Source organism: Thermobifida halotolerans (assembly GCF_003574835.2).
GTDB classification, from domain to species: Bacteria; Actinomycetota; Actinomycetes; order Streptosporangiales; family Streptosporangiaceae; genus Thermobifida; species Thermobifida halotolerans.
Window position 1 is genome coordinate 2,291,139 of the sequence record NZ_CP063196.1, and the last position, 57,671, is coordinate 2,348,809.

Here is a 57,671-nt window from a genome sequence, read left to right on the forward strand (position 1 = left end):
CTCCGCCTGGGCTCGCGCCTTGGCCGCGGAAACCGCGGCGTCGTCGATGTCGGTCGCTCCGTCCTCGCTGGTCATCTCCGCCAGGAGGCTCTGGGCCGCGGTGGCGTGCAGCACGGCGATGTCGGGGCGTTCCTGCCCGGGAGGGGCGAGGAGGCCGCCGGCCAGGCGTCTGCGCGCGGCGTCGATGGAGGCCCGGTAGGGCAGTACCCACACCAGCCGCGGGTGGCCGCCCATGTCGTCGATCTGGCGGGAGGCCCAGGCCAGTGCGGCTTCGGTCTTTCCGCTGCCGGTGGGTGAGCACAGCACCAGATGGCCGTCGGTCTCGGCTGCGGCCTTCTGGTGGGGGTAGGGGGCTGTCAGGGTGGCGATGTAGTCGCGCGGCAGCGGCATGTGGGTCTGCAGGGCGGTGTGGGAGGAGCCGCAGTGGTCGGCCAGCGTGACCGCTCCTTGGGCCAGCACCGCCACCAGCCCTTCGTCCGGGGGGACCGGGCAAGACCAGTCGTCGCGGACTTGGGCGAAGGCGTCCCGGGCCAATTCCCATATCTTGTGTCGGCCGAGCGGTTCGGGCTCTTGACCCAACCGGTCGGCGTACCAGCCCAGCAGGGCCAGGTGTCGCTTCTTGGGGATCTGCCCCTTGGGTCGGCCTTCGGGGGCGGTCGGATCGTGTCCGAACTTCTTCTGCCAGTCGGCTGTGGCCGGGTAGCGCTCCGCCAGCCCGCGGGGGCCGGGAAGAGGGCGGTGGTGGAAGGCCACACCGGCTGCGGCCAACTTCTGTTCCTGAGGTTTCAGGTGTCCGGTGAGTAGGTGGAGGTAGGCCAGGGAGAGCACTTCATGGCGCTCTCCCCAGCGGTCCTTCTTCGAGCGGATCTGGCGCTGGAAGCCTTCGGCGATCTTTCCCGCGTCGTGCAGGAGTGCGGCGGTCTCCACCGCGGCCCAGAATCCGGGGTGCTCGGCGAGCACTCCGGGGGAATCGATCCGGTCGGCCACGGCTCGGGCGGCTTCCTGTACCGCCTTGCTGTGTTCGGTCAGTGTCTCGGGACGTCCCAGAGCGGAGTAGGCGGCCGACTTGGCCCACACTCCGGCCAACTCTCGTCGCTGCTCTTCCTTGTACTCTCGGCTGCCGTTTCCCTCCAGCGTGTGCAACCAGACGGCCTGGTCATCGGAGGGGTCGCGGTAGGCCCCGTGGACAGGGGCCCGCCCGGCTGGTTCGGCGCACCACAGATAGTCACCGAACCGGGTCCACTGGCGGTCGGGGGTGATGGTCTCAGCCAGGCGCAGGGGGGTTGCCTGCGGGGCCTCGTGTCCCCCGGCGGGGGCCAGAGCGTGACCGATGTGTGCTTCTTCGGCGGGGTGGAGCACGGTGGGGGTGATGGAGCGGATGTGGACCAGGTCCTGGGAACGGCCCAGGCGCAGCGGCCACACCGGGCTGCGCAGGGCCGCCGCGATACGGTCGGCATCAGGAGAGGCCACCCACAGGCTCAGGTGTATGCCGGTGAGGAAGGGGCATTGGCGCAGCGTGGTGCCGCCCTTGCCGGCCTGCACCCGCCCGCCCACTGCCGGGTTGGTCCCGTTGGAGGCGATCGGGTGGTAGGTCTCGGCATCGGTGCCCTGTCCTTCGGCGTGCGCGCTCATCCCCAGGGTGACCGGCTCGGACCGTCGCCCGCTGGCGGCTGCCAGCATCCCTCGGACGGTGGAGGGCGGTGGGACGGGTAGGCAGCGGGTCGTCCTGGGAAACATCGGGTCGCGGAAGGAGGCCACGGGAGCGTACAGCTCGATCCGCACCGCCTCGACTGGCGCTCGCGGTGGTGTCATCGCCGTCCTCACCGCTGCGGGTCGTCGAACCAGTGGTCGCACGCCCCGGCTCGGATCTCCTCGGCCAGGCCCCTCAGCAGTGGCCGGGGGTGGTCCATGACCACCCTGCCTCCGCCGACCAGCGGGGCGGCCTGGTTGTCGAACTCCTTACGCGCCCGGTCCCGGAAGCCCGGCCGCCAGCCGATCCGTACCGGCATTTCCCACTGTCCCTGCCAGGCCTCCAACTCCTGGGCGAGCACATCGCCGCGTACCCGCAGCCCGGAGCCGTCTTCGGCGCCATCGACGACGAACCCCAGCGGGTTGACGCCGCCGGCCATCGGCACCAGCGCGACCAGGGCCGGAGTGCGGTCGCCGTAGTGCAGCGCCTTCTTGGCTCCTCCGGCCAGGTCCGCGATCGCCTCCAGCAGTAGGGCCACCCGCTCCCGGCGGGTCTCCAGCGGCAGACGCAGCGCCTGCTGGCCGCGGAAGGAGACCATCGTCGCCCCCGCCTCGATGGCGGCGGCGGCCTTCATCGCCTCCTGCTTGCTGAGGTAGTTGGCCTTCCCGCCTTTTTTGCCGGCCAGGGTGAAGGTGCCGACCCGGGGAAGGTCGAGCAGGAACGGCGCGGCGAGGTCGGCGGTGTAGAACTGGTGGGAGTGCAGGACCGGCTCGTCGATTCCGCGCGACATCACCCCGAAGTCCTCGGTGACGCGCACCGGTTCCACCGACATGAACGTCCCCACCATGAACGGGCTGTCCCGCAGGGTGGTGGCGTCGTCCTTGGACTTCGCGGCCGCTTTCATGTAGCCGAACAGGTCGTCGTCGGCGAATCGTGCGGGATCGGCCGCGGTGGTGGCTTTCTGCGCTTTGCCCTGGGCTTTGCCCACGCGTTCCACCGTGGAGGGGACCGATCCGGCGGCGGTCATGGTGTCGCGCACCCACCGGCGGAACGCCTGCGCCGACACATAGGGGTGGATCCGACCGCGTACCCGCGCGTACTTCACCGGGGTCGTGGTGGTGTTCTCACTCTTGCCGTTGTTGGGCGCGCCCGCTTCGACCGCGAGCACGATCTTTCCCGCCAGGTAGCTCATCAGACATACTCCTCGTCACGCTCGTCCACATCGGCCAACGGGTCGTCGAACCGCGTCGGTTCTTCTTCGTCGGGGTCCTCCTCGTGCCCGGACAGGGAGACGCCCAGCCGACCCAGCTCGGCCAGGACCTCGAACCACAGCAGAGCGCGCAGCCTCCACCCGTTCGCTCCGGCGGCCAGCAGGTCCTCCACCACTGCCGCCGTCACGTCGCCGGGTTCACCGCCGTCGAGGTAGAGGCGGGCGCTGACGGCCATCAGCAGCTTGTGCAGGGGGTAGGCGCTGCCGGCCACCCGGCGGTACTCGTTGAACCGTCCCCGACTGGACTCGGTGGCGATCCAGCGCGCCACCATTCGGGCGAGTGGTTTGAGTTGTTCGGTGTCCACTGCGTGCATCTCCTCCAGGTAGACGGCGACCAGGGACCGCCACGTCTCGACTTTTCTCCGCAGGACCGTCTCGACGGCGGTGCTGCGTTTGAACAGTTCAGCGACCAGGCGGTCGCGCGGTGCCAGTTGCGGGTCGAACAGGAGCCGGGCCAGGGCCGTCGTGCCGTCCACCACGGTCCTGCCCGCCGCATCGGTCCGGTGCAGTGTGCGTTTGAGGTCCTGCCACCCTTCTCGGCAGGCGGGGTCGCTCAGCATGCGCTGCAGGAACCGGGTGGTCCCGATCCTGGTGGAGACCACCTTCAGCCACGGTTCCTGGTTGTCGTTCTTGAACATCCACAGGGTGGCGGCCACGGGGTTGTGGACCGCGTGCTCCCTCAGTGCCCGCAGTGCTACGGCTTCTGGGCCGACACCGTCGGTCAGGCGGTTGAAACCGAGTTGGCGGATACGGTTGGCACGCTTCACGTTGCGCGTGACGAAAGCCCACTCGACCTGCGGATCCTCACAGGTCAGCACGGTGGCCGACCCCGCGGTCAGCCACGCCCCGTAGGGCAGCGCCCACATCGCCAGGCGGCACCCGTGGCAGATCGGCCACCCCAGGGTCTTCGGCGGCAGCGTGTTGATCGTCTTCGCCGTGTCGAACAGCGGCAGCGTGGATTTGGTCCACAGCACCGTGCATTCCTGACCGCAGAACACGCACGGGTGGACCTGTCCTTCTCCGGGGTCCGGGCCGAGGATCGCAGCGGTCTGCGACCGCATCACGCCGCGGTCGCGCTGGCGACTGTGGTGGGTGGGTTTGGCGCCGGGGTAGAGCGCGAAGAGCACTTTCCACCAGTCGTAGCTGCTGTCCTCCTTGGAAGCGGCCGCCGCGATCGCGACGTCCTCGGTTATGCGCTGCGCGGCTTGCTCCAGATCTTCTGCACTCAACTGTTCGGGCCGTCGCCTGTCCGCCAGCGCGGTAAGGGCCCACGCACCGCAGCGCTGGAGCGGATGCCCGGTCAATCTCAGGGAGGGGGTGGAAGCGGGTGAGTCGATCACTTCACCCACCCGAACCCCTGGTTGTTCGCCAGCCCCAGCCCCCAGTCGTACAACGCGTCCAGCAGCGCGGGCGACGCGTGAACTCGCACGGTCAGCGGAGCTCCGATTCGAAGCCCTTTCCCCGCGCGGAACATACGGCGGTGTCCTGCTTTGAGAACCTCCACCTCCGTTTCGGAGGCCACCCCGAGCGCATCGGCCTTGTGGCGGATGTTGTGGGCCAGTCGCTCCTCATATCCCGTGTCTTCTGGGAGCAGGAAGCGGTCGTCGTGTTTGAGTACCACCGGGGATACCGTTTCGAAGACCGCCACACCGGAGGAATGCTCAGGCGGCGCCTCCATCTGGACACCGTTGACCCGCAGCGGTGTCCTTCCCCACCGCAGTTCGTTGGCCCCTCCCAGTCCCGCCAACAGGCACGCGGCGATGCGGGGCACCGGGGACCCCAAGCGCAGCATCCCCCTGTTCGAGGTCGCATAGGTTCCCTTCTTGCGCGGCGCACCGGGAAACACCGGTGGGCAGAGCCCGAGCGGCCGCAAAGGCGTACCGTTCCAACCGATGTCGTGCAACTCAGTGGCCAGAGCGGAGTCCTGCCCTCTGACGAGGTCATAGATCACTCCGCGGGCTGCGCCGTGTACGTCCGGCCATTCCATCTGCGGCGTGAGCGCCGCGACATCCACTCGGAACCGCATTTCCACCTACCGTCGCCTTGCGTACAGACGCCATTGTTAGCAGCAGTCGGTGACAAAGTTAGGCAGAATCGAAAATGTCTTCAGATGCGAACAGTAAGCCATTCATCCCGGCTAAGGTCTGATTGTCCGCTTGTGAGGTAGGTGGAGTTCTCTTCTGGAAGGCTGGGAGAAGTCATGGACGCGGGAGGAGGCAGGCTCCACGGTCCACGAAAGGAGCCCTCCGCCGAAACCGTCCATAACGGCTCTGCACTGCCCCCGAAAAGTGAGGATCATCGAGGTTTTCTCAACGAATCGGATACTCACAGCAGCAGAGGACCAATGAGGCCTGGACAACACGGCCCACAGCAGAAGGACTGAGGCGCCGATGCGGCGCAGGTCGGTGTATCCGTCCGACCAGAACAGCCATAGCGCGCTAACCCACCGCTCAAGGCCCCGCAGCGGCCGGTTGCGGGCCCGGTCCTCGATGTGCGCGCATACGACACGTCCCGGAGACGCGGACCGGCGTGTGGACCGGAGAACTCGGCCCCACTACCGGCCACCAGCCAACCCTTGCACTCACCAGTTGACACCAAGTACGCCCACCTGACGTTGGACGAGTTGATCACCGCGTTCGCCGTCCACTCCGCCGAAGCCCTGCACGAGCGCCGGACCGTGCTCCTGCCCGTGCAGGTCGATGACATCCTCATCCGGCGCCGCCACCACTACAACCGGTACCTGAGCAAACGATCGGCCAATCCGCTGGACGACGCCGAGCAGCTCGTCCTGTTCACCCACATCGACGTCACCGATTCCGAGACCCCGGGTGAGGCCCTGGCCGCCATCCGAGGCGTGTGCGGCAAGCACAGCCCGGCCCGTGTGTACTCCGCTCTCAATCCTGGAGGATGAACCGTCCATGAGCATCGAAGTCGAACGTAAACGCCAGGTCGACGCCGACCGCGAACAGGTGAAGGCCCGCCTGGTCGAACGCGGGTACCGCGAAACGGCCTCGTCCGCCGAGGTGGACACCTACTACAGCCGCCCGGACGTCGACTACCTGGCGACAGTGGAGTGCCTGCGGGTCAGGCGGCGGGGCGGTTTCGCGGAGATCACCTACAAACCCGCGTCCACCGACGCCACCCGCCCCCTGCACGGGGTGGTCGCCAAACACGAGACGAACGTGGTCCTCTCCGACGCCGGGCAGGCGGACAGAGCCGAGGCGCTTCTGGAGGCGATCGGCATGGTGCGGCTGGTGCGGGTCGACAAGGCGCGCACCGCCTGGCAGCACCCCGCGCGCGAGAACACCACCGTCACCGTGGACACGGTGGCGGGCGCGGGCGTGTTCGTCGAGGTGGAGATCATCGGCGACGACGCCGACCAGGCCGCCGCAGACCTCGCCGAGGTGGAAGCCGACCTGGGGCTGGCGGGCTACCCGGTCGTGGCGCTGCCGTACCGGGACATCGTGCGCCAGACGGTCCGGCAACCGCGATGACCTCGACACCAGGGGCCAATACTCCGCGATCTTCGGCCCCGGTGTCGATCCCAACGCCCGCAGTCCGCCGCCCGTGCCTACATCCCAAAACCCGCCGCCACACCACTGCCCCCACCCCGATGGCGGGCAGGACCGTTCTCCAGGCCCGCCTCGGGCGGGGCGCCGACGTCGCCGGCCGGGAGGTCTTCGCCTGCGCGCACATCCGGCAGAGGGGGTTCCTCTGACGCCACCGGCCGGGAAAAGCCCCGACACGACTACCCCGCTTTGGGGGCCCACAGGTTGGCGAAGGTCTCCATCTGCCTGATGACCAGGTCGACGGCCTGGCGTTCCGCTTCGGGCGGGTAGTCGAACTTCGCCAGCACCCGGCGGATACGGGTACGCAGCTTGGCGCGCACCGGTTCGCGGGAGAGCCAGTCCACGGAAAGGTTCTTGCGGATGTCGGCGACGAGCGCACGCGCGATCTCGGCGAGCGTGTCGTCGCCTCCAGCCACGAGTTCGGCCATGTCGCGGTGGGCGACCGCGTCGTAGAAGGCGAGTTCCGCGTGGCTGAGCGGCGGGTCGAAGCGCTCCCCCCGGCGGGCCTCCTTCGACACCTCCCGGGCCATCGCGGCGAGTTCGGCGATCACCTGGGCGCTGGTGAGCTGCTGGAGCATGTAGCGCTTCATCAGCTCGTCCAGCCGTTCGGAGAAACTCTCGTGGCGGACGACATTGTGCTTGGTCACCTCCCGCATCTTCTGCTGGATCATGCGGCGCAGCGCCTCGGTGACCAGGTGCGGCGTCTCGGAGTTCTCCAGTTTGCGCAACTGGGCCTCGTTGATGCGGGTGATGTCCAGCCGCCCCATCCCCGCGTCGGCGTACAGGTCGGTGATGTCGTCGGCGTCCACGACGGAGGCGGCGAGCTGCTCCAGGTAGAGCCGGACCTCTGCGGTGAGCGGCTGGCCCTTGGCCTCGCGGTCGGCGGCGTCGAGTTTGACCATCCAGGCCCGCACCTCGGCGAAGAACGCGATGTCGCGCCGCCAGTCCTCCAGGTCCGCGAACCGTTCGGTGATCTCCCGGCTCATCGAGCAGATCCGGTAGAAGCGTTCCAGGCGGGCGGCGCTCTCCTTGAAGCGGGTGGAGAGCGGTTTGACGCCGGGCTCCACCTTGTTGCCGGGGGTTTTGAAGTCGCGCAGGTAGTTGGAGACCAGGCGCAGGGCACGCCTGCGCGGCTCGGGGTGGGCGGTGTCGGCGAGCAGTTCCCGCCAGCGGGTCCCGGCCAGCAGGCCCTTGATGGTGGTGAGTTCGTTTCTGACCTCGGTGATGGCACGCTCGATGTCGGCGCCGAGGGTCTTGTCCTGCTGGTCGCTGGGCGAGTACTCCTTGAGTGCCCTGCTCAGCTTGTCGGTGAGCGGGGCGTAGCCGACGAGGAGACCGTCCTGCTTGCCGCGGAAGCGGCGGTTGACGCGGGCCAGGGCCTGCATCAGGTTGGCGCCCTGCATGGGGCGGTCCATGTAGATGGTGTGGACGGGCGGCGCGTCGTAGCCGGTGAGCAGCATCGAGTGCACGATGAGCAGTTCGAGTTCGTCGTCGGGGTTCTTGGCGCGGGCCTGAATGGTCTTCTGCTGGGATTTGCGCAGGGCGTGTGCGCGCAGGTGTTCGGGGTCGGTGCGCTCACCGTGGAAGACGATCTTCATGACGCCCTTGTCGACCTCGCGGCTCGCCCATTCGGGGCGTCGTTCGGCCAGCGCGTCGTACAGCCTGACGCAGATCTCCCGGGTGGCGCACACCACCATCGCCTTGCCGGGGCCGCCGATCTGGGGGCGCATCAGTTCGCGGCGCTGTTCCCAGTGGGAGATGAGGTCGTCGGCGAGGGTCGCGATGCGGTCGGGGGCGCCGTAGACGGTGTTCATGGTGGCGGCGCACCGCACGGCGCGGCGGCGTTCGGCGTCGTCCATGTTCTCGGTGATGGCGTTGGCCTGCTCGTCGATGGTGTCGGGGTCGACGTCGGGCGGCAGGGACACGTCGATGACGCGCGGCTCGTGGTAGACGCGCACGGTCGCTTCGTCGTCCACGGCCCGTTTGAGGTCGTAGATGTCGATGTAGTCGCCGAACACCGCGCGGGTGTCGGCTTCCGCCTTGGAGACCGGGGTTCCGGTGAACGCGATGAGGGCGGCGTGCGGGAGTGCGTCGCGTAGGTGGCGGGCGTAGCCGTCGAGGCTGTCGTAGTGCGAGCGGTGCGCCTCGTCGACGATGACCAGGATGTTGCGGCGGTCGGAGAGCAGCGGGTGGCTGAGCCCCGCGGCTTTCTCCTCCTTGCTGAGACCGAACTTCTGCAGCGTGGTGAAGATGATTCCGCCGGTGCGGCGGTTGGACAGTTCGGTGCGCAGCTCCTCGCGGGTGGCGGCCTGGTGGGGGGTCTGGCCGAGCAGGGTCCGGCTGTCCTGGAAGGTGTCGTAGAGCTGGTCGTCGAGGTCGTTGCGGTCGGTGATCACGACGATGGTGGGGTTGTTCAGCGCCGGGTGCCGGGAGACCAGGGCGGAGGTCTGCACCATCTCCTCGGACTTGCCCGCGCCTTGGGTGTGCCAGACCACGCCCGCCCGGCCGTCGCTGCGGGACGCCTCCACGATCGCGTCCACCGCCTTGTTGACCGCGTGGAACTGGTGCGGTTTGGCGATGCGCTTACCGGTGGGGGTGAAGTTGACGAAGTTGAGCGTGAGGGAGAGGAGGCGCTTCTGGGTGAACAGGCCGTGCAGTGCGAGGGAGAGGGCGTCCGCTCCGTCGTAGTCGGGCGCGTTGGTGTCGACGCGCCGACCGTCCTCGTCCACGTTCCACGGCGCGAAGTGCTCGTAGGGGGTGAAGATCGTGCCGTACTTCGCGGTGATTCCGTCCGAGACCAGGCACAGCACGTTGTGGCGGAACGCGGTCGGAAACTCCGCGACGTAGGTCTGGAGTTGGGCGTGGGCGTCCTTGAGTGTGGCGTTCTCGTCGGCGGCGCTCTTCAGCTCGACGACGGCCAGGGGAAGTCCGTTGACGTAGAGGACGACGTCGAAACGGCGGTGGCTGCCGTCGCTGTCGCGGACCGTGACCTGGTTGGCGGCGAGGTAGGTGTTGGCGTCGGGGTCGGTGAAGTCGACCAGGCGGACGGTGGGGGTGTGCTCGGCGCCGAAGTCGTCGGTGTAGGTGAACCGGATACCGGAGGTCAGGTCGGCGTGCGCGTTTTTGTTGTTCTCGTAGGCATCGGGAGGGGGGATGTCGGCCGCGGTGCGCAACGCCTCGTCGACGGCGGCGGGCGGCAGTTCGGGGTTCAGCCGCTCGATAGCCGCCCTCAGCTCATCGTGCAGGACCAGGTCGCCCCAGTCCTTGCGGTGCCCGGAGCCGGGGGCGAGGTCCTTGCCGGGGCGCACCTCCCAGGCCAGCTCGGCGAGCTCGTCCAGGGTGAGGTGCTCCCAGACGACCTCGGTCATCTTCCCGCCGGTCATACGGCGTCCTCCACGATCCGCTCCGCGTCCCGGACACGCAGCTTTCCGGACATGAGTTGAGGGAGAAGGGTGTCGCGTAGGGCAGCGAGGGTGCGGCTTTCGGCTGCACCACACTCTGCTCTCTTAATCAAAGGGGCTGCGATCTCCTCAAAACGAGCCACTTTCACTGAGCCAGCCCAAGGGATTTGGAACTCGGCAAGATCAGCCCACTTTACGCGCGGCATCCGCGTACCATCGCTCCGCGCCGTTGCATGCGCAATAACTTCGTCACTGGACAATGCCATCAAGAGCCAAGGTCGATACTCAGGCTTCAATGCCCGAAGTACGATAATATCGGTAGAACAAACGCCAGAAATCTGAGCTAGCCCCACTTTATGAAAGTAGGGACGCAATCTCCCAAAAAGGAGATCTCCGCTCCTAAAAAGGTTTTTGGTGCTGCTCACCTCTGACGCCACCCCCCAAGAGTTAAGCCAAATACTCTTGCGTGGCATATGCTCTAGGCCGATATAGAGTGCATCAGCAGATAGGGAATTGGCTTTTACTGGATCGCGAACCAAGCTGCCAATCTGTCCAATGCAGATTGACCTGTCGCCCGTGTTTAGTGATTCGTATTTACTACGCAAAAGCGTTTCAATGGTTGCCGCAGTGCGCTCATTAGCCGCGATCTTGTCATCCAGTGCTCCAAGTATTGCCGCGATGTTATCTTGGTCTTGAGCCGAGTGTCGCGAAATCCGCAAGTTTTTCAGAATTTCTTGCGTCAGAAGGGGTTGTCCTGATCCAATTCGATGCCTATTTAATTCGCTAAACTTCAGAAGAAAGTAACAAAATCTTGGGTTCACCCCCTCCTTGGGGGTGGCGATGATGGCATTATCCGTTACCCAGCATTTACTTGGGCTGTAGTGGACGGTCCCGCAGTAAGAGCCCACTCGGCCGATGATGGAAACGCCGTTCTCGCTGTTGGTGGCATTGGAGAGGCCGATGATGCCATTGGCTCCGTAGACGGGGAACTCTCCTGGATTTGTTCCGCTTGGCCTCGCCTTTCCATTTGAGAAATTCAGAAGTTCACTGAGATTCATATGTGTTTCAGCCATCGATCCTTCCCAACTGCTCGCGCACCACCGCTTCCAGCCGTGCCGACTCGTCGAAGTGGGCGAAGAGTTCCTTGGTCAGCCGCGCGATGCGTTCTTCCACCGGTTCGGCGTTTGGGTCCTCTTCGGGCTCCGCCGCGCCGACGTAGCGTCCCGGGGTGAGTACGTGGTCGTGTTTGGCGATCTCCTGCAGGGTCGCGCTGTAGCAGAACCCGGGCACGTCCTCGTAGGAGAGCTTCTTGTCCCTGGCGGATTTGGTGCCGCGCCAGGCGTGGTAGGTGTCGGAGATCTTCGCCAGGTCCTCGTCGGTGAAGACGCGCTCGGTGCGGTCGACCATGGTGCCCATCGTGCGGGCGTCGATGAACAGCACCTCGCCGCGCCGGTCGGTCAGGGCGTTGGCGCCCTGCGGGGTCTTGTCCTTGGTGAGGAACCACAGGCAAGCCGGGATGGCGGTGGTGCGGAACAGGTTTCCCGGTAGTGCGACCATGCACGCCACCAGGTCGGCCTCGACCAGTGCGGCGCGGATCTCGCCCTCGCCGGACTGCTTGGAGGACATGGAGCCGTTGGACAGCACCACGCCCGCCGAGCCGCGGTCACCGAGCTTGGAGACGATGTGCTGCAACCAGGCGTAGTTGGCGTTGGACTGCGGGGGAACACCGAACTTCCAGCGCGGGTCGTCGGTCTTGCGCTCCCAGACGGACATGTTGAACGGCGGGTTGGCCATGACGAAGTCGGCCCTGAGGTCGGGCAGCTTGTCGTCGGCGAAGGTGTCGGCCCAGCGGTCGCCGATACCCTTGGGGTCCATGCCGTGGATGGCGAGGTTCATCTTCGCCAGCCGCCAGGTGCGCTCGTTGGCTTCCTGGCCGTAGATGGCGATGTCGTGGGTGTGGTCGCGGCCGCGTCGCCGTTCGACGAACTTGCCGGACTGCACGAACATGCCGCCCGAGCCGCAGCACGGGTCGTAGACGCGGCCCTCGTAGGGTTCCAGGACCTCCACCAGCAGTTTGACCACGCTCGCGGGGGTGTAGAACTCGCCCGCGCGTTTGCCTTCGGCGCGTGCGAACCGCTCCAGGAAGTACTCGTAGACTTCGCCGAGCACGTCCTGGGCCGGGCGGTCGCCGTGGCCGGTGAAGCGGGCGTCGCTGATCAGGTCGACCAGGTCCTTGAGGCGGTTCTGGTCGACGTTGTCGCGGTTGAAGATCTTGGGCAGGACGCCGGTGAGGACCTTGTTGGCCTTCATCACCTCGTCCATGGCGTCGTCGAGGAGTTTTCCAACGCCGCCCTCGGCGCTCGCGGCGTTGGCCGCGATGTAGTCCCAGCGGGCGGTGGGCGGCACCCAGAAGACGTTCTGTTCGGTGTACTCGTCCTTGTCCTCAAGAAATGCGGTCCGCCGGTGCTCGGGGATCTCCGCGAGTTCGGGGTCGGCGGCCAGTTGCGTGCGGCGTTCGGCGAAGGCGTCGGAGACGTACTTCAGGAACACCAGACCGAGGACGAACTCCTTGTACTGGGCGGCGTCCATGGAGCCGCGGAGTTTGTCGGCGGCCTTCCACAGGATGTCCTGGATCTCTTTGGTGCTGGAGATGCCGGGCAGTTCGCCCTGTCCGGCGGTCGCTCGTTTGCGGGGAGGCATCGTTCCTTCTTTCCTGTTCTCCGGTGTGGGGGTGTCGGCCGCTGACGGGTGTCGTGTGGTGGCCGGTTCAGTGCTGGTCGAGGGTGAGTGTGCCGTCGGCAAGGCCCGCGACCGTCAGCCGGCGTGCTTCGGCGAGCGCGTCGGCCTGGGCGCGCAGCAACTGTTCCCTGTGGTCGATCTCGGCGAGCAGCGCGTCGAAGCGCCGCACATCGTCGGGGTCGAGGTCGGGTATCGGGCAGTTCTCGATGTGGTGGACGGGGCGTACCGCGCCGGGGCCGCGGCCGGTGCCCCGGGCGGCCGAGAGCAGGGCGGCCAGCACGCGCGGGGTGAGCGGGCGGGTGGCCGCGGGGTTGACGCGCAGTACTCGGGAGGGGAAGGCCGCGACGCCGAGGCCGTCGTGGTCGATGTGGAGGCCGAGTTCGGGAGTGAGGGTGTAGACGAGGTCGCCGGGTTCGGTGAGTGCCGCGTGTTCGTACAGGGCGGCCAGTACCAGTCGGTCGATGCGGCGTTTGCCCATCGGGGCCCGTCCGGTGAGTTCCTCCGGGCCGAACACGGGGTAGTGGCCGTCGCCGGTGATGTGCTGTTCGTCGATGCGGTGGCCTTTGAGCCGGGTGACGCGGCCCTGTTTGATGAGTGCGTTGAGGGTGGTGCGTTGGGGGCGCGGGCCGGTGCGGCGCAGCACGCCCGACCGGTAGGGGCCGTGCGCGTCGTCGTGGGAGCGGGCCCGTTCAGCGGCACGTTCGAGGGCGGCCTCGGCCTCGGTGATGAGCGCGGGGCGTTCGGTGACGGTGCGGGACAGGAGTTGGGAAGCGGGCGGTGCGGGCGGGGTGAGCGGGCCGCCGAAGGCGCGGTCGAGGTCGGCGACGCGCACCACACGCCCGTAGCGGGGATCGTGGCCGTCCCGGGCTCGGAGTCCTTCGGCCCGCCACAGCAGGACGTCTTCGACCAGTCGGTCGCGTACGGCCTCGGTGAGGGGTTGGTCACTGATGTCGGCGAGCAGCACGTTGCCTTTCGCCGCCGCGACGGGGCCTCGGGTGAGCGTCCACAGGGCCGTGCGGTAGCCGGGCCGGTAGGGCAGCATGCCGCCGGGGAGGGTGATGACGGTCTCCACGATGTTGGCGCGCAGCAGGGCCGAGCGGAACTGGGCCTCCTCTGTTCCGGGCAGGGCGTCCACGAGGGCGTCGGCGGGGCCCAGGACGAGGGCAGTGCAGCCGGGGCCGAGCAGGTCGGCGATGCGTTCGATGTCTTCCAGGGCGGTGAGTACCCGGCGGTCCTCGCCGGGCCGGTAGGGCAGCTGGGTGATGATGAGGTCGGGGTCGGCGAGGCGTTCTTCGAGGTCGCGTCCGGTCTGCACGTCGAGGGCGAGTTCGTCGACTCCGGCGAGCAGCAGTCGGCGCCGGGTGATGCGGGCCATCCGTTCGTCGGGGTCGGCAGCCAGGGCGGTGATCTGCTCGGGGTTTTCAGTGTCGTCGATGAGGGCGGCGAGCAGGTCCCCGGTACGGGTGTAGGGGTCGGCGACGGTGACGGACTCCCCTCTTTCGGTGCGGGCCGGCAGGTCGGCGAGTTGAACGAGGAGGCTCTGCAGTTCGGGGGCCGCGGCGTCGGCGGCCAGGGTGTGCAGTCCCAGGCGGGAGCGCGCGGAGAGCAGCCACTCGTAGGCGCTTCGCTCGCTGTAGGCGGCCTCAACCATGTCCTCGGCGAGCCGGGCGAGCGGTGCGGCCTCTTCGCCGACAGAATGCAGTTCGCGCAGTACGAACTCGTCCTCGGCGTCCATTCGCTCGGCCCGGCGCAGCACCGCGGCCCACAGGGTCTGGTTGTCCGCGGTTTCGATACCGTCCACGTCGTCGCCGGTGAGGGGGCGTTCGTCGAGCTTGCGTAGGCAGAGCAGACTGCCGAGGACTTCAAGCAGCCGCTGCGGGCCGAAAATGTGCGCCTGGGCCGCGATGCCGTGGAGGGCGAGTTCGGCTTTGAGGTCGTCGAGGGCGGCGTTACCTCGTCCGGTGACGATCAGCCATTCGGCCACCTGCGCGGCGTCGAACACTGAACGTCCCGCGGTTTCGCTGACAGGGGTCGGGAAGTCGGCGTAGCGTCGTCGCCAGGTACTGACCACCGGACGCTTCACTTGGGCGAGTTCGGCGATCTCGGGCATCGTCAGCAGCCGCCTGTCGGTTCCGGCGACCGGTGCGGTGTGCGGTGGTCGGGGCATGAACCGCGCTCCTTCCATGTCGCCGTGGTGAGGTGTCGGCTTCTGTCGAAGTTGTCGGCTCGGGACATCGCCCGTACGCGTGTTCCGGAACTCTACCGACAACAGGCCCTACTTAGGCGGCGATTATCTGATAACCCCCACTATCAAAGAATTTCTGGCCTCTCTCGTTCCGGGTTGCGATTCTCGATGCGCACACCTCCGCCATTCGCCGATCACCGTGGGCGAACCAGCGGCCACCCCGACCCGACCAACGACGTGAGGGAGCTCAACCTTGACCATCACCATGCCCACCACTGTCGTCGAGGGAATCCAGTTGATCGTGATTCCGTTCCGCCCCGACGCGGTGGTCGGTACCGTAGGGCTGCCGGCCCTGCTGCAACTGGTGCCCTCCCCCAAAACCGAGGAGGACAGCAGGGCTCTGAGGTACGCCTCCGGTGCCGTCCGCCGCCATGCCGAGGTACGCGCTCTGGTCCAGCGGATGCTCAAGTCCACCCGCAAAGGCCGCAACGTCACCTCCTACGCCGCCTACATCGCCGCCGGAGTCAACGGCGAGCACGGCTCCGGGTGGTCCACCCCGCCCATCACGCTCTGGCTGGACGGCAGCCCCGGCGCGATCAGCGACGAACTGGTCCCCGGCAGCGGCATCCGCACCATCACCGTGCTACCTGCCTCCCCGGTCGTCGCCATCGACGGCGAGACCCAGGTCGCGGCCTGGCACGAACTGTTCGACGACCCCGAGCGCTTCGGCACCACCCACGAGAAGCTGAGCGCGGTACGGGTGCCGTTCGAGCTGTACTTCGGACTCACCGTCGAAAACGCCCGACAGATCTTCTACGACCGCAACGTCGAAGGCGTACCGGTCACCAAGAACCTGGCCATGTCCATGGACCAGCGCGACATCGGTACCCAGCTCGCGCACCGCGTCGCCGAAACGGTGAAGATCGAACACGACGGGAAGATCATCCCGTTCGCCAAACTCGTCCAGACCCGCAAGCGGCAACTGTCGAAGACCGACCCCGAAGTCGTCACCCTCTCGGCGCTGCGGCTGCTGGTGATCACCGCACTGCACGGACGCCGCGGCCTCAGCCTGTCCTCGGACACGGTGCGCGAGAACCATCTACCCGACGGGATCAGCGCCGAGGACGCACACCAAGAGCTCGTACCACTGCTCTCCCGGCTGATCACCCACCTGTACCCGCACTTCGCGGCACACCGCGCGGTCTCCGCACCCGCAGTTCTGGCTGGACTCGGGGTCGTCGTGCACCAGGCCACCAGTTGGGCGACCGGCGGCACCCGGCTCGACGTCGAGGAACTGCTGCGGTTGCTTGAGCCGGTCCGATGGGAACGGGAGGCCCGCTACTGGGACGGCATCGCCGCCAGCGCCAACGCCTCCGGCGTTCTCAACTTCGGTGGCGGTGCCAAGGACTCCGGCGGCCGCGTCGCGGACGCCCTCCTGTACCCCGACACCGAATACGGCCGCAAGATCCGCGGCTGGTAAAGCACCTCTCCACTCCTTGGGCCGGTCCCGCTCACCGGCCCCCGCAAAAAACCGAACAGCAACCGTGATGAGGCGTGATCGCCGTGGCCAACCAGAATCCCGCGCCTGCCCAGACGACCAAGAAAACCCCCGCCACCCGCAAGACCTCCCTCTACCGCCTCAGAAGCACCAGCCCTCCCGACCCTGAAGAGCTGCGTGACATGGTGCTTCCCCGCTACCTTGACCGCGACGGTTTCCACGCCACGCCGGTGGAACACGGCCCCGTCCGAGGGTTCCTGGTCACTGGCACCACCGTCCCCGGACCGGCCGACTGGTGCTCGGCCCTCGCCGCGCTCAGCGGGGAACCCGTGGTAGAGGAGAACCGCACCGCGTTCGGCCTCCTCCTGGTCCGCACCCACAAGGCCGTCTATGCCCTCACCTACGGCATGGGGCACCTGATGATCGACCCCGCGCGCATCGATCCCGGATTCGGCATCGAATTCGCCGTCCGCTGCCTGGACGAAGAACGCATCACCAAAGTCCGCCGCCAGGTCATGGACGCCCGCGGTCGAACCGATGAGAACTCCGCGGCTTCAGGCGAGCACATCCGCGGCTTCGGCATCGAAGAGTTCGGGGAGATCGTCAGCCAGATCGCCGGCAAGATCAGCGGTGTTCCCCTGACCTTCACCCGAGACCGCACACGAGCGGCTCACGTCACCGGGACCGACCGCTCGGTCAAGCTCCACCTCGGCAGCGACCCCTCGGACCTGCTGGCAGACCTCCGCAGTATCGAGGAAGTCTGTGCCCGCCCCAACCCCCTGCCGGAATTCGAGTTCATCACCCAGGTCCGCCCCCTGGCGCCGAAGACCGAGCAGGCCCAATACCTGGACGAGCGGCTGGACTCCCTGCTCGGCGCCGGGGACGTCAGCCGGATGGCCCTGGCCATCCCCACCGAGTGCCGCGACCGGTTCGAGTTCGCCGAATCGTTCAAGGTGAAACTGGGACGTCGCGGAGAACTGCTGACCGAACTTGACGTCAGCTTCCTCGTCGACTCCGTCAAAGACAGGACACAGGGCAAGCGCCTTCACGCACTGCGTGAAGGGCGAGTGGAGATGTTCGCCGATACTGCCGCCAAAGATCGCCTCAGCCGCAAGGTCCCCGCCGATCAGTGGCTGACCGTTGAGATACCCGCCGAAGCCGTCCACTACTTCTACTGGCAGGGGCGGTGGTACGAGGTCGGCGCCGAATACCTCACCACGATCAGGCGCCGTGTCACCGAACTGCTTGCCCAGCCCAGCACCGTGCCCCTTCCCCCCTGGCCGTCCGGCAAGGATGAGACAGGCTACAACGAGCTCGTGGCCGAACAGGACGGGTACGTGTTCTTTGACAAGAAGAACGTACACACAGGTCGACTTCGGGGTGGTGGCCTGGAGATCTGCGACGTTCTCGGTCCACAGGGACAACTCATCCACGTCAAGAAGGCAATCAAGGGCAGCGCCCCACTGAACCATCTCTTCGCCCAGGCCCGTGTCTCTATGGAAACACTGCGCCACGACACCGAAGCGCGGAGCAAGTTCATCGAGAAGATCGAGGACCTCGCTCCCGGCCACCCGGTGGACAGGTCCTTCGCCACACCGACCGTGGTCCTCGGCATCCTCCTGAAGGACGGAGTACCGCTGACCGTCGACTCCCTCTTCGCCTTCGCCCAGGTGTCCTTGCTGCACACAGCCACGGCTCTGCAGGGCATGGGAGCGAAACTGGAAGTCGTCTCCATCAGCCGAGATCCTCGCACCTGAGTCAGGAAGCTCTCGTCTCCTTTCCGAGACGGGAACGGTCCAGCGACCGACGCCTCAGTGGCCATACGGGCCAACCGGACTACACCGGTGGTGTCTCTCTAACAGACGACCTGTCCAGGGGGATGGAAGAAGTCCCGCAGGCCGGTACTCGCTCGTCTTTCCTTCCGTAATCCACGGAGACGTCTGGACGTCTGTCCGGGCGCCCCCGGTTCGTTCTGTAGGTCCTTCAGTCCTTCTTCCAGGTCAGGCTCTGGTTAGCGGTTTCCCCGCCCACTGGAGACAGTCAGGATCGGCCGCGTGCCCTACTCCACTGTGAAGAGGTAGGGGCGGACGAGTGGGCCGGGGTCGTCGTCCTCGACGTCCATGGGTTGACAGGGCCAGGTGACCGCGGCCGGTTCGGTTCCGCGGTGGCGTCCCCGGTAGGGCTTTCTGTTCGGCCCGGGGCTGGGAGTGGGGTTTCGGTGGTCGTGCTGGGCGGCCCACTGGCGGATCAGTGCGGCGAGCTGTCGGTCTGCTGGGTCCTGGCCTGGCTTCTCGTTCGGTCGCTGGATGCATCCGATGTCCTCAGCGGTTGCCTCGGGAACGCGGTTACGCGGGGCTCGTGTCGGCGCGGGTGGCCGCGGCGAGGACACGGTGCGCGGCAGGGAGGTCCGGGCTGCCGGGCGGGGCCGCTGGGTCGCGGCGGGTTCGTTGACGAAGAAGGGCTGCAGGAGTGCGCCCAGCCACCAGCGGGCCCGCCAGAGCCAGCTTCGCGGTTTCGGTTTCCGGTGCCGGGCGGCGTCGATACGCTGTGTCATGTCACCACCTGGGTTCTCAGGTCGGGGGCCGTGCCCCGGAGGCGGTTGCAGCGCCTGCCGGGTCTTGCTGTTGTACGGGTCGGAGTTCAGGAGCCGCCGCGCGCCGTCTCGGCACGGGCGTGGTCGAGGGCCGCGGCCAGGTGCTCGGCGATGGCCTCCAGTTGCTCGCCGGGGGTGGTGAGTGGTGGGGTCAGGCGCAGGCTTGCCCGGTTCAGGGTGGCGCGCACCAGCAGGCCGCGGTCGCGGGCCGCCGCCACGACCGCCTCGACCGGGGGTGCGGACCCGGTCGGTTAGGCGGTGTTCGATCTGGTCGGTGAGGAAGGTCCCGGCCTTGGCCGCCTGCGCGCTCAGTGCGTGGCGGACCAGGTGGTGCAGGATTTCGGCGGCCACGCTCGCGGCGAAGGGGTGCGGTTCCCAGCCCGGATACCAGCGGTTGGCCTCGTGGTCGGTTTTGGCGGCCAGGTGCGGGGCGGCCAGCAGGGCGCCGCAGGTGCCGTAGCCGGCGGTCAGGCTGTCGCCCAGGGCTGCCGCGTCGGGGCGAGCATCAGCGGGAAGACCGTGCAGCAGGGTCAGTGTTCCGGAACGCCCCAGGCCGAGAGGGGTCTCGTCCCAGGCGAGGACGAGGTCGTGCTCGTCGCACAGGCCCCGCAGCGCTCGCATCTCCCCGTCCTTGGGTGGCACGGCGGCCAGCGGCCACCCGCCACATGCTGTCCCGCCCGGTCGCGGGACTGATTGCAGGCATGACGACTCCAAGGAATTCGAGAGGAAAGAAGGAAGAGGAGATGTGACAGCAGGACGACCGCGGAGGGGAAGGGCAGCCCCGACCCGAATGGGCGAGGCCGCGCTCCGAGCGGCGACCGCTGCTGTCGCGACAGGTCATGGTCGAGATCCCGGTGGGAGAAGGCTGCACGCCCCCGTCTGGGGCCTCGACCATCGGGAGGGTCCTGGCCGCGGCGTCGCACCGCACGGTGCGCTCACCCCGGCAGGACTTTCGGCAGACGCCCAGGGTCGCTGGACGGCGTGGGTCTACACCGGGACCGCGGCCAGTGCCCGGGCGGAGCCGCTGGTGCGGGGCAGCGGCATCGAGGTATCGACCGGTGCGGGGCGCAGGGTTCCGCGCTGGATGTTGCGGACCTCGATCTGCTTGGCGGCCAGTTCGGCACACGCAGCCGCCCGGGCAAGGGGCAGGGCGAACCAGGCTGCCTTGCCCCGCTCCAGGCGGACCACACCGCACAGCCCACCGGAGTAGGCCGTCACCGCGGGCAGGCCCCGGCCGCTCTCCCGCTCGCAGTCGAGGTCGGCCGCCTCCAGCGGCGAGGGCAGCAGCGGCCAGCCCTCCCCGGCGTCGTGGACCTCCACCACCACGCACCCCGCCGCCCGGCACTCCCACACCAGCACGCCCACCGGCGCCCCGCCGTGGCGCACCGCGTTGGTCACCAACTCGCTGACCATGAGCTCAGCGTCCTCGACCTGCTCCGGTGCCACACCCAGCTCCGGCAGTATGCGCCGCAGCCGGTACCGCGCCTCACCCACATTCCGCTCGTCCGGTGCAGCCCACCGAACCAGGACATCAGCGCCCATGCCCCCTCCAGAGAGTGAACGACATTCGGTGACAGGGCAGTCACCGTCACCCACAGGATGCACGCAAATTTTACTCATAGCAAGATTTGATGAGCGTAAAATTTACGAAGAGAGATATGGCAAGCTGAACAGGCGCACTCACACGCTGACAGGAAGGCAGGGCTTCCGTTGATCGGGGACGAACCGTCGCTGCGGCAACGCTGGCTTGGCACTCGGCTGGCCCAACTGCGCCGTGAGCTCGGCCTCTCGCTGCAGGAGGCGTCGAGCCGGGCCGAACGCTCCACCGCCTCGCTGAGCAGGATCGAGAACGGCCTGGTAGCACTGCCGCCCCGCGACGTGCGCCCGCTTCTGGACGCCTACGGCGTCGCCGACACCGACCTGCGGGAGACGCTGATCGCGGTAGCCGGAGAAGTGCAGGCGGAACGGCGCGGCTGGTGGGTCGAGCACGACGACCGCCTCGCCCCCTCCTACCTCGACCTGGTGCGTCTGGAGGCGACCGCGACCCGCATCCGCACTTTCGAGGTCGGCGTCATTCCCGGCCTGCTCCAGCACGAGCGGTACGCGCGCACAGCGATCCGCGCCACCAGTGGAGCCGAACTCAGCGAGGAGGAGCTCGACCACTTCGTCTCCGTGCGCAAGCAGCGCCAGCAGATCCTCACCAGAGACGAGGATCCCGTCGAGTTTCACGCCGTCATCCACGAAGCCCTGCTCCACCAGCACCTGGACGAACCCGACGTCCGCACCGCCCAACTCCGCCGCCTGGTGGAGCACGCCAGACGCCCCAATATCACCGTCCAAGTCCTGCCGGTGACCGCCAGCACCCACCCGGCGCTCACCGGAGCCTTCACCCTCCTGTCCATGCACCGGCTGGAAATCGCCCACGTCGAACTCATGACCAGCGACGTCTACATCGAGGAGCCCGCCAGCATCCAGCGCTACCAGGCCGCATTCGCCGCTCTGGCCGAGCTGTCCTTGTCCCCCGAAGCGTCAGCCGAACTGCTTTCCGACAAAATAGACATTGAAGAATGAACAGCCTGGAAAGCGACAAGGTGAGCACGGTGGCAGACCTGTCCTGGTACAAGAGCAGCTACAGCACAGCGCAGAGCAACTGCGTCGAGGCGGCTCGCCTGCCCTCCGGCGGCATGGCGCTGCGCGACTCCAAACACCCCGAAGACACGGTCCTGCACTTCACCCGCGACGAATGGACAGCCTTCCGGAAAGCCCTGTGCGAAGGTGAACTCTGAGACCGCCGAGGCCGCATCCGGACAGGGCTTCTCCGTGTCGCGTTCCGGCATCTCCCGTCTCCGCTCCTGAGAAAGCCCCGGTTCAGGGGGCGGGGGTCCATGGCCAGGGGCGGGGGCCCCGGCGTCCGCGCAGGCAGTCGACGCGCAGTTGTGCTTCGGTGTGCATGGCCGGGTCGTGGGGGGCGTGCTGGGCGAAGTACAGGGCCATGCGGAGCTCCCGGATGTCGCGCAGCACCTCGTAGCCGTCCCAGGCGGTGACGTCGTATCCGTAGAGGTCTGCGAAGCGCGCGTAGTCGTCGGCGCGGACCCAGCCGAAGCTGGTGTGCTTGATCGCGGTGGAGACGAGGTCCCATTCGGGGCGGCCCAGGGAGCAGCGCTCCAGATCGATCAGCCGGGCCTGGCCGTCGGCGCTGCGGGCGACGTTGCCCACCCAGGCGTCACCGTGGACGACGCACTCGGGCAGGCCCGCGGGCAGCTCCTGCCAGGCGGCGCGCAACTGGTCGAGGCGGCCGCGCAGCCAGGCCCGGTCGGCGGGCGGCAGGGTGTGCGCGTCGTCGATCCGCGCCTCCAGGCGCACGAACGGGTCGAGGGCTCCCAGGGCGAGGCCGGGGGGCGGGGTGAGGGCGTGCAGGGCGCGGAGCAGGCGGGCGACGTCGGTGACCGTGCCCGCCTGGTGGGGCGGCAGTTCGTGCCACCAGGTGACGGCACGCCCGTCGACGAGTGCCGGCTGGTCCACCTCCAGGGCGCGGACCGCGGGCAGGTCCTCCTCGGCCAGCCAGCGGGCGACGGCGACTTCGCGGGCCGCGGCCTGCTGCTGGCCGGGGCGGGAGATGCGGGCGACCACCTGGCCGGGCAGGCGGATGACGGCGTTCTCGCCGATGCGGACCGCTTCGGCTCCTTCGGTGGCGATGGCGGCCTGCCGGCCCGCAGCGGCCAGGATCCGGTCGAAGGGCGCAGGGAGGGTCATGGGCAGGTGCCTTCCAGGGCGCGGGTGATCCGGGCGCTGACCGCGTCAGCGCCGTCCACCTCGGGGGTCCGGTTGAGGAGGGCGTGGAGTTCGCGCAGGTCGTCCTCGGCGCGTCGGGAGCGCACCCGCCCGACATCATCAAGGGCCCGGGTCGCGGTGGCCAGTCCCTCCTCGACGTTGCGGCCGTGCAGGTGCAGTGAGGCGAGCTTGATGGCGGAGATGGCCCGCGAGCGCGCGTAGGCGTCCGTGTGGCCGCCGACCGCCTCTTCCAGCCGCCGCAGCGCGCCATCCGGAGGGTGGACTCCGGCCACCGCCAGGTCCCACAGCGCGTGGGCGGTGTCGCCCGCGTGCTGGGCCGCGTCGTAGTAGGCCATCCACGAAGGAGGCTCGACCGCGGTCGGCGCGGCGAACGCGGCGTCGGCCTCACCGACCGCCCGGAGGGTCTCGGTGCGCAGGCCCGTCTTCGCGTAGGCGCGGGCACGGGCGGTGTGCAGCATGGCTTTCTCCGCGGCGGAGAGCCGCTCGGAGCGCACGAGGCCGAGTTCGGCGTAGGTGATCCCCTGATCGGGGTCTGCGCACCAGACCGCCTGGCGGGCACGGTGGGAGTAGATCTTGGCGCGCAGGTGCCAGTCCCCGGCTTCCTCTGCGCACTCGGCGGCGAAAGCGAAGAGGCGGCGGGCGTCGTCGTGGGCGTAGGCGTCGAAGGCCATGAAACCGGCCACCATGAACAGCTGGGCGACCGCGGAGAAGGCCTCGCCGCGCAGACGGTGCGGACACGGGGCGTGCAGCAGGTCGGCGGCCGCCCGCAGCTGCCCCGCCACAGCGGCGCGCGCCACCTGCCCGCCGTAGGTGTGGTCCCATCCGGAAAAGACCGCGGCCGCCTCCCGGACCTGGGCGATGTCGACGGCGCGCACCTGGTGCGGGCACAGCGTGTCCTGGAACGGCGAGGACAGCGCCAGCAACGGTGAGACGGCCAGACCAGCGGTGGCGGTCCGGAGGAAGTCGCGGCGTTCCACACCCTCCAGCATGGAGGGTTCACCAGTACCAGCGACATGTCCGGTACTCGCCGATGCGGTCTTGTCGGTTTCGGAGGATTCCACCTTCCGTGTGGCGGTGACCAAGCCCTGTGCTCGCGCCAGGACTCCTCCGGTGTCGAGGACTTCGTCAAGACGCCAGGCCAGGTCTGGAGAGCACTCCCGGTCGGCGGTCTCGATCCGCCCTATCAGGCTCATGCTGACCCACACTCGCTGAGCCAGTTCACGCTGTGTCAGTTCACGCTTCTCACGCCAATACCGCAACTCCGCACCGAACCAGTCGGCAGGCGACCGCTCAGGCTGCAGTGTCTTCGGGGGACGAGGCACCTGGTTTCCTCCTCGGGGGACCCGCCAATCCGACAGGATGGAATGTCGGACTCAGCATCTCGATTCTGTGCCGGGGGATCCAGCTAAATGGACAAAAGCCTTCCAACCAGGCTGGACTGGAGAGAGGCAGTGCCCCAGAGAAGTGATCAAGACCTGCAATGGCGCACATCCAGTTATACAGATGCCGACCGCGGAATATGCACGGAAGACCCCATTGGTCCGGAGAGTGCTCTGATACGTGACACAAAGGACCGCGGACTGGGACGTCTGGCCTTCGATTCCGCGGAATGGCCGCTGTTCGTCCGCGCCGCCCGTGACGGCTGCTTCTGAGGGGAGTGCCGATGACGCTATCTCTGCCCATACGCCGCCTGGGTGCATGCGGCATCGAGGTCCCTGCGGTGGGGATCGGCTGCTGGGGGATCGGAGGTCCGGCCGAGAACCTGGGACTGCCCATGGGATGGGCCTCTGGATCCGACGAATCCGCAGCCCAGGAAGGGCTGGAGACAGCCTTCGCGCTGGGAGCCAGGTTGTTCGACACCGCTGACGTCTACGGCCTGGGCCGCTCAGAACGGCTGCTGGGGTGGCTGGTGCGGCAGGTGCCGCGCACGGAACTGGTGCTGGTGTCCAAGGTCGGCTACTTCGTCGGCACGGCCTCCCACGGCTACGAACCGGGGCACATGCGCCGCCAACTGGAGCAGACCCTGGACAATCTCGGCACCGACCACCTGGACGTGTACTTCCTGCACCACACCGACTTCGGCGCTGCCAGCGAATGGCTGGACGGCGCGGTCGAGCAGATGCGCTCCTTCCGCGACGCCGGCCTGATCCGGGCCATCGGCATGCGCGGCCCGCACCGCCATGCTCTCGAACGGCTATCGACTCCCCGTCACAGCAGGGCTGACAAGGTGGAACAGTTCCGCGACCTGTTCCACAGGGTGCGCCCTGACGTGCTGGCGGTACGGGACAACCTGCTGAGCCCGGTCGCCCGGGCATCGGGAGTCTACGGACTCGCAGCCGAGCACGGTGTCGGGGTCCTGGTGAACAAGCCGCTGGCCCAAGGACTGCTGACCGGCGTGTACTCGCCTTCGGCTCCCCGGGACTTTCCGCCGGGCGACCACCGTAGACGCAAGCGCTGGTTCACCGCCGAGGCACTCGCAATCATCGGCAGCGGCCTGGCCGAAGTGCGTGCGCTGATCGGCAACGACCCCGACGAACTGCTCCGCTATGCGCTGTGGCACTGCCTGGACTCCTACCAGCACGCCGCCGTCCTGGCCGGATTCACCTCGCCCTGGCAGGTCCGCCGCAACCTCAAGGCTCTGGGCCAGTGCCCTGACCGCGAGATGCTGGACCGTGTGCGCCGGATCATGGCCGATGTCCAACGCAGACTCGACGCCGGCGGCGAGGTGTTTCGCGACGAAGCGACCGGAGCGGAAACGACGTGAGCGAGATCTTCCCGGCCCAGATGAGCCTGCTGGACACGGCCGAACCCGCACGACGGCACCGCACCGGCGAGGTGGGGTTCGTGGTCTTCAACGCCCAGCACGCCTCGCCCGAACGCTCCCGCGCCCAGGCCGACTGGCTCGCCGCACACGAACACGCCGACATCGTGGTGGCCAGCGAGGTCTCCGGCACGCACACCGCGCTGGCCCAGGCCCTCACCGAGCACGGCTACGACGTCCTGGCTCCCGACAGCGGCGGGGACTACCGGGTCCTCCTCGCCTCCCGCGCCGGAACACTCTCGCCGGTACCGGAACTGCGGCTCACCCACCTGCCGCACCGGGCGGTGACCGCACACCTGGCCGTGGACGGGCTCCGGCTTGCGGTCATGGGCCTGTACGTGCCCTCGCGCGGTCCACGCGAGCGGCGCAACGTCGACAAGCGCCTCGTCCAGGACTCCATCACCGCCCTGCTGCCCGCACTGGCCGGACAGGACGCCGAGATCACCGTGGCCGCCGGGGACCTCAACGTGGTGGAGCCCGGCCACCGCCCCCACCACAAGGTCTTCGGTGCCTGGGAGTACGACTTCTACCGCGCCTTCGCCGCCCACCGCTTGACCGACGCGTTCCGGCACCTGCATCCCGACCTGCTCGACCACTCCTGGTACGGACGCTCCGGCAACGGCTACCGCTTCGACCACACCTTCACCACCGCACCCGAGCGCATCCGCTCCTGCGCCTACGACCACGCCCCCCGTGAACTGCGGCTCAGCGACCACGCCGCGATGACCACCGTCCTGGCCACCGGCTGACCCCCGGTCTCCCGCACAGCCCGACCACACCGCGGCCACCGGGCCCTGCCGCCATGCCCCAAGACCGGCCCGCGGCACCCCCTGTCCTCGAAAGGGTTGACCATGCCTTCTCTTTCCACCGCTGCGACCAGCCACAACCGCCTCCTCACCGCCCTCGCCCACGTGGTACCGCCCTCTCATGACCTCCGGGACGCGGTGCGCTCGCTGCCGCTGACCGATCCCAATCGGATGCGGGAACTCCTCACCAGGCTGCTCGTCGGCACCGCGGAGCAGGTCGTGGTGACCGGCACCGTGGAACGCCGACTGCTGGCACTGCTGCCCGCAGGCAGCCAGACGTGGCTGCTGGCGGACCTCTCCGGACGCCCCCACCGCGACCGCCCGTGGCCCCAATGGGCGCGCCAGGGCATCGACCTGCACTCCCCCGGCGACTGGCTGTCCACTGCGTCGCTGTCCGCAGACGCCCGCCGACGCCTCATCCGCCCGAAAATCCTGCTGGCAGCGCTGTACCACCCCGAGCACTTCCCCCTGCCGCGCTTCCCGCTGGGAATCTCCGACCTCGCCCGCGCGGTCCGCTCGACCCTCTCCGGCCAAGTGGACCTGCTGGACATGCAACTGGGCGCCACCCTCGACACCATCACCGCCGACGCCAGCAGCGGCGGGTACGACATCGTCGGCCTGTCAGCGACCTTCGGCCAGCACGACCTCCTCACCCGCGTCCTCGACCACGCCTCCGCTCTGCCCTCCCCGCCCCGGCTTGTCGCGGGAGGCAGCCTGACCGCCCGCAACGAACGCCTCCTGCTCGAGCGCTACCCCTCACTGCTGATCGCCCGCGGCGCAGGAGAGCCCACGATCGCCGACCTGGTCGCCCTGCACCACGGCGACATCGACTTGGACCAGGTACGCGGCATCGGATACGCGGGGGCACCGCGCGGCGGAGGAATGGCCGTCAGCCGCTTCCGGGTACGGCGCACCCCCACCGTCGCCAACCGCGTCCAAGCCGACACCATGCCGGAACTCGACCTGCTGCCGACCACCTTCGCCCACCACGGAGTGGCCCAACTGGAGACCAGCCGGGGCTGCACCAACTACTGCTCGTTCTGCCCCCGCGGCCACAAGGGAGCCTGGTCCGGCACCGCACCGACCGAGCTCCCGCCCATCCTGGACGCCATCAGCGAGGTCTTCGACCAGCATCCGGAAGTGGCGCGGGTGCTCTACCTGGTGGACGAGGAGTTCATCGGCCGCGGCCCGGACGCCGTTCCCCGTGCCCTGGCTGTCTCCGCCGCCCTGCACGAACGAGGATTCCAGTGGGAGACCTCCTGCAGAATCGACCAGGTGGCGCGCCTCGACCGCGACCGCGGCTGGCACGCCGACCGTGTCCGCCTGTGGCGGGCACTGCTCTCCCATGGCCTGCGGCGCTGCCTGTTCGGCATCGAATCGGGGGTGACCTCGGTCCTGGAGCGCTTCAACAAGGAGACCACCGCTGAGCAGAACACGCTGGGTATCCGCACCCTGTCGGCTCTGGGCGTGCCCACCCGCTTCACATACATCACCTTCGACCACCTGATGGACGAGGCCGAACTCCGCGCCACCCATGCCTTCCAGGGAAGACGCGACCTCCTGCTGCGGCCCCTCCCCCACCTGAGCGCCGAGGAGATCGCGGACGGCGTGCGCGACGAGGCGTTCGTCGCCGAGCACTCGACCGGCCAGCCTTTCTACACCTCTATCTCCTACATGCTGGTGTCCATGGAGTGCCTGATCGGCGCAGCCTACACCAAGCAGGTCCAAGCCGCCGGGCTGGCCGGGCCTCCCCGCCCGTCGATGGGGCGTGTGGACGCGGAGTTCGCCGACTGGCGCATCGGTGCCTGCTCCCAGGCCGCCCAGTTGTGGGTGGACCGCAACTTCGCCTTGGACTACACGCTCAAAAGCGTGGAGAAGGTCCTCGGCGGCCCGGAGCGCCACCGGGTGCGCCAGACCCGGGAGGTCCTCAAGCGCTCGGCGTTCGACCTGCTCACCACAATGGTCCGCCAAGTCGGTGCCCACCAGGTGCACCACAAGGAGAGCACAGCACTCGCCGAGGCGCTCTTCTCCTTCATGGACGACGAGGTCCAGCGCCTGCGCACGCGGCTCGACCGCGCTCTCCCCGGACTCGCCCGAGCGCTTCCCGCCAAGCACGCCGACCTGCTGCACCGGGAGTACCAAAGATGGACCGCCACCCAGGAGTGGCGGCTGATCAACGCCGCTGACCCCTGCGGAACCTGACCCTTATTCGGGGATCGGAACCCAGTTGAACTCGGGGCAGTAGCGGGCGTAGACCACCAGCTTCCACCGGGCGTAGTCCTCAAGGCGGCCCGACGAGCGCAGCAGATGCTTGACCCAGGTGTGGGCGATGCGCTCGTCCCGGTCCATTCCCGCCTCGATCTGGTCCAGCATCCGGCAGGCCACCGCGAAGTCGTCCTCGGTCAACGCGCTCACGTCGATCTCCACGCCGTCGAGCTCGAAGAAGAAGACCAGCCGCGTCGTCGAGAAGCTGGTTTTGCGCTCGCCCTTGAATGCCGCACGCCCCTCAAGGGCCGCCACAAGCGCTTCTCGTTCCGCTACCGGGTAGCCGATACCCAGATCCAGATCACTGGACTCCAGATTCACCCGGGTTCCGAACGACCCCACATCGCGCGGAGTGCGCCCTGTCCACTCGGTGATCAGCGCCGAAGCACGCTCCCGCACCTCCAGTAGCCGCGCGTCGTCCTTGCGGCGCTCCAGCCAGAACTCCTCTGCCCGCGCCCACTCCTGCGGTGAGAACACCTCCGGGTCGGCCCACCCGGTCGAGATGACTGCTTCGACATCCAGATCACTGGCCACCGTGCACACTCCCCGATCAGACAACGCGACCACCGTAGCCGCCCGCGCATGCCTGCGGAGGAGAACGGAAGAAGCGGAAGGGGGGAGCACCCGTGAAAACGACAGGGAGTACCTGTCGGATTCGCTCTACGCCCAGTTGAGTGCCAGCGCTTTCCCTTTCCCGGTTCATGCCGGCCGCCGGGCCGCTGTGAACCGCGGCGAGTAGTAGTCGCTCTGCACGGGTTCGACGCGGATGGTCTGTCCGGTGGAGGGGGCGTTGACCATCTGGCCGTCGCCGACGTACATGGTGACGTGGCTGGGTGAGGGGCCCGACCCGGTGTCGTAGAACAGCAGGTCACCGGGCTGCAGTTCGTCCAACCCGACCGGGATGCCGATTCTGACCTGGTCGGTGGTGACGCGGGGGATGCTGACGCCGGCAGCGGCCCATGCGGCCTGGGTGAGTCCCGAGCAGTCGAAGCCGTGCGGGCCGGTGCCGCCCCAGACGTAGGGCTTGCCGACCTGCCGCAGCGCCCACGCCGCGGCGGCCTGCCCGGCTTCGCTTCCCCCTCCTGCCCCCGGGTTGAGGGGGGTGCGGGTGTCGAAGCGGTCGACGGCGGCGAGCACGTCGGCGACGTAGGCGTGGCTGCGGTTGTAGCGGAACAGGGCGTCGGCGAGCTGGCCGCGGTCGGTGAAGTCGACACCGGCGCCGCCCGCGCTGAGGCAGAGCTCGCGGGCGCTGGCGAGCGCGGAGTCGTAGACGTTGTGCGGGTCCGCACTACCGTCGCCGTTGCCGTCGGCGCCGTAGGCGGGCCAGCCCGAGGGCAGGTGCTGGTTGGGTCCCACGGCGCGGTCGTACTCGGTGTCGCCGTCCCACCTGCCGTTGTCGGTGTCGTAGTGGGGGGTGAGGTTGCCGCCTGCGCCGGAGCCGTCCAGTCGGGGGCCGATCATGGGCGGGCGCACACTGGTGACCAGCAGACGCTGCGCCACCAGTCCGGCCAGCATTCCGTTGATCACGGAGTCCGGCCTCTCTGGGAAGTCGGATGCCAGTTTGTCGGCCAGATCGCCCAGGCGGACCGGGGTCTGAACGGCTTGGAAGACCGTGTGGACCGCTTCGGTATAGCGGACCGACACCTCCACCGGCTCAGCCCCGCGTACCGCACCGCTCTGCTGATGGCAGCCCACGACCAGCCGCCCGTCCCGGACGAACGCGAGGTTGTTGCGCACTACCAGCAGTCGGCGGCTCAATTCGGGGATGGCCTCCAGACGTGTGACCACTCCGTCGAGCCATGCGGAGTCGACCCGTGCGACAGCGCGATGCTCTTCACCGAAGCGCACCGCAGGCGCAGAGCCGAACCGGGCCGGCGCCACACCGGAGAACAAGCCGAACGGCGTCGCCCGACTCTCCGTCCGCAGCAGGTACCGGGCCAGCGACAGCACCGCGCGGCGGACCTCGCGCCTACGCACCCGGCGGCCCTCGCACACCTCGTGGACTCGACGAGCCAGGTCCGGGCTGGCGACTTCGACGCCCGCCGCGAATCTGTCGGACGCCCACACCTGCCGCAGCCAGTCCACCCAGGACGCCAGGTGCTCCTCCGTGTCGTCGGTCAGGTCCGGCCACAGTGGCACGCTTCCAGGGCGGCAGGCTGCTGCCCGTACCACGGCCGCGTCCACGAACCTGTACAACTCCGGCTCCTCAAGGGTTGGGTACTCGCGTGGTGGTGGAGGCATGCCTCCACCACCACGGGGATCGGATGCGTGTCGGGGCCAGAGCGGTCAGCAGCCGCTCTGGGCCGGGCAGGCGCTTTCGCAGGTGGTTCCGCATCCGTCGTCGGTGAGCCGCATCAGGTCGCTGATGACGGGGCCGGACTCGACGATGCTGATGTCGAGGTCGAACTGGGGGTCTTCCACACCGATCACGGTCTGAGGCGTCTGGATAGTCACGTACTCCTCCTCGTAGTGGCGTTGTCCGAATATTCAGGGGTTTCCGGCCCGGCTGCCCTGCTTCAGGGCCAGGAGATGACGATGCGGGTGTGGTTTTTGTCGATGATCCTTCCGGCGGGGAGTTCGGCGTCGGGGGTGGCTGCGGGAAACACCTCGATGCGCGCCCCCGACCCCCCGCGGTGGTCGCGGTCCCAGGTCCGGATGTGGTCGATGTACTCCTCGGCGAGGCGTTCGGCTTCGGGGCCGTGCGCGTACGCGCCGAACTCGAACCTGGTGCGGCTCTCGTTGACCGGGCGCGCCGAGGCCCGGTAGGCGAAACTGTTCCCCGCCACGATCGCTTTGCCTCCGTACAGCGCGGACCTGCTGGCCAGTCCGCTGTCGACCGCTTCTTTCGTGGCTTTGACCAGGCCGAAGCCGTCGACTGCGGTGGCGATCCACAGGTCCAGGCCGTGCAGCGGCTCGCCGTCACCGAACTCCATGCCTCCCCAGCGCTCGGTTCGCGGTCCGAGCAGGGCCTTGCGCAGACCGGCGGCGTCAACGGGCTGGCCGGTGTCGATCAGCAGGCTGACCCTGCCCTCATCCAGCGCGACCACCTGCTCGCTGTGGGCGCCGGCTCCCTGCATCGGCACGAAGGCGCAGAGCCGGTAGTCCCGGCTCACCAGGCGGTCGCCTTCGCGCTCGAAGGCCACCGAGCGCGTCAGCCCGCGCATCCGCAGCGGAACAACGATCCTCCCGGCCTCGGCGAGCTGCCCGGTCCAGGCGGGCGGGATGTCCCACGCGCCCGCAGTGACAATGATCCGGTCGAACGGGGCGTGCTCTGGCACGCCGTAGGCGGCGTCGCCCAGCACCACGTCGACCCGCCCGTATCCGGCGGCGTCGAGATAGCGTCGGGCGCGGTCGGCGATCTCCGGATCGATGTCGGCAGAGACCACTTTCCCGGTCCGGCCGACCAGTTCGGCGATCAGTGCCGCATTGTAGCCGCCGGAGCCGATCTCCAGTACCCGCATGCCCGGTTCGATCCGGGCCTGTTCCAGCATCGCGGCCTGGATCTCCGACGCGGACACCACGCTGGTGGCCGCACCGGACCCGTTCTGCTTCCGGTGCAGGGTGGTCATGGTGGCATAGGCCCGCTCCAGCGGCTCGCCCGGGGCGAACAGGTGCCGCGGCACCGTGCTGAAAGCAGCGGCCACCGAACCGCTGCGGACCGCTCCCAGATCGCGCAGCTCACCCACCATCTTCTCGCGCAACTCCTCAGCGCGATCGGTCTCGCCGGTAGTCCTGGTGTTCGTGTCTTGACGTTCGCTCACTTGGTGGTTCTTCCACGTTCTGGGGCCGATGGGAGAAGCCCACCGACTGGGAATGCACGAGGAATCTGGTCTTCGTGGAATCGGATTCTCTCTCCTCGCCTGCGCTTCCACCGAAGTGGTACGCGGGGAGGCGACGTGGAAACAAGTCTCGATGCACGGGCCACGGAGATCTATGCCGAGCTGTCATAAAGTTCGGCATACTCCCCACGGAGCCAAAGAAGAATCACCATTCCACACCACTTGACCGATTTGCCGCTTTCCGGCCCTCGAAGAATTCCCGGTGGAGGCGGCAGAGCCTGTGGAGGCACGTCCTCAGCAGAAATGAGAGACGCCGGAAGGATCCTCAGTCACCGTGGAAGGCCGCGACAGCACCGGGGTCCTCCCGTGCTTCCGCCTCGATAGCGAGCTGGCTGCCGAGCACCGGCGCAGCAGAAAGGCCCGTACCGGTGAGGAGATCGGTGTGAAAGGCTCTGCCAGGACGTGTGTCCGGCATTCAGGGCACTGCGCGGTGAAGATCCGGGGCAGGACCGGAAAGCAGACGGGCGACCGCTGCGGCAACGGCATCGCCCCCGCTCGCGCAGCAAGGCCGCGCATTGTGGTCGCCCGATACGGCTCTTGGGGCCGCCTTCGGGTGGACGACTCCGCTGGTCGCCGTCACCACGGCTGGGCGGCAGAGTCTCCTTGAAGGGCTTCCCGGTCTTCCCACCGTGGTTCAGTTCTGGCCGGTTCGGGTGGCGGGGAGGTAGAGCAGCGCGTTCATGGTGGTGCCGGAGACGAGTTCGCGTCGGGCGACCAGGTCGGGCACGCGGGCCAGCGGTACCCAGTCGACGCGTTCGGCTTCCCAGTCCTCCGCGGGATCTCCGATGTGCTCGGCGCTCTCGGCGAGGAAGATGTGGTGTTCGGAGTCGGAGATGCCGCTGGAGGGCTGGACGTAGACCAGGGGCCGCAGCGGGCCGACCCGCCATCCGGTCTCCTCCTCCACCTCGCGGGCCGCCGCGGCCTGGGGGCTCTCCCCGTCCTTGATGCCGCCGATGGGGATCTCATAGCCCTAGGTGTCGGTGATGAACCGGTGCCGCCACAGCAGCAGCACCTCGCCGCGGCCGTTGAGCACCACCGCCCCGGCTCCGGGGGCGGAGCGGATCAGGCGGTGGGACAGGTGGCGTCCGCCGGTGATCTCCACGTCGGCGAGCCGGATGTCCAGCCACCGGTCCTGGTACAGCGGTTTCTCCGAGTGGACGATCCAACGCATGCCGCAACCCCCGATCCCGACGGCCCTCTACCGCGTCCAGACAATCACAGGACAAGGGCCAGCTCCGCATCAACCTGCTCGCGGAATTCCCGAACCTCCGGGGTGCTGCTGCGCCCCAGTGCCGATTGGACGGAGCGGATCCGATCGTGCAGACGACCGGACTCCACACCGCGGATCCGGAGCAGCGCCTCCCGCGCCGGCTCCAGGGCTTCGTCGGCGCTTCCCGACTGCGCGCGGATAACAGCCAGACCCGCGTAGCGGTGGACCTGGCCCCGCAGATGAGCAGCATCAGCAGTCTCAAGGCTCTCCAGAGCGTACTCTTCGGCCGCCTTCAGGTCACCGAGTCGGCGCAGAGCTTCGGAGAACTGGGTCTCCATGAGCCCTGGCTGCACGTAGCTGGTTTCGGACGGCTCCTCGCCGTAGCGGATTCGGTTGGCCGCCGCTTCGGAAAGGCCCATCTGCTCGTGGCAGGCAGCGCGATCCCCCAGACGCGCGTAGGCCCGTGCCTGCATGGACCGCAGATCGGAGACAAGGGCGGGACTGAGGCGTCCGCGGCCCGCTCCGAGCGCGGTTTCCGTGTACTGGACAACCAGCGGGTACCTGCTCATACTCATCGCCTGGTTGGCCAGCAGAGCCACTACATAGCCGCCGAATCCACGGTCTCCTGATGCCTTGGCCATGTGAAGCGCAGCGCGAAAGTACTTTCGGGCCAGAACCTGATCTCGCGCGTCGTAGGCGCAGATCCCGGCCAGTGCGGTGAGGCTCCCCGCCGTCCGGAACAGACGCCTGCCCACTTCGTCGGTGCAGGAGGCGCTGAGCACCGGCATGACACGGGTGGCGAGGAACCGGGCCAGACGGGGCCGTACCGGTATGCCGCCCACACGCCGGTACATCTCCTCGTAGTGCGACCGAGCACTGCGCAGCCTGGCCAGGTCTCCTTCTCCGAACCGGCCGCCCAGCCCGGCGCTACCGAGGCCGGTTCCCCGAACCTTCTCCGCCGCTTCGCCATCCAGGACAGTGCGGAAGGACGGTACCAGGGCTTCTGCCAATCCCTCCGCGCCATACAGCAGCGGAGCCGCCGACAGGACAGGTTGCGGCGCTTCAAGGCCTTCCCAGGCTCGACGTCTGCGGTCAGGGTCGCGCAGGGTGCGTTTGCCGGACTCCAGACGCGAGACCATGCCCTGCGACAGGCCGACCAGGTGAGCGATGGCCTCCTGGGTCAGGTCGGTGTGGCGCCGCAGCAGCCGCACCACCCGCACGACATCCCCGGCAGCCACTGCTTCACGAACTTCCGCATACTCCCAGAAACTACATGGAACACACGCGCATTCATTCTTCTGGCGATTATGTCCACAATTGGGGCATATTATTCACTTCATCCTCCTGGCGGATAGCTTACGAGTGTTTCCAGAACAGCCGGAGGAGTTCATGACGGGTCGATGACCGTCATGGCATGGATTTTCGCAGTCTGCTCCTTTTCGGTGGCGCTAGGGTTTCCTTGTGGCTGACTCTCCGATTCGCACCAGGTTCGCTCCCTCCCCTACCGGCATGTTCCACGTGGGCAACGCCCGGTCACTGCTGCTGAACTGGGTGGTCGCGCGACAATCCGGCGGGACCATGGTGCTGCGGATCGAGGACACCGACGCCGCCCGCTCCCGCCCAGAGTGGACCGAGGGCATTCTGGCTGCCATGGCCTGGCTGGGCGTGGACGACATCCAGTACGAGGGCCCCTACTTCCAGACCGACGACGCCGCCAAGCACACCGAGGCCGCCCAGCGCCTGTTCAAAGAAGGCCTGGCCTACTACTGCGACTGCACCCGCGAGCAGGTGCAGCAGCGCCGCGACAACCCCAACCTCGGCTACGACGGGTTCTGCCGGAATCGGGGCCTGGAGGCCGCTGCGGGCCGGGCGCTGCGCTTCCGCATCCCCGAGGGCGGCACCACGGTGGTCGACGACCAGATCCGGGGCCGGGTGGAGTTCCCGCACGCCGCGCTGGAGGACTTCGTCATCGCCCGCGGCGACGGCTCGGCGTGTTCGTGCTGGCCAACGTGGTCGACGACGCCGAGATGGGCATCACCCACGTCATCCGCGGCAAGGAGCACCTGCCCAACACCCCCAAGCAGCAACTGCTGTGGCAGGCACTGGGACACACCCCGCCGGTGTGGGCGCACGCGCCCGTGCTGGTCAACGACAGGCGGCAGAAGCTATCCAAGCGCCGCGACAAGGTCGCCATAGAGTCCTACCGGGACGAGGGCTTTCTGCCCGAGGCGATGGTCAACTACCCGATGCTGCTACCGGGTGCCGACCACGAGATCATGCCGTTCGACCAGATGGTGCCGCTGTTCGACCTGGCCGACGTCAACTCCTCTCCGGCGTTCTTCGACGAGAAGAAGCAGCGCGCGTTCAACGGCGAGTACATCCGCGCCCTAGACACGGCCGAGTTCGTGAAGCGCTGCACCCCCTATCTGCGCGCCGAGAACGTGCCCTGGCCGACGGACGCCTACGACGCGGCCGTCTTCGCCCAGATCGCGCCGCTGGCCCAAAGCCGCGTCTCCGTGCTCGGTGAGATCGTCGCCTACGCCGACTTCCTGTTCCTGGAGCAACCGGTGCGGGACGAGAAGAGCTGGGCCAAGGCGATGAAACCCGACACCGCCCGACCGGTGCTCGCCGATACGCTCGACCGCTTCAGCGAGGCGGCGCTGGTCTGGGAGGCCGCCGCGCTGAAGACCGCGGTGGAGGAGGTCGGGGCCGCCCACGGCCTCAAACCCGGTAAGGCCCAGGCCCCGGTGCGGGTCGCCGTGACCGGCCGCACCGTCGGACTGCCGCTGTTCGAGTCACTGGAACTGCTCGGCCGCGACCGCACCCTGCGCCGGATTCAGGCCGCCCTGGACCGGCTGAACACCTGACGCGCCGCCCTGGTCCTGGCCAGGACCAGGGCCCGGGGCAGAACCGTTACCAGTCCGGTCGGCTCGGGGCCGTGGACACGCCCGGTGAGGACCCAGCGCACCTCCCGTGGTGGCTTGCCGACCGCTGTTCCCGCGCTCCAGGAGTCGAGCCACCGCAGTGCCCATTCCGCCTGCTCTGGCGGAGCCTCGTACTCGACCTCGGCACGGGAAAGCCTCTCACAGAGGCTGAGCCGCTGGTGGAGCGGTCTTCGGTAGTGGGACGCGACCCAGGACACGACCTGCGGCGGGCCCGGCGCTCCCCTGTCACGCAACTCCCGCGCCGAGACCTGCGGGCTCACCGCGGTGGAGGCCTTCCGGTCCAGTACCCTCAGGCATTGCCGGTCGAAGCTGCTGTCAGCATTGGACGGCAGGACCGGACGGAGGTGCCCCGAGGTGTCCAGACAAGGCGTGTCTTTCTGGCCTGCCCTCAGTCCGGTTTGCTGTCCGTGACAGCACTGACGCGAGGAGGCGGTTGGATGCCTGGAACTGGGCCAAGACCCGGACCGCGGCGGAGGGGGCGGTGTGGCGTTCCGGGGACGCACCCCTGTTCAAACGGACCGGTGGGCGCTGAAGTGCGCACCGAAGCAGACTTCCAGCGCATGCTGACGCACCAGGGATTCCCGGTGCCCCGAATCGTGGAGACGGGCCGGGAGCGGGAAGGGTTCTTCTTCGTCGAGCGGAGCGTGGGCACGGAATCGCTGCACGACGTCGCGATACGCGACACCGAGGAGACCGGGACCGTGCACTAGACGACCGTGGACACGGCCGCGGAGGTCTCCGTCCGACTGCTGACCGCCCAGATCCGCGCCGCCGAGCAGCACCCCGGACAGGCGGCGGACTGGGTGAGGCGAGCCGGATTCGTCGACACCGTGCTCGCCGAGAACCCCGACCTCGACACCCACCAGGTGCGCACGGCCCTGGACACGGTCCTCGCGCGACTGGGCGGGATTCCGGTGTCGTTCGGACACCTCGACTACGGCCTGCCCAACGTCTTCGCCGATGGGGTGATCGACTGGCAGCACCACACCATGCCCCCGTGGTTCGACGTGTATCCGATGCTCGACATCGCAGCGTTCAGATGTGCCTGGCACGCCTCGACCTCGCCTCCGGATACCTGGGGTTGGGAGAACTGGACGGTGCGGTGGAACAGATACGTGCCGTGTTCACGGATGCGGAACATCGGCGTACCGACAGTGTGCGGCGGCGACTCCATCAGGTGCGAGAACTGCTGGAGAACACCGACATGCGCACCTCTCCACTGGCTGGTTCCGTACGTGATGAGATCATCGACTTCTGCACTCCGTCACCGCTGGCCCTTCCCGGAGGAACCGCACCATGACCGCCTCACCCACTGTCGCTCTGTTGCATCCCGGACAGATGGGTGCCTCCGTCGGCCGTGAACTGGTTGCAGCTGGGACCCGGGTCCTCTGGTGCCCCACAGGTCGCAGCGACGCCAGCGCTCAGCGCGCGGACCAGGCAGGGCTTGAGGCGGTGGCTGATCTGCGGTCACTGCTGGAGCAGTCATCCATGGTGATCTCTTTATGCCCTCCTGCCGCTGCTGAGGCGACAGCCGACACAGTACGGGAAGCGGGCTTCTCCGGAGTTTTCGTTGAGGCCAACGCAATCAGCCCGGAGCGTGCAGCGCGGATTGGTGCGACCATGACCGCCCAAGGTGTGCAGATCGTCGACGGATGTGTTATCGGCCCACCACCAGGCGGTTCTGTCGCCACCCATCTCTACCTGTCCGGTCCCGAAGAGAAGGCCGCTGCCGTGGCCCGTCTGTTCACAGGTACGGCTGTTACGGTGATCACCATCGAAGGTTCGGTGGGCAAAGCTTCCGCCTTGAAGATGGCCTACGGCTCCTACCAGAAAGCCACGTGCGCCCTGGCAAGCGTGGCCCAGGCGCTGGGACGCGCACACGGTGTGGACACATACCTGACTTCCGAAGCACGCCGACTCGCCAAGTCACCCCTGGCCATGCCGGAGCGCCTTCCCGACGTGGCTGCCAAAGCGTGGCGTTGGGCACCAGAAATGCTTGAAGCCGCAGCCACCCTCCGCGATGCAAGCCTTCCTTCCGCACTAGCCGAGGCCGCAGCGTCCGTCCTTGCCCTGTGGGAGCAGGACAAGGACCACTCTGATCTTCCCCTGGCTGATGTACTAGATCACCTGTTCACACGACAACCGATCACGGCAGTAGACGAGAACGGGACCTCCGCCTCTGACTAGGCTGTCAACAGAAGCAGATGAAGTAGCGGAAGTAGCTGCGCGTTGCCCTCGGGAGCGGAGTAGGAGCACGGTCTCACTCACTGAGACTTGATTATTTGGTTCCGAGTTGAAATCCGGTGTGGGCGAGGAAACCGTCCACCAGATCGGGGCGGTACCGCAGTCGACGCAGACCCGGTCGGACCGCCGAGCCCAACGACCCCTCATCTTCTCCTGGCTCGACCTTCCCGGCCACGCTCGCGTGCCGCGTGTTCGGGGCGTAGGCGGCCTCGGATGAGCGTCGGACCAGCAGGACGCGCCCACCGTCCAGGAGGAAGGCGTGCGCGTTCACGAACGGGTGCCCCGAAACCGGCGACTTGGCGAACATACGTTCGCCCATGGGCTCGTCCTGTCGCGTATGCCCGTCCGACGGCGGCTTTTCACCGACATCCGACAAGGCCGCTGCGGCCCCCCTGTTCGGCGAGGCCCGGCGGGAGGGCCCTGTGCCGGGAGAGGCCGCTACCGTGCCCGTGTTCCTCAACCGGGATCAGGGCGCCGCGTGGTAGGGGTGCTGCCGCACCTGCCTCGGCCGGGTTGCGGTTATGGCGTGCGCGGGCCGCGAGCGACGACGAGCCCCTGGTGGGTGGTGACCGTCAACGGCCCCTGTTCCGCGCGGACCCGCAGGTCTTTCTCCAGCTGTGCCAGGGTCTGATCGAACGGCACGCCGGCCTGGTCCGCCCATGCCTGGTAGGACGCGTAGTGGGCCAGGAGCGGTCCGGGGCTGTCCACTTCGATCCGACCGTGCAGGTCGGTCACGGTGACGTCGTTGAAGTATCGCCCCAGCACCTGTGGAGCCTCATCGAGGGGGAAGTGGTCGGAGAGCTTCACCCGGCGCGGACCGCGGCCGGTGCCCAGGACGGTCCCGGCTGCCTGGGACCACCACTGATCCAATTCGGCTTTGTCGTCACGGGCGTTGGTGGAGGCCACCAGGACACCGTTCGATTTGAGAACGCGGGCGGCTTCCGCGGCGGCCTGTGCGGGGTCGGGTACGTGGTAGAGCATGTGCATGGTCAGCACCACGTCGGCGGTGCCGGTGCGTACCGGCAGGTGGACGGCATCAGCGCACACCACCGGCCCGGGTACTCCGCGCAGGAGTGACGCGGACAGGTCCACCCCCACCACGTGCGAGCGGGGGCGGCCGGCTCGGATTCTGTCAAGGTAGCGGCCGTTGCCGCACCCCACGTCCACCCACACTCCGTCTCGGTCGCCGACGTGTTCCAGGACCAGTCCGGGCAGGTCGAAGCGGGGGCGCTGGTAGGCGTAGAGGTTCTGGCGGGCGGCAAGCGGGCGGTCGTCGCGGTAGGCGTGGCCGGTCAGCAGGGTGGGGTCGGTGGAGGCGCGGGGGCGGTGGTCCATGGGCTCCATCCTTATCGGTCCGCAACCAGGACGTGGCCGGGGGGAGCCGGACCGGGAGGCTGGTCGAGGTTGTCGTACTCGCTCTAGTGGGTTGACCGGGAATGTTTACCGGGCTGGGTGTCAGGCCGCGGGATCGACCGGTCGCCCTCCCCACCGGACGCCTTTCTGGCTGCTTCTCCGGGCGCGTTCGCGGTGCTGGGCTGCGAGCACGTCCAGGGCGTGGGCGTTGTTGGTGTTGCGCCACCGCAGGCAGGCGTGCAGCGCCGGGTCTGCACCGTGTGGTTGGGGTAGTAGGAGTTGGCGACGGTGAACTGGCGCAGCGCCCCGAAATGCGCCTTGACCACCTTGGCCCAGGAAGCGTGGGTCGGGGTGAAGCACAGTTCGACCTTGTTGCGCCGGGTCCAGGCGCGGATCTTGGGGTGTCTTGTGGGGGACAGGTTGTCCACGATGGCGTGGACAGGTGCGCTGTCGGGGCGGGTGGCGCGGATCGACCTGAGCGCGGTCAACGTGCTGGTCTCGCCGTTGCGGCGGTGGTTGATGCCCCACAGGGTGTGGGAGCCGACTGGGTGGCATCCGGGAGTAGGTGGTGGCGTGGGTGCGCCTGGAGGTGGCCGCGATGCGGTTCGGGGTGGCCCCTGCTGGGCCCAGTCCGTCCCTGCGGTGGGGCGAAGACCCAAGGGGGCCGAACGCGTCGAAGGCGAGGACCCGGTCGGTGAGGTGGGTGGTGACGTGCTCGATCCGGTTCAGCTTGGCGTCGGGGTCGGGGGAGTCTCCAGGTGCGGGTGCGCTGGAAGGTGATGCGGTGGCGGTGCAGCAGGTACCGCAGGGTCTCGTGGCCGATTCTGATGGGGCGGTCGGGATCGGGGGTCAGGTGGTGGGCGAGTGTGCGGATCGACCAGCGGGTGAAGGGCTTGCCCCGTGGGGTGGGGGGTGGCCGTTGACATGACGTGGGTCTGGTCGTCGGTGGCGAGCAGGCGGGGACGGCCTCCCGCCTGCTTAGGGTCCGGGCAGTCCAGGCCGATGTCGTTGAAGCGGTGGATGACCTCGCGGGTGGTGTCCTCGTCGGTTTGGACCAGGCGCGCGATCGCGGGGCGGTGTTGCCCTTGGAGGAGGCCAGGATGATCATCGCCCGCCGGTGGCGCACGGTGTCCGTGCTGTCCCGCCCACCCTGCCAGGGGACACGGACCCAGCGAACCTTCCCGGCACATCCCAGACCGGAGTCCACACGACGGCCAGCCCTGCCATGGTGAGGGAGTAGTGACACCACGGACGGAAGACGCGAGTGAAAGCCGAGGCCACACCGCCGTAGTGGTACGCGACTCCTGTGACCATGACGCGGGCCACCTCGCCAGGTCGGGAGCGTGGTTTGTGAGGTCCTCCGTTGCTCTTGCCAGGAGACGATCAGGTGGAAGTGTCCGCGGTCCAGCACGAATCGGCCGGGTCCGGGCTGCGGTGCTCTGTTCGGCACACATCTCAGGGGTTGTTCCCGGGACAGTGACACGTTGAGACGGTTCCACAAAGAGCTTTGCGTGTTCTTGAAGTTTGACTGTTTTGTCTGATTCTTTAGAAGTGAATGAAAAGAGCGTCAGTGGCTAGTATATTCGCAGGTCATTCAGAGTGCTCCCCGCGCATGCGGGGATGGTCCCCACAGCCAGTTGTGCGTCTACCTGGGATATGAGTGCTCCCCGCGCATGCGGGGATGGTCCCCGGCAACCCCGGCCAGCACGCCCCAGACGGCCGTGCTCCCCGCGCATGCGGGGATGGTCCCCGGTCGCACACCTGACCGCGCCGACCTGGGGGGTGCTCCCCGCGCATGCGGGGATGGTCCCCGGCAACCCCGGCCAGCACGCCCCAGACGGCCGTGCTCCCCGCGCATGCGGGGATGGTCCCCGGTCGCACACCTGACCGCGCCGACCTGGGGGGTGCTCCCCGCGCATGCGGGGATGGTCCCGAGGTCGTCACCGGTCAGCGAAGCATCGAGGAGTGCTCCCCGCGCATGCGGGGATGGTCCCGCCTCGGTGGGGGCGACCGGCAGCACGAACCAGTGCTCCCCGCGCATGCGGGGATGGTCCCGCCTCGGTGGGGGCGACCGGCAGCACGAACCAGTGCTCCCCGCGCATGCGGGGATGGTCCCCTCGAATCCTGACCCGCTTCCCCCGGGGGGCGGTGCTCCCCGCGCATGCGGGGATGGTCCCGACGCGGTCGTGACTCAGGTCGACGACGGAGCGTGCTCCCCGCGCATGCGGGGATGGTCCCCGCTCCACATCGGGGTCGGCCAACTGCTTCTTGTGCTCCCCGCGCATGCGGGGATGGTCCCGCCAGGAACGTGACGAGGGGGGGCGAGCCACGCGTGCTCCCCGCGCATGCGGGGATGGTCCCGCTCCTCGTCTTGGCCCTTATGCGGCTGTGGTGTGCTCCCCGCGCATGCGGGGATGGTCCCTGGTAGCCACCACCCGTGACCCGCTGGTGAACGTGCTCCCCGCGCATGCGGGGATGGTCCCCCTCCCGCTTCAACGGCCTCCAGGACCCGGTGGTGCTCCCCGCGCATGCGGGGATGGTCCCGTCGAGTTCCTCAACGCCGTACCCGCGCCGACGTGCTCCCCGCGCATGCGGGGATGGTCCCTTCTTCGTCCACTCCCGGGTCTTGCGCTCGATGTGCTCCCCGCGCATGCGGGGATGGTCCCGATTACGCCTACCTGCTGTACGCACTCGTCAAGTGCTCCCCGCGCATGCGGGGATGGTCCCGTCTCGCAGTTCTCGCCCGTGTCCCGCGCATCGTGCTCCCCGCGCATGCGGGGATGGTCCCGATTACGCCTACCTGCTGTACGCACTCGTCAAGTGCTCCCCGCGCATGCGGGGATGGTCCCGTCTCGCAGTTCTCGCCCGTGTCCCGCGCATCGTGCTCCCCGCGCATGCGGGGATGGTCCCCGGGAGCAGGCCGCCCGCCTCGGGGCCACCCGGTGCTCCCCGCGCATGCGGGGATGGTCCGTAGGGGCCGACCCTGCAGATCTTTTCTCGATGCCAGACCCTGCCTTCCCCGCCCAGGCGAACAACCAGGGGAGCCAGAAGGCCGCAGGGTTTTCTGGACTTCACCGCTGGTGAAAAGTCCCAATGTCGGGGTTTTGGGATTCAATATCCTCAATTCCCCAACCGTTCGGTGAGTGCTTCGACCCGCTCCGGCAACTTGCCCGCACGGCACTCGGCCAGGGCGTCCAGGCATTCCTTGACAGCAACCGTGCTCTCCTCATCGAACCCGCTCCGCTTTGCCAAGGCACGGAAGATCCGCACGTCGCTGAGCCGTACACGTACCGCTTCCGCCGGAACCCCCAGAGCCCGCAGAGCACCGGAGACGAAGGTGATGACCTCGGCATCCGCAGCCACCGAGGCGACCCCGAGGACCCCCGAACTGGCGGAACTCCCGTTCCTTGCCCGGACCCAAGGTCTCCACGGCCTCGTTGCGCCAACACAGCAGGTCGTAGAACACCTTCAACGGCAACACCTGGAAAGGCAGCACCGAAGCCAGCCAACGTGCCACCGAAACCGTTCCCTCCGGGATCAGCACCGCCGGTGTGGTCCGGTAGGTCGTGGAGTGCCCGTTGCCGTAGTCGGAGGCCTCCAACTCGAACACCCCCTTGGGGTTCCACTCGGGCCACGGCGAAGCTCCCATGACATTACGGCTGTGCCCGCAGTCGGCGCAGATTACCCTTTGTCTTTTCCTCGCGCCTCGGTTGCAGGGATACCGGCGCGTGCGGCGCGTAGTGCGTCGCGGTACTCGGTGGTCCAGTCGGCGTGCCGCTGGTCGGCGGGCAGTCCGTCCAGCCCGGTGGCGAGCAGGTCGGCGGCGGTGGCGTGGTCGCCGAGTTCGAGGTGGACGAAGCCGATGTTCATCTGGAAGAACGCGGGCCGGTACCAGTAGGTGAACGGGGGCGGATCTCCGGCTGCGGCGGCGGTTCCGACAAGGCCGACGGCCTTGTCGAGGAGGCGGCGGGCGGTGTCGGCATCGCCGAGGGCCGCATGCCCCTGGGCAGCCTGCAGGGTGTCAAAGGTGCGCTGGGCCGGGTGGATGCCAGGGGTGTGCAGGGCGGCTTGGGCGGCGCGGATGACCGCGTGGTGGCGGCCCTGCTGGCGAGCTACATATCCGCGGAAGCTCACCGCGTTGGCGGCCAGGGTCGGCTCTCCCGCGTCGTCGGCCATCTCCTCGGCTTGGCAGAACAGGGCCACAGCGGTGCGGTCGCGGCGCAGGGCGGCGTGCAGCCAGCCGGTGAACTGCACCCACTCGGCCGCGACCGCGGCGAATGCGTTTCGGTGCGGCCCCCGCGCTTCACGGAGTAAACGGATCACCGTGTCGGTCTGGGACGCCAGGCCGGGCAGTACCGTGCTCGGTCCCACCACGTCCTCCAAGTGCCGCTGGGCTGCCAGTACCTGGGTGAATGCCGTGACAGAAGCCCTGTCGACTCGTGAAGGGTGTTTGAGCGCGTAACCGAGACGGTTCCGGTCGTCCGTGTTCATCCCGGCTTCGTCAAGGAGCGGTTCTATGGAGAGCGGTTCGGTGGCTTTGGGCGCGCCGAGTCCTTCGAGGGCGTGGCGTTTCTTCGTTTGATTGCGCAGGGAGCGTTTGCCGGACTCCATTTGCGAGACCATGCCCTGGGACAGGCCGGCCATGTTCGCGATCGCCTCTTGGGTGAGGCCGGTGTGCACGCGCAGCAGTCGCACGATCCGCGTCACATCGGAGCGCGCCACCGCCTCGCGAACTTCCGTACGCTGCCAGAAACCAGAGGGAATGCAACGACATGCCCTCCTTGTGCGGTCGTGTCCACAGTTCCCACAGATCATGAAGATGCTTGCCTTGTCGTACGGGAGTACTCATCGCGGTGGGCGGAGTCTGAAGAGCAGAGTCCTCACCGGTTTGACCCGAAAATCCATTCTACGGCTGTTTCGCCTAGGGGGAACTGGAAGAAACTCTCCGGAGCCTTCCATGAAGAGAGTCAGTGGCTGCATGTGGTGGAGGGGGCGGCGTGTGGGCCATGCACTCATATGGGACAACATGGCCGATTTGAGAGGGTTGGCCTACTTGCTTCAAGCAAGGCAGGATTGGCAGATTTGAGGGAAAACTCATGCAATCGAGGGAGCTTGGGTTTTCCTCTTGATTCATGTTTAGCCCATTCTGTGGTGTTTCCAAAAAGTGATCTAAGTTGATTCGGAGAACCACTCCCCAAAATGGTGACTCACCGTTAATCTCCTGGGTGCGCAGCGTCAGATCCAAGACCTGGAGGCCCATCAGTGCGATTTTGGGCATTTTTACGTAAACGTCGGTGTGTCAGACTGCGAAGCAGTGCGCTGGTTGCTGCGGTCGTGCTTGTACTGCTTGCCGGCGGGTGTGCAGAGGAGTCCTCGCAGTCCCCGTCCGAGGGCGCTACAGCAGACTCCAGTCCGGCCATTGACCCGGTGGAGGCCGAAGCCGTCATCGACGCCTACCGGACCTGGCGCAGGATCCAAGACGAAGTACTTACTGGTCAACGGGACATCGAGGATGTCCAAACCGAGTTGGACGCCGTGGTCACAGGTCAAGCCGTGGACGATCTTCAAGAGAGCATGGACCTTTACACACAACACGGCGTTGTCGTGCAGGGCAGAAGCAGCATCTCCCCTGAGGTCACCGCGATGAACCTCGACGGTGTCCCGCCCACAGCGATCCTGACTGACTGCCTGGACACGTCGAACACAGACATCGTCGACGCGGAGACGGGTGAATCCCGCAAGGTCTCCTCTGAAGTCCAGAGCGAGCGGGTCGTAGTAACCGCACAAGCTGAGAAGACCTCTGATGGACGTTGGGCCATTTCAGAGGTGACCACAGACTTCGACCGGTCATGCTGAAACTTAAAAGGCTTGCCTGGGCTGTTCCCCTCGCTGCGGTTGCCTCTCTGGTCAACGTTCCCTTGGTCTCTGCTGACAACGGTGTTACCTGCGACTCCTCCGCAGGAAACTGCTTCGTGGCTGCCGAGGCTCCTGGGTCTTCTGGCGGCACGAGCAGTCCGAACGGTGGACGCGGAAGCCGCAGCAACGGTGGTCAGGCGAGTGGTTCGTTGTCGGGGACGGTGGGCTGTGAGGCGCGCAGTGACGGTGCTCGGGGGCAGATGTGTCTGGCCGCGCCGTCGATCGGCGGGGGAGCACCCGCGCCGCCGTCGCCGGCCGAGGTCGCCCAACAAGCCGTGGAACTGCTGCCGCTGGGTGCCCCGGACATCCGGCTCGCGCCCCCGTCCTCGGGCCTGGTCGGGGTGCCGGTGTGGATGTGGGTGCACACCAGCGAGGAGACGTGGGGACCGATCTCACGGACCGCGTCGGTGCGCGGCGTGTCGGTGACCGCCACCGCTCAGGCCTCCAGAGTCGTGTGGGACATGGGCGACGGAACGACCGTGACCTGCCACGGCCCCGGCACCCCCTACACCCCCGACCAGGGCGCGAAGCCTTCCCCTGACTGCGGTCACAACTACACCGCTCCCAGCACTTCCCACCCCCAGGGCCGCTACCGGATCACCGCGACGACGCACTGGTCGATCCGGTGGAGCGGCAGCGCCTCAGGCTCCGACGCCATGGCGCGCACCTCCACGGCCTCGCTGGCCGTGGGTGAGGCCCAGGCCCTCACCCAGTAGGCGCGCACAGCCGATTCCCTCACCACACGAGAAAGAAAGCTCATGTCAGTCGACTTAGACACCGACGCCCCCGATTCCCGGGTGTTCGACGACGATATCGACGCGGTGCCCGCGGTCCAGCCGCTGCGCTCTCGACGGCGCACCGGCCTCATGTTGGGCGGGGTCGCTCTCATCGCCGGGTGCGGTCTGCTCAGCGCCCTGCTCTACCTGGGCGTGGACGACCGCGAAGAAGTCCTCGCGCTGGCCCGCGACGTGCCCTACGGGCAGCGGTTGACCGGCCAGGACCTGGTGGCGGTGCGTGTCGCCCTGGACCCGGCCGTGGAGGCGGTGCCCGCGGACTCCCTCACCGACGTGATCGGCACCCCGGTCGCCGCCGAACTGCACCAGGGGCAACTGCTGCCCCCGGCCAGCCTGCACGGCGACGCCGACCCGGCAACCGGTCGGCAACTGGTGGCCGTGCCGTTGCGCGCCGCCCAGTTCCCGGTGCGGGGCCTGCGTTCGGGGGATCGGGTCGACATCGTGTCCACGCCCGCGGCCGGGGGTGAGGCACCCAGCGCGCCGCCGCCGGTCATCTCGGCGCGGGTGGTGCGGGTGGGTGAGGCCGACCTGGACGGGACGCGGGTGGTGGACGTGGAGGTCGCGGCCACCGACGGGGCCGCGCTGGCCGCCCGTGTGGCCACCGGCAACATCGCCGTCGTCGTCAACCCGGCCGAGGCGGGGTGAGTGATGCTGCTCTGCCTGACCAGTGCCAAAGGCTCGCCCGGGGTCACCACCACGGCGTTGGCGCTGACCCTGACCTGGCCGCGTCCGGTGCTGCTGGTGGAGGCCGACCCGGCGGGCGGTGACCTGCGGTCGGGGTTCCTGCAGGGGGCTGACACCGCGCACCGCAACCTGCTGGAGGTGGCGCACACGGTGCGGCACGGTCTGGACGCCGCCGACATCGCCGCCCGCTGCCTGGCCCTGGACCCGCCCGAACGCACCAGGCTCGTGCTGCCGGGCCTGCCCGGACCGTTCCACGGAGCCGGTCTGCGGGCCCTGTGGCCGCGTTTCCTGGACGCCCTGGCCCATCTGAAGGTCCGCGACCCGGTCTGGCCCGCACCCGTGGACGTGGTGGTGGACTGCGGGCGCATGGACCACCCCCACATGCCGTGGCGGTTGGTGGAGGCCGCCGACGTGGTGGCCGTGGTGGTGCGCACCACGCTGCGGTCGGTCCTGGCCGCCCAGCCGCACGTCGAGCATCTGCGCGCCACGTTGGGTCAGGTCACGGGCCGCCCCGCGGCGCTGGTGGCCGCGGCCATCACCGAGGGCTCCTATTCGGTGGGTGAGCTGCGTGCGGTCGGTGTCGACGTGGCCGCCACCCTGCCACACGATCCGGTCGCGGCGCGGGTGCTGTCGGAGCGGGCGGGCCGGCGCGGCCTGTCGGCGCGGTCGCAGTTCCTGCGCGGTGCCCGCACCGCGGCGGCCGCGCTGCGTGAACGGGCGGCCCGCACCGGCCACGCCACTGGTCCTGCGCCTGGTGGGGTCGCGGCGGGGGAGGTGGCGCGTGTCCACGGTCTATGACCTGCGTTCGCGCATCGCCGCCACCGAGGCCGCGGCCGAAGAGGAGGCGCCGCTGGTGGAGTGGGCCGATGTGCGCCACCTGCGCTCGGTGGTGGTGGAACGCCTGACCAGTGCCCTGGGAGAGCATCCCGTTGATGAGGAGTACCGCCGCCAGTTGGGGCGGGAGTTCATCGCCGAGGAGGTCAGAGAATGGGGCGACCGGCAGGTCAGCGCCGGCCGCACCCCCAGTCGCGCCGATGAGCGGCTGATGCGCGACCGCCTGTGGGACGCGCTGTTCGGGCTGGGCCGCCTGCAGCCGCTGCTGGCCGAGGGCGTGGAGAACGTCGAGATCAACGGCTACGACGAGGTGTGGCTCCGGTTGGCCTCCGGCAGCGTGGTGGCCGCCGATCCGGTGGCCGACAGCGACGAGGACCTGGTCGCCGAACTGCGGTTCCTCGCCTCCCAGGCCGGGCGCACCCTGTCGACGGCCAAACCCAGCCTGCACCTGGAACTGGCCGACGGCAGCCGCCTGGCCGCGATGATCGAGACCGTCCGCCGCCCGCACGTGGTCATCCGCCGCCACCGCCTGAGCGACATGGGACTGGGGGACCTGGTGCGGCGCGGCATGGTCTCGGCCAACCTCGCCCACCTGCTGGCCGCGGCCGTGCGCGGCCGCCTCAACCTTCTGGTGACCGGGCCGCAGAACTGCGGCAAGACCACCCTGGTGCGTGCCCTGGCCTCGCTGATTCCCGACGGGGAGCGGTTCGCCACCGTCGAGCAGGAGTACGAACTGCACCTGGACCGGCTGGGACGCCACCGGCACGTGGTGGCGATGCAGGCCCGCGAGGGCGGCTCCGAAATCGGCCCCGACGGGCGTCCCGCCGGACAGATCGGCCTGGACCAGATCATCCGCGACGCGCTGCGCATGAACCTGGGCCGCATCATCGTGGGCGAGGTCCGCGGCGGCGAGGTCGTGCCGATGCTGGACGCGATGACCACCGGCGACGGCGGATCCATGGCCACCCTGCACGCCCACTCCGCGCGGGGGGCGGTCGAACGCCTGGTGGCGCTGTGCGGACGGCACGGTCTGGTGCCCGAGGTCGCCTACCGGATGATCGCCGACGCGCTGGACCTGATCGTGCAGGTACGCCTGGTGGACGAGACGTGGCGCGAGGGCGGGCAGCGGCAGCGGTTCGTCAGCGAGGTCGTCGCGCTCGAGCCCGGCGAGCACGGCCGCCCCGCCCTGACCCACCTGTTCCGCCCCGACCGCCGCGGCCGAGCCGCGGCCACCGGTATCCCCGCACCCCAGGTGGAGGCCCTGGCCAGCGGTGGGCTGGACCCGCGGTGGCTGGCCCCCGGAAACGACCAGTGGCACCACGACGGTGAGAGGAGCCTGCGATGAGTCCCGTCGTGGTGGTGGCGCTGGCCGGGGCGGGGCTTGCCGGGGGCCTCCTCGCCGCCGTCACCGGACTGCGCCGCACCCCCGAGCCCGCACAGCACCGCCCCGACTGGCTGGGCAGGCTCGTCCACCGGGCCGGCCGGTACCGACACCGCCTCACCTGGGCCGGGACCGGTGTGCTCGCCGGAGTGGCGGGGTGGCTGTTCACCGGCTGGCCGCTGCTGGTCCTCGCCGTCCCCGTCGCGTTCCTGGGGCTGCCGCTCCTGCTCGGCGGGGCACGGCAGGCACGCGAGCGCATCGCACGCCTGGAAGCGGTCGAGGAATGGGTGCGCACCCTGGCCGGCCGCCTGGCCGCGGGCATCGGCCTGGAACAGGCACTGGCCGCCGGCGCCCAAGGCGCACCCGAACGCATCGCCCCCGAGGTGGGGCGGCTGGCCGCCCGGTTGCGCCAGGGCCAGCACGCCGAGGCCGCGCTGCTCCGCCTGGCCGACGAACTGGCCTCGGCCACCGGCGACCAGGTGGTGGCCCAACTGCTGCTGGCCTGCCGGCGGCGCGGCCCCGGCACCGCCGAGGTGCTGCGCGAGTTGGCCGACTGGGTCGCCGAAGACGTCACCCGCCTGCGCGAAGTGGAAGCCGAACGGGCCCGGCCCCGCTTCACCGCGCGCGCGGTCACCGTGATCGCGGTGGGCGCGTTCGCGTTCATGGCCACCGTCGGCGACTACATGGCCCCCTACGCCACCCTCCACGGCCAAACAGTGCTGGCCGTGCTGTTGAGCGTCTTCGCCGCCGCGCTGGTGTGGATGCGCCGCATCACCACGGCCGAGCCCGACCACCGCCTGTTCGACCCGCAGGAGGCGCCCCGATGCTGATGTGGACCATCGCCGCGGGCCTGGGCCTCGGCGCGGGAGTGGTGTGCCTGGTCGCCGCCTTCCTGCCGTCGCGCCCCGACCTGCGCGCCGCCCTCGCCCACACCACCAACCCCCCGCCCCGGGAGCGCCACCGGTGGACGTGGGCCACGGTGGCGCGCCTGCCCTACCGCGACCTTCCCCTGGATGATGACCCCACTCGGCACGTGCTGCGCAAACTCGCCGGGGCCGCACTCGGCGCCCTGCTGCCCGGCACACTGGCCGCGCTGTCGGCCCTGGCCACCGGCACGGTGCCGTTCGCGGTCGGCGGCGTGGTGGTGCTGGCCGGAACAATCGCGGGGTTCGTGCTGCCCGACCTGGTCGTGCGCGCCCGTGCCCGACGGCAACGGGCCGCCATGCGCCACGCCGTCGGCGCCTACCTGATGCTGGTGGCCCTGGAGCGCCGCGCCGGCTCGGCCGCCCAGCAGGCCCTGGTCCGCGCGGCCCGCGTCGCCGACACCTGTGAGGCTTTCGCGCACATCCGCGCGAGCCTGGACCGCGCCCAACTGGACCGCCGCCCCGCCTGGGAGGGCCTGCACGCCTTGGCCGCGCGTGTCCACGTCACCGAACTGCGCGACTGCGCCGACATCATGGCCGCCTCCACCGACGGCGCCGCCGTCACCGACACGCTGCTGGCCCGCGCCCGCGGCCTGCGCGGCGAAACCCTCAACCAGCAGCGCGCCCGCGCCAACGAGGCCTCCGAACGCATGGTCGTGCCGGTCGCCCTGCTCGGCCTGTGCTTCACGGCCCTGCTGATGTATCCGGTCCTGATCCGACTGCTCACCCTCTGACCGCTTTCGACAACGCTGGGAACGCCCGTGACCACTCTGCTTCTGCTGCTGCACACCCACACCACCACGATCCGCGACGCCCTGGAAGCGCGGCGCGAGAACGCGAAGGGTGATGTCGGACTGTCCACACTGGAGATGGCCGTCATCGCCCTGGGCACCCTCGGCCTGGCCGTCGCACTGGTCACCGCCCTGACCGCCGCCGTCAACGGCCGCCTGGAACAGATCCAGTGACCCGCCACACCACCGACCGCGGATCCGTGTCCCTGGAGTGGGCGGTCCTCTTCCCCGCCCTGCTCCTGCTGATCGCGGGCATCGTCCAGGGCGGCCTGTGGTTCCACGCCCGCCAACTCGCCCTGGCCGCCGCCCAGGAAGGCGTGCGAGCCGGCCGCGCCGAACACGCCCCACCCGGCACGGGCACGACCACGGCCGAACGGTTCCTCAGCGACCACGCCCACCCCCTGCTCGCGAACACGGCGGTCACCGACCACTCCTCGACCGCCGAGATCCGCATCCACGTCACCGGCGAGACCCTCTCCCTCGTCCCCGGCATGCGCATACGGGTGACCCAGGAGGCCGCCGGAGCCGTGGAACGCTTCACCCACCCGGGGCAACCATGAACCCGCGCGACAGCGGCAACGCGACCCTGGAGTTGGCCGCCATGGCCACGGCCCTGCTTCTGATCGTCGGACTGCTCGTGGTGGCGGGCCGGGTCCAGGTCAGCCGCCACGCGGTCGAGGAAGCCGCCCGGGACGCCGCCCGCGAAGCCTCCATCGCCCGCACCGCCACCACCGCCCGAACCAACGCCCACGCCGCGGCCGAACGCACCCTCGACGCACAGGGCCTGCGCTGCACCAGCCTGCACGTCACCGTCGACACCACCGACTTCACCCAACCCCCGGGCAGGCCGGGACAGGTCGCGGCCACCGTCACCTGCCGCATCGACACCAGCGGCCTGGCCCTGCCCGCCCTGAGCCCGCGCACGGCCACCGCCACCGTCCACAGCCCGCTCGACACCTACCGGGAACGCACCCCATGACCCCCCACCCCAGCGACGACCGGGGCAACATGAGCCTGTTCCTCGCCGTCACCACCACCGCGCTGTTCCTCGTGGTCGGCCTGGTCGTCGACGGCGGCGCGAAGATCCGAGCCGCCCAGCACGCCCACGCCACCGCCGAGGAGGCCGCCCGCGCCGCCGCCCAGGCCGTCGACGCCGCCGCCGTGCTGCGCGGCGAAACCGTGCGCATCGATCCCGCCCGGGCGGCGGCCGAGGCCACCGCCTACCTGGACGCCACCGGCGCGACCGGCACCGCACACGCCTCCTCACCCACCACGGTCACCATCACCGTCACCGAGACCCGGCCGACCGTGCTGCTGTCCCTGATCGGCATCCACCAGGTGAGCGCCACCGCGACCGCCACCGCCCGTATCGCCACCTCGACCACCGCGGAGCACCCATGACCTCGACCCGCCTCCGACCGACCCGCACCACCGGCGGCCTGGCCCGCGCCCTCGGCGCCCTCACCGTGCTCGCCGCCGCCCTGGTCGGCCTGCCGTGGCTGCTCACCCTCGCCACCACCCGCCTGCTCCCCGCCACGCCGCCGGGATGGGAGGAGGCGTGGTGGGCGCTGGTCCGCCCCGACAACGGCACTCTCTTCCTGGGATTCCTGCTCGTGGTGGCCTGGGCGGCCTGGGCCGGGTTCACCCTGTGCGTGCTGCTGGAGATCATCGCGCAGCTTCGCCGCCGCCCCACCGTGCGCCTGCCCGGACTGGGCTGGGCCCACCTGGGCGCGGCCAGCCTGGTCTCCGCCGTACTACTCGGCTTCACCAGCTCACCCGCCGTGGCCGCCGAACCCGTGAACCCGGACGTCGTCGTAACGGTTGCCGAGGAGACCAACCGCCCACCCGAGGCCGCTGTGGCCGCCGCGGAGCCGTGCGCCCAGCCCACCCACACCGCGGACTGCCACGACACCTACGTCTCCATCGCCGCCACCCGTCTGGGGGACGGCGACCGCTACCGCGAGATCGTCGACCTCAACTGCGGCCGCACCATGCCGGACGGCACCGTGCTGAGCGGCGACGAGTTCCTCGAACCCGGCTGGGAACTGCTGCTGCCCGACGATGCCGTACCCGACCGGACAGCGGAGACCGTGTCAGAAGCCGCAGCCGGCGCTGAGGCCGCGGTGGACGGAGCACACGAGACCGTCACCGCGGACACGGCCACCGACAGCGGCGACACCTCCGTCCCACACGCCGTCCACAACCGATCCGACGACCACGGCAGCATCCCCGAAATAGGGGAAGGAGCAGACGGCACCGACACCGCCGCTCCCAGCGTGGACAACGAATCCATGGAGACGGCTGAGGAAGCCCCGACGCCCGACACCTCTTTCCCGGACTCCGAGAAACACCAGACGGCGACCGATGATCAGGGAAGTCCCGAAACAGCGGAGGAGTCGACCACCACCACTCCCCAGCCAGCCCACACCCCGGAACCGCCTGGCGGGCCAGCGACACCCCAAGCCGATTCGGCCGTCCCCGACCAGCCCTCATCGGAAACCGGTGACCACGACACCGACTCCGCCGAGGATGACGAACCCGCCCCCGCACCAACCACACCAGCCGAGACCACCACCGCGCAGCCCCGCACCGCCACCGCCGAGAACCAAAAAACAGACACCGAACAGATCGAACTGACAGCCCAGGAAGACGACGACACCGACGAGACACCCCTGGCAGCGGGAACCATCGCCACCGGCGCGATGCTCGCCTCCGGCATCCTCGCCCTACTCGGCACACGCCGCCTGCTCCAACACCGCGCCCGCCGCCCCGGACACCGCATCGCCCAACCCGACACCGAATCCACGATCCACGCGGAAGAAGACCTGCGCCACCACGCCGACCCGGCCAGCGTGGAACTCCTCGACCAAGCCCTACGCTCCCTGGCCGCCACCGCCGAAACCGAACACCTGCCACCACCCCCACTGCTCGGCGCCCGCGTCACCGCCACCGGCTGCGAACTCCTCCTCGCCGACCACGCCAACCCCGCCCACGAGGCGATCCCCCCGTTTCGCGCCCTGGGCCGCTACTCCTGGGCACTCGACCCCGGCGACGACGCACTACTGCCCACCGAACAGGCCGCCACCACCGCCGCCCCCTACCCGGGCCTGCTCACCCTTGGCCAGGACCCCACCGGCGCCCACCTGCTCGTCAACCTCACCCACATCGGCGCGATCACCCTCACCGGCACCGACGACCACATCCAGCAGGTGCAGTGGGCACTGGCCGTGGAACTGGCCACCTCCCAGTGGGCCGACCACGTCAACACCACCCTGGTCGGCGTCGATCCCGACCTGCCCGCCCTGCTCGACACCGAACGACTCCGCACAGCCGACGACATCGACACCTGGCTGGACGGCATCGAAGCGATGGCCGGCGACCTGGCCACCACCTACCCGACCGAAGCAGGCACCCCGGAGATCCTGCTCACCACACGCCCACTGTCCCCCGGGCACCTGCGCCGACTCCGCGCGGCCACCCTCGCCGCCCCCACCGACCTGCCGGTCGCAATCATCGCCGCCGCCACCGACACACACCACTTCCCCACCGAATGGACCCTGGACGCCACACCCGAAAAGCGCGTCACCCTGCCCGAACTGGGCCGCGCCATCACCCTGCAACGCGCCACCCCCGACGACCAGGCCCACCTCACCGCCCTGCTGGCCACCACCCACGAACCGGACGAACCCGACCCCGAATGGGACCTGGTCCCCGCCGAACCAACCGGACCACCCCCGCCCCACACCGACCCCGGTTCTGCCGCAGACTCCGCCGACACCATCAGGGACGGGGAAGTGTCCACCCCGCCCTCCCCCGCCCCGCATCCACCCCCGGCCGGCGGCGGACCGGACACGGACCAGCCGCACCGCCCTCTACCACCGATACCGCCGCTTCGGCTCCGCGACCCCGGAGCACCGTTCATCCGAGTGCTGGGAACCGTCGACATCGCCGGACTGGACACCGCACAGCTCGAAGCGGGCAAGCGCCGCGCCCTGGTCGAACTCGCCTGCCTGCTCGCCCTCAAACCCGGCCAGACCCCCGACGACGTGGCCCGGACCATGGGCGGACCACGCGGACCATGGTCGGCCTCCACCCGCTCGGCCAACCTCAGCCGCCTGCGCACCTGGCTCGGCCGCACCCCCGAAGGCGACCCCTACTTCCCCACCATGACCAACGGCCGCTACCAACTCTCACCGGCCCTGGGCTGCGACTGGACCGACTTCCACCGCCTGTCCCACCGCGGCCTCGCCCATGACACCCCCGAAGGCACCCACTTCCTGCTCCAAGCCCTCGACCTGGTCCGCGGTGAGCCGTTCAGCGGCGCCGCCCCGGGCCGCTACGCCTGGGCCGAACCACTCAAACACACCATCAACGCCGCCGTCGCCGACACCACCCACACCATCGCCGTGCGAGCCCTGGCCAGCGGCGACCTCGCCCCGGCCCGCGAAGCCCTCATCAAGATCCTGGAGATCGACCCAGTCAACGAGCTGCTCTACCGCGACCTCATCCGCCTGGAACACCAGGCGGGAAACCCCAAAGCCATCGACCGGGCCGTCCAGCGCCTCACCATCGCCCTGGACACCCTCGACCTGGACATGGAACCGGCAACCATCGAACTCATCAACCAAGTCACCGCAAACAGGTAGATTCTCATCGCAGTAGCAGTCGGTCTCATGTGAAGGTGGCTCGATGTCCACTTCGGAACCCCAAGCTCTCATCCAGCCCCCGGGAGGTTCCGAAGTCAGAAACGGACAAGAAGGCTTAAATCTTCTCGTCCTCTTGCAGTTGTCTGGCTACTTTCCGAAGCACCCCCTGAACAGAGGGAGGCGACAACGGCCCCAAGCGGGCCGTCCACATTGAAGGACTGCTGATCAGCACTGCTGATTCTGCTGCCTACTGCGACAACGGCCCCAAGCGGGCCGTCCACATTGAAGGTTGGCTCAGGGGCCGGGGAGTCCGATTGATCACCGGGCGACAACGGCCCCAAGCGGGCCGTCCACATTGAAGGTCTGGATGGACAACGATGCGGCGGGATGGGAAGCCGCGACAACGGCCCCAAGCGGGCCGTCCACATTGAAGGACCACCACGCCCCCGCCCGCCGTCTGACCGGTGAGGCGACAACGGCCCCAAGCGGGCCGTCCACATTGAAGGAGATCCACAGGTCGGCGCTGACCTACGGGCAGTCGGCGACAACGGCCCCAAGCGGGCCGTCCACATTGAAGGCTCGTGTAGCCGATGAGCTGGGCTTGCCTCCTGTGGCGACAACGGCCCCAAGCGGGCCGTCCACATTGAAGGTCATCGGCGCCGTGGTGCGGGTGCTGGTGGTCCGGTGCGACAACGGCCCCAAGCGGGCCGTCCACATTGAAGGGAGAAGGGCGGCATCACCGACGGGCGGTCCGGCAAGGTGCGACAACGGCCCCAAGCGGGCCGTCCACATTGAAGGTTCCGGGTGCTGGTCGACGGCTCCGAGGAGCTGGCGGGCGACAACGGCCCCAAGCGGGCCGTCCACATTGAAGGGGTCTGGGCGGCTGCGCCTGCGCCACCAGGTAGGCGCGACAACGGCCCCAAGCGGGCCGTCCACATTGAAGGGGCGTCTACCTGCGGCGCGGCGCGGGCGCGCTCACGCGACAACGGCCCCAAGCGGGCCGTCCACATTGAAGGGTGTTCGTGTTCCAGGAGCGCACCCCGCCGTACCTGGTGCGACAACGGCCCCAAGCGGGCCGTCCACGTTGAACAGGTTTGCCTGGTGATCTCTCTGTTCGGGGAATTTGTGGTTTTCTGTTCGGTTTTGTTGTTCTCCTGATTCTTGTCGTAGGCGGCCAGTAGAGTCTTTTCTCCCCTGATTGAAAGCGCGGTCGTCGTATGACTTCCGTGCCCGCGTGGGGTTTTCGCGATTGTGGGAGGAGTGGTGATGTCTGCCGGTTTTGTCGATGTTCTGCTGGAGGCGGTGGGTCCTGGCCGGTCGTGGGCGGGGGTGGTGATGCGGTCGGAGTTCCGTCCGGCCGCGGGGGAGAAGGTGTTTCCGCCGTCGTATCCGGTGAACGAGCGGGAGCCGGGTGCGACGCCGTACCTGTTCGAGACTCGGTGGGTCGGTGACCAGGAACGCGATGTGGTGGTGTTGGACCAG

Annotated in this window: 48 protein-coding genes, 5 pseudogenes and 2 CRISPR repeat arrays (2 of these 55 cut by a window edge); of the genes and pseudogenes, 27 read left to right on the forward strand and 26 right to left on the reverse strand. The window is 68.6% G+C overall.

Going from position 1 to position 57,671, the window contains the following annotated elements; translation table 11 throughout:
* The 4 genes from NI17_RS10285 to cas6 all read right to left on the reverse strand — a co-directional run.
* Positions 1–1,812, reverse strand: partial view of a CRISPR-associated helicase/endonuclease Cas3 gene (locus NI17_RS10285; RefSeq protein WP_084012838.1) — the 5' portion only. It extends 1,320 nt beyond the left edge of the window; 1,812 of the gene's 3,132 nt are visible here — the first part of the coding sequence; it begins with the start codon at positions 1,810–1,812; the stop codon falls past the left edge of the window.
* A gap of 8 nt (positions 1,813–1,820) precedes the next feature.
* Positions 1,821–2,882, reverse strand: a complete 1,062-nt coding sequence (cas7i, locus tag NI17_RS10290; RefSeq protein ID WP_068693687.1) for a type I-B CRISPR-associated protein Cas7/Cst2/DevR — start codon at positions 2,880–2,882, stop codon at positions 1,821–1,823.
* Positions 2,882–4,189, reverse strand: a complete 1,308-nt coding sequence (locus NI17_RS10295; RefSeq protein WP_147417020.1) for a hypothetical protein — start codon at positions 4,187–4,189, stop codon at positions 2,882–2,884. The genes cas7i and NI17_RS10295 overlap by 1 nt, the downstream gene beginning before the upstream one ends.
* A gap of 107 nt (positions 4,190–4,296) precedes the next feature.
* A complete protein-coding gene (gene cas6 / locus NI17_RS10300) occupies positions 4,297–4,986 on the reverse strand; it encodes a CRISPR-associated endoribonuclease Cas6 (RefSeq protein ID WP_068693691.1) in 690 nt (229 codons plus the stop codon).
* A gap of 549 nt (positions 4,987–5,535) precedes the next feature.
* Here cas6 and NI17_RS10305 point away from each other — a divergent pair.
* Together NI17_RS10305 and cyaB are read left to right on the forward strand one after the other, a co-directional pair.
* Positions 5,536–5,871 (forward strand): hypothetical protein, encoded by a 336-nt coding sequence (locus NI17_RS10305; protein ID WP_068693693.1) that lies wholly within the window; start codon positions 5,536–5,538, stop codon positions 5,869–5,871.
* A gap of 7 nt (positions 5,872–5,878) precedes the next feature.
* Complete coding sequence (gene cyaB, locus NI17_RS10310) at positions 5,879–6,454, forward strand: class IV adenylate cyclase (RefSeq protein WP_068693695.1); 576 nt, start codon at positions 5,879–5,881, stop codon at positions 6,452–6,454.
* 254 nt (positions 6,455–6,708) lie between these two features.
* Here the strand turns inward: cyaB and NI17_RS10315 are convergent, their stop codons facing one another.
* The 4 genes from NI17_RS10315 to NI17_RS10330 all read right to left on the reverse strand — a co-directional run bounded on the left by NI17_RS10315 (position 6,709) and on the right by NI17_RS10330 (position 14,836).
* Positions 6,709–9,912 (reverse strand): type I restriction endonuclease subunit R, encoded by a 3,204-nt coding sequence (locus tag NI17_RS10315; protein WP_119268194.1) that lies wholly within the window; start codon positions 9,910–9,912, stop codon positions 6,709–6,711.
* Positions 9,909–11,003, reverse strand: coding sequence for a restriction endonuclease subunit S (locus NI17_RS10320; RefSeq protein ID WP_084012840.1), 1,095 nt, complete (start codon positions 11,001–11,003; stop codon positions 9,909–9,911). Before NI17_RS10320 ends, NI17_RS10315 begins: the two co-directional genes overlap by 4 nt.
* Positions 10,996–12,630, reverse strand: a complete 1,635-nt coding sequence (locus NI17_RS10325; RefSeq protein ID WP_068693697.1) for a class I SAM-dependent DNA methyltransferase — start codon at positions 12,628–12,630, stop codon at positions 10,996–10,998. Before NI17_RS10325 ends, NI17_RS10320 begins: the two co-directional genes overlap by 8 nt.
* 67 nt (positions 12,631–12,697) lie before the next feature.
* Entirely contained in the window at positions 12,698–14,836 is a 2,139-nt protein-coding gene (locus NI17_RS10330) for a hypothetical protein (protein ID WP_068693699.1), read from the reverse strand.
* A gap of 271 nt (positions 14,837–15,107) precedes the next feature.
* On the opposite strand from NI17_RS10330, the gene NI17_RS10335 reads away from it, so the two are divergent.
* Entirely contained in the window at positions 15,108–16,334 is a 1,227-nt protein-coding gene (locus NI17_RS10335; protein ID WP_234402129.1) for a DNA sulfur modification protein DndB, read from the forward strand.
* Positions 16,335–16,417: 83 nt separating this feature from the next.
* On the forward strand, positions 16,418–18,109 hold the full coding sequence (locus NI17_RS10340; RefSeq protein ID WP_119268200.1) for a DUF6119 family protein: 1,692 nt from the start codon (positions 16,418–16,420) through the stop codon (positions 18,107–18,109).
* A 302-nt stretch (positions 18,110–18,411) separates the two neighbouring features.
* On the opposite strand, the gene NI17_RS10345 is transcribed toward NI17_RS10340, so the two are convergent.
* From NI17_RS10345 to NI17_RS10355, 4 genes and pseudogenes are all read right to left on the reverse strand, one after another.
* Positions 18,412–18,906 carry a hypothetical protein gene (locus NI17_RS10345; protein WP_068693701.1) on the reverse strand — a complete coding sequence of 165 codons (495 nt, stop codon included), beginning with the start codon at positions 18,904–18,906 and terminating at the stop codon, positions 18,412–18,414.
* Positions 18,907–18,992: 86 nt separating this feature from the next.
* Positions 18,993–19,163 (reverse strand): hypothetical protein, encoded by a 171-nt coding sequence (locus NI17_RS10350; RefSeq protein ID WP_234402131.1) that lies wholly within the window; start codon positions 19,161–19,163, stop codon positions 18,993–18,995.
* Between the two features lie 46 nt (positions 19,164–19,209).
* Positions 19,210–19,587: pseudogene (locus NI17_RS24695) on the reverse strand (aminotransferase class III-fold pyridoxal phosphate-dependent enzyme); the annotation flags it as partial.
* Between the two features lie 345 nt (positions 19,588–19,932).
* The gene (locus NI17_RS10355) at positions 19,933–20,565 is read right to left on the reverse strand and encodes an ATP-binding protein (RefSeq protein ID WP_084012842.1); all 633 of its coding nucleotides are present in this window, start codon (positions 20,563–20,565) and stop codon (positions 19,933–19,935) included.
* A gap of 90 nt (positions 20,566–20,655) precedes the next feature.
* On the opposite strand from NI17_RS10355, the gene NI17_RS10360 reads away from it, so the two are divergent.
* Both NI17_RS10360 and NI17_RS10365 read left to right on the forward strand, forming a co-directional pair.
* Positions 20,656–21,516, forward strand: a complete 861-nt coding sequence (locus NI17_RS10360; RefSeq protein ID WP_084012843.1) for a helix-turn-helix domain-containing protein — start codon at positions 20,656–20,658, stop codon at positions 21,514–21,516.
* On the forward strand, positions 21,513–21,731 hold the full coding sequence (locus NI17_RS10365) for a DUF397 domain-containing protein (protein WP_068693706.1): 219 nt from the start codon (positions 21,513–21,515) through the stop codon (positions 21,729–21,731). Before NI17_RS10360 ends, NI17_RS10365 begins: the two co-directional genes overlap by 4 nt.
* An 82-nt stretch (positions 21,732–21,813) precedes the next feature.
* Here NI17_RS10365 and NI17_RS10370 read toward each other — a convergent pair whose 3' ends face one another.
* Both NI17_RS10370 and NI17_RS10375 read right to left on the reverse strand, forming a co-directional pair.
* Positions 21,814–22,698, reverse strand: a complete 885-nt coding sequence (locus NI17_RS10370) for a phosphotransferase family protein (protein ID WP_119268195.1) — start codon at positions 22,696–22,698, stop codon at positions 21,814–21,816.
* Complete coding sequence (locus tag NI17_RS10375; protein ID WP_170163099.1) at positions 22,695–24,059, reverse strand: helix-turn-helix domain-containing protein; 1,365 nt, start codon at positions 24,057–24,059, stop codon at positions 22,695–22,697. Before NI17_RS10375 ends, NI17_RS10370 begins: the two co-directional genes overlap by 4 nt.
* A gap of 87 nt (positions 24,060–24,146) precedes the next feature.
* Here NI17_RS10375 and NI17_RS10385 point away from each other — a divergent pair, with 87 nt between their 5' ends.
* The 4 genes from NI17_RS10385 (at position 24,147) to NI17_RS10400 (ending at position 28,566) form a co-directional block, all read left to right on the forward strand.
* Complete coding sequence (locus NI17_RS10385) at positions 24,147–24,389, forward strand: DUF397 domain-containing protein (protein WP_084012820.1); 243 nt, start codon at positions 24,147–24,149, stop codon at positions 24,387–24,389.
* Positions 24,390–24,400: 11 nt separating this feature from the next.
* The gene (locus NI17_RS10390; RefSeq protein WP_068693529.1) at positions 24,401–25,501 is read left to right on the forward strand and encodes an aldo/keto reductase; all 1,101 of its coding nucleotides are present in this window, start codon (positions 24,401–24,403) and stop codon (positions 25,499–25,501) included.
* Positions 25,498–26,307: an endonuclease/exonuclease/phosphatase family protein gene (locus NI17_RS10395; RefSeq protein WP_199860172.1), complete on the forward strand. Its 810-nt coding sequence runs from the start codon at positions 25,498–25,500 to the stop codon at positions 26,305–26,307. Before NI17_RS10390 ends, NI17_RS10395 begins: the two co-directional genes overlap by 4 nt.
* Before the next feature lie 102 nt (positions 26,308–26,409).
* On the forward strand, positions 26,410–28,566 hold the full coding sequence (locus NI17_RS10400; protein ID WP_211329509.1) for a B12-binding domain-containing radical SAM protein: 2,157 nt from the start codon (positions 26,410–26,412) through the stop codon (positions 28,564–28,566).
* Between the two features lie 3 nt (positions 28,567–28,569).
* On the opposite strand, the gene NI17_RS10405 is transcribed toward NI17_RS10400, so the two are convergent.
* The 6 genes and pseudogenes from NI17_RS10405 to NI17_RS10430 form a co-directional block, all read right to left on the reverse strand.
* Positions 28,570–29,163: a hypothetical protein gene (locus NI17_RS10405; RefSeq protein WP_199860170.1), complete on the reverse strand. Its 594-nt coding sequence runs from the start codon at positions 29,161–29,163 to the stop codon at positions 28,570–28,572.
* 165 nt (positions 29,164–29,328) lie between these two features.
* Positions 29,329–30,825: a lantibiotic dehydratase gene (locus NI17_RS10410; RefSeq protein ID WP_199860169.1), complete on the reverse strand. Its 1,497-nt coding sequence runs from the start codon at positions 30,823–30,825 to the stop codon at positions 29,329–29,331.
* Between the two features lie 90 nt (positions 30,826–30,915).
* Entirely contained in the window at positions 30,916–31,083 is a 168-nt protein-coding gene (locus NI17_RS10415; protein ID WP_084012818.1) for an FxLD family lanthipeptide, read from the reverse strand.
* 62 nt (positions 31,084–31,145) lie between these two features.
* A complete protein-coding gene (fxlM, locus tag NI17_RS10420) occupies positions 31,146–32,390 on the reverse strand; it encodes a methyltransferase, FxLD system (RefSeq protein ID WP_199860168.1) in 1,245 nt (414 codons plus the stop codon).
* A 712-nt stretch (positions 32,391–33,102) separates the two neighbouring features.
* Positions 33,103–33,639: pseudogene (locus NI17_RS10425) on the reverse strand (NUDIX domain-containing protein).
* A gap of 44 nt (positions 33,640–33,683) precedes the next feature.
* Entirely contained in the window at positions 33,684–34,892 is a 1,209-nt protein-coding gene (locus NI17_RS10430) for a helix-turn-helix domain-containing protein (RefSeq protein WP_170163100.1), read from the reverse strand.
* A 295-nt stretch (positions 34,893–35,187) separates the two neighbouring features.
* Between NI17_RS10430 and gltX the strand changes: the two are divergent.
* Positions 35,188–36,545: pseudogene (gene gltX / locus NI17_RS10435) on the forward strand (glutamate--tRNA ligase).
* On the opposite strand, the gene NI17_RS10440 reads toward gltX, so the two are convergent.
* The gene (locus tag NI17_RS10440; protein WP_068693523.1) at positions 36,515–36,883 is read right to left on the reverse strand and encodes a hypothetical protein; all 369 of its coding nucleotides are present in this window, start codon (positions 36,881–36,883) and stop codon (positions 36,515–36,517) included. The pseudogene gltX and the gene NI17_RS10440 overlap by 31 nt on opposite strands.
* Positions 36,884–37,156: 273 nt before the next feature.
* Between NI17_RS10440 and NI17_RS10445 the strand changes: the two genes are divergently transcribed.
* From NI17_RS10445 to NI17_RS10455, 3 genes are read left to right on the forward strand one after another with little or no spacing between them, the layout of a single operon-like run.
* A complete protein-coding gene (locus NI17_RS10445) occupies positions 37,157–37,333 on the forward strand; it encodes a hypothetical protein (protein WP_170163101.1) in 177 nt (58 codons plus the stop codon).
* Between the two features lie 6 nt (positions 37,334–37,339).
* Positions 37,340–37,984, forward strand: a complete 645-nt coding sequence (locus tag NI17_RS10450; protein WP_068693521.1) for a hypothetical protein — start codon at positions 37,340–37,342, stop codon at positions 37,982–37,984.
* Positions 37,962–38,810, forward strand: coding sequence for an NAD(P)-dependent oxidoreductase (locus NI17_RS10455; protein WP_243597708.1), 849 nt, complete (start codon positions 37,962–37,964; stop codon positions 38,808–38,810). The genes NI17_RS10450 and NI17_RS10455 overlap by 23 nt, the downstream gene beginning before the upstream one ends.
* A gap of 91 nt (positions 38,811–38,901) precedes the next feature.
* Here the strand turns inward: NI17_RS10455 and NI17_RS10460 are convergent, their stop codons facing one another.
* From NI17_RS10460 to NI17_RS10480, 5 genes and pseudogenes are all read right to left on the reverse strand, one after another.
* Positions 38,902–39,186, reverse strand: a complete 285-nt coding sequence (locus NI17_RS10460; protein ID WP_068693519.1) for an NUDIX domain-containing protein — start codon at positions 39,184–39,186, stop codon at positions 38,902–38,904.
* 200 nt (positions 39,187–39,386) lie between these two features.
* Positions 39,387–40,202 (reverse strand): class I SAM-dependent methyltransferase, encoded by an 816-nt coding sequence (locus NI17_RS10465; RefSeq protein WP_068693517.1) that lies wholly within the window; start codon positions 40,200–40,202, stop codon positions 39,387–39,389.
* 120 nt (positions 40,203–40,322) lie between these two features.
* A pseudogene (locus NI17_RS24700) lies at positions 40,323–41,364 on the reverse strand (IS630 family transposase); the annotation flags it as partial.
* A gap of 455 nt (positions 41,365–41,819) precedes the next feature.
* Positions 41,820–43,191: direct repeats of the CRISPR family, unit length 29 nt; unit sequence GTGCTCCCCGCGCATGCGGGGATGGTCCC.
* A 149-nt stretch (positions 43,192–43,340) separates the two neighbouring features.
* Positions 43,341–43,589 (reverse strand): annotated as a pseudogene (locus NI17_RS10475) (ATP phosphoribosyltransferase regulatory subunit); the annotation flags it as partial.
* Positions 43,590–43,901: 312 nt separating this feature from the next.
* A complete protein-coding gene (locus NI17_RS10480; protein ID WP_119268152.1) occupies positions 43,902–45,035 on the reverse strand; it encodes a helix-turn-helix domain-containing protein in 1,134 nt (377 codons plus the stop codon).
* Between the two features lie 519 nt (positions 45,036–45,554).
* On the opposite strand from NI17_RS10480, the gene NI17_RS10485 reads away from it, so the two are divergent.
* The 13 genes from NI17_RS10485 to cas7g all read left to right on the forward strand — a co-directional run.
* A complete protein-coding gene (locus tag NI17_RS10485) occupies positions 45,555–46,076 on the forward strand; it encodes a hypothetical protein (RefSeq protein WP_068693513.1) in 522 nt (173 codons plus the stop codon).
* 260 nt (positions 46,077–46,336) lie between these two features.
* Positions 46,337–46,852, forward strand: coding sequence for a hypothetical protein (locus NI17_RS10490; protein ID WP_234402111.1), 516 nt, complete (start codon positions 46,337–46,339; stop codon positions 46,850–46,852).
* 42 nt (positions 46,853–46,894) lie between these two features.
* Positions 46,895–47,575 (forward strand): SAF domain-containing protein, encoded by a 681-nt coding sequence (locus NI17_RS10495; RefSeq protein WP_084012814.1) that lies wholly within the window; start codon positions 46,895–46,897, stop codon positions 47,573–47,575.
* Positions 47,576–47,578: 3 nt separating this feature from the next.
* Entirely contained in the window at positions 47,579–48,412 is an 834-nt protein-coding gene (locus NI17_RS10500) for a hypothetical protein (RefSeq protein WP_243597709.1), read from the forward strand.
* Complete coding sequence (locus NI17_RS10505) at positions 48,396–49,793, forward strand: TadA family conjugal transfer-associated ATPase (protein ID WP_068693509.1); 1,398 nt, start codon at positions 48,396–48,398, stop codon at positions 49,791–49,793. Before NI17_RS10500 ends, NI17_RS10505 begins: the two co-directional genes overlap by 17 nt.
* Positions 49,790–50,659, forward strand: coding sequence for a type II secretion system F family protein (locus NI17_RS10510; protein ID WP_119268154.1), 870 nt, complete (start codon positions 49,790–49,792; stop codon positions 50,657–50,659). Before NI17_RS10505 ends, NI17_RS10510 begins: the two co-directional genes overlap by 4 nt.
* Positions 50,653–51,486 (forward strand): hypothetical protein, encoded by an 834-nt coding sequence (locus NI17_RS10515; RefSeq protein ID WP_068693508.1) that lies wholly within the window; start codon positions 50,653–50,655, stop codon positions 51,484–51,486. The genes NI17_RS10510 and NI17_RS10515 overlap by 7 nt, the downstream gene beginning before the upstream one ends.
* A 27-nt stretch (positions 51,487–51,513) precedes the next feature.
* Entirely contained in the window at positions 51,514–51,717 is a 204-nt protein-coding gene (locus NI17_RS10520; protein ID WP_068693507.1) for a hypothetical protein, read from the forward strand.
* Positions 51,714–52,103, forward strand: a complete 390-nt coding sequence (locus NI17_RS10525) for a TadE family protein (protein WP_068693506.1) — start codon at positions 51,714–51,716, stop codon at positions 52,101–52,103. Before NI17_RS10520 ends, NI17_RS10525 begins: the two co-directional genes overlap by 4 nt.
* Positions 52,100–52,522, forward strand: coding sequence for a TadE/TadG family type IV pilus assembly protein (locus NI17_RS24445; RefSeq protein ID WP_068693505.1), 423 nt, complete (start codon positions 52,100–52,102; stop codon positions 52,520–52,522). Before NI17_RS10525 ends, NI17_RS24445 begins: the two co-directional genes overlap by 4 nt.
* On the forward strand, positions 52,519–52,944 hold the full coding sequence (locus NI17_RS10535) for a pilus assembly protein TadG-related protein (protein ID WP_068693503.1): 426 nt from the start codon (positions 52,519–52,521) through the stop codon (positions 52,942–52,944). The genes NI17_RS24445 and NI17_RS10535 overlap by 4 nt, the downstream gene beginning before the upstream one ends.
* Complete coding sequence (locus NI17_RS10540; protein ID WP_068693502.1) at positions 52,941–56,189, forward strand: AfsR/SARP family transcriptional regulator; 3,249 nt, start codon at positions 52,941–52,943, stop codon at positions 56,187–56,189. The genes NI17_RS10535 and NI17_RS10540 overlap by 4 nt, the downstream gene beginning before the upstream one ends.
* A gap of 180 nt (positions 56,190–56,369) precedes the next feature.
* A CRISPR array of direct repeats spans positions 56,370–57,280; the repeat unit is 37 nt; unit sequence GCGACAACGGCCCCAAGCGGGCCGTCCACATTGAAGG.
* Between the two features lie 175 nt (positions 57,281–57,455).
* Positions 57,456–57,671, forward strand: the beginning of a protein-coding gene (gene cas7g, locus NI17_RS10545) for a type I-G CRISPR-associated RAMP protein Csb1/Cas7g (RefSeq protein WP_068693496.1). It continues 948 nt past the right edge of the window; the window shows 216 of its 1,164 coding nt (coding positions 1–216); the start codon lies at positions 57,456–57,458; its stop codon lies off the right edge, out of view.

What these genes read in the sequence shown, in the direction of transcription:
- cas7i (WP_068693687.1), bottom strand. Translation starts at nt 2,882, where the DNA reads ATGAGCTACCTGGCGGGAAAGATCGTGCTCGCGGTCGAAGCGGGCGCG.
- cas6 (WP_068693691.1), bottom strand. Translation starts at nt 4,986, where the DNA reads ATGCGGTTCCGAGTGGATGTCGCGGCGCTCACGCCGCAGATGGAATGG.
- cyaB (WP_068693695.1), top strand. Translation starts at nt 5,879, where the DNA reads ATGAGCATCGAAGTCGAACGTAAACGCCAGGTCGACGCCGACCGCGAA.
- NI17_RS10315 (WP_119268194.1), bottom strand. Translation starts at nt 9,912, where the DNA reads ATGACCGGCGGGAAGATGACCGAGGTCGTCTGGGAGCACCTCACCCTG.
- NI17_RS10320 (WP_084012840.1), bottom strand. Translation starts at nt 11,003, where the DNA reads ATGGCTGAAACACATATGAATCTCAGTGAACTTCTGAATTTCTCAAAT.
- NI17_RS10325 (WP_068693697.1), bottom strand. Translation starts at nt 12,630, where the DNA reads ATGCCTCCCCGCAAACGAGCGACCGCCGGACAGGGCGAACTGCCCGGC.
- NI17_RS10330 (WP_068693699.1), bottom strand. Translation starts at nt 14,836, where the DNA reads ATGCCCCGACCACCGCACACCGCACCGGTCGCCGGAACCGACAGGCGG.
- NI17_RS10345 (WP_068693701.1), bottom strand. Translation starts at nt 18,906, where the DNA reads ATGACACAGCGTATCGACGCCGCCCGGCACCGGAAACCGAAACCGCGA.
- NI17_RS10355 (WP_084012842.1), bottom strand. Translation starts at nt 20,565, where the DNA reads ATGAGTAAAATTTGCGTGCATCCTGTGGGTGACGGTGACTGCCCTGTC.
- NI17_RS10365 (WP_068693706.1), top strand. Translation starts at nt 21,513, where the DNA reads ATGAACAGCCTGGAAAGCGACAAGGTGAGCACGGTGGCAGACCTGTCC.
- NI17_RS10370 (WP_119268195.1), bottom strand. Translation starts at nt 22,698, where the DNA reads ATGACCCTCCCTGCGCCCTTCGACCGGATCCTGGCCGCTGCGGGCCGG.
- NI17_RS10385 (WP_084012820.1), top strand. Translation starts at nt 24,147, where the DNA reads ATGGACAAAAGCCTTCCAACCAGGCTGGACTGGAGAGAGGCAGTGCCC.
- NI17_RS10390 (WP_068693529.1), top strand. Translation starts at nt 24,401, where the DNA reads ATGACGCTATCTCTGCCCATACGCCGCCTGGGTGCATGCGGCATCGAG.
- NI17_RS10400 (WP_211329509.1), top strand. Translation starts at nt 26,410, where the DNA reads ATGCCTTCTCTTTCCACCGCTGCGACCAGCCACAACCGCCTCCTCACC.
- NI17_RS10455 (WP_243597708.1), top strand. Translation starts at nt 37,962, where the DNA reads ATGGGTGCCTCCGTCGGCCGTGAACTGGTTGCAGCTGGGACCCGGGTC.
- NI17_RS10460 (WP_068693519.1), bottom strand. Translation starts at nt 39,186, where the DNA reads ATGGGCGAACGTATGTTCGCCAAGTCGCCGGTTTCGGGGCACCCGTTC.
- NI17_RS10465 (WP_068693517.1), bottom strand. Translation starts at nt 40,202, where the DNA reads ATGGACCACCGCCCCCGCGCCTCCACCGACCCCACCCTGCTGACCGGC.
- NI17_RS10480 (WP_119268152.1), bottom strand. Translation starts at nt 45,035, where the DNA reads ATGATCTGTGGGAACTGTGGACACGACCGCACAAGGAGGGCATGTCGT.
- NI17_RS10490 (WP_234402111.1), top strand. Translation starts at nt 46,337, where the DNA reads ATGTGTCTGGCCGCGCCGTCGATCGGCGGGGGAGCACCCGCGCCGCCG.
- NI17_RS10495 (WP_084012814.1), top strand. Translation starts at nt 46,895, where the DNA reads ATGTCAGTCGACTTAGACACCGACGCCCCCGATTCCCGGGTGTTCGAC.
- NI17_RS10500 (WP_243597709.1), top strand. Translation starts at nt 47,579, where the DNA reads ATGCTGCTCTGCCTGACCAGTGCCAAAGGCTCGCCCGGGGTCACCACC.
- NI17_RS10510 (WP_119268154.1), top strand. Translation starts at nt 49,790, where the DNA reads ATGAGTCCCGTCGTGGTGGTGGCGCTGGCCGGGGCGGGGCTTGCCGGG.
- NI17_RS10515 (WP_068693508.1), top strand. Translation starts at nt 50,653, where the DNA reads ATGCTGATGTGGACCATCGCCGCGGGCCTGGGCCTCGGCGCGGGAGTG.
- NI17_RS24445 (WP_068693505.1), top strand. Translation starts at nt 52,100, where the DNA reads ATGAACCCGCGCGACAGCGGCAACGCGACCCTGGAGTTGGCCGCCATG.
- NI17_RS10535 (WP_068693503.1), top strand. Translation starts at nt 52,519, where the DNA reads ATGACCCCCCACCCCAGCGACGACCGGGGCAACATGAGCCTGTTCCTC.
- NI17_RS10540 (WP_068693502.1), top strand. Translation starts at nt 52,941, where the DNA reads ATGACCTCGACCCGCCTCCGACCGACCCGCACCACCGGCGGCCTGGCC.